The sequence below is a fragment of the Bradyrhizobium sp. 153 genome, from assembly GCF_023073835.1.
Taxonomy (GTDB): domain Bacteria; phylum Pseudomonadota; class Alphaproteobacteria; order Rhizobiales; family Xanthobacteraceae; genus Bradyrhizobium.
Map to the genome: position 1 here is coordinate 1 of NZ_JADPKH010000141.1, position 41,984 is coordinate 41,984.

Annotated in this window: 59 protein-coding genes; 48 read left to right on the forward strand and 11 right to left on the reverse strand. The window is 65.0% G+C overall.

The features are described 5' to 3' along the window. Window positions 1-86 precede the first annotated feature (86 nt). From IVA91_RS31940 to IVA91_RS31975, 8 genes are all read right to left on the reverse strand, one after another. Window positions 87-374, reverse strand: a complete 288-nt coding sequence (locus IVA91_RS31940; RefSeq protein ID WP_247460166.1) for a hypothetical protein — start codon at window positions 372-374, stop codon at window positions 87-89. 23 nt (window positions 375-397) lie between these two features. Further along, window positions 398-631, reverse strand: coding sequence for a hypothetical protein (locus IVA91_RS31945; RefSeq protein ID WP_247460168.1), 234 nt, complete (start codon window positions 629-631; stop codon window positions 398-400). Window positions 632-651: 20 nt separating this feature from the next. Beyond that, the gene (locus IVA91_RS31950) at window positions 652-1,128 is read right to left on the reverse strand and encodes a DUF6680 family protein (RefSeq protein ID WP_247460170.1); all 477 of its coding nucleotides are present in this window, start codon (window positions 1,126-1,128) and stop codon (window positions 652-654) included. Window positions 1,129-1,308: 180 nt separating this feature from the next. Beyond that, window positions 1,309-1,620 carry a hypothetical protein gene (locus tag IVA91_RS31955; RefSeq protein WP_247460172.1) on the reverse strand — a complete coding sequence of 104 codons (312 nt, stop codon included), beginning with the start codon at window positions 1,618-1,620 and terminating at the stop codon, window positions 1,309-1,311. After that, window positions 1,617-2,777, reverse strand: coding sequence for a tyrosine-type recombinase/integrase (locus IVA91_RS31960; RefSeq protein WP_247460174.1), 1,161 nt, complete (start codon window positions 2,775-2,777; stop codon window positions 1,617-1,619). Before IVA91_RS31960 ends, IVA91_RS31955 begins: the two co-directional genes overlap by 4 nt. A 217-nt stretch (window positions 2,778-2,994) precedes the next feature. After that, window positions 2,995-3,420, reverse strand: a complete 426-nt coding sequence (locus tag IVA91_RS31965; RefSeq protein ID WP_247460176.1) for a hypothetical protein — start codon at window positions 3,418-3,420, stop codon at window positions 2,995-2,997. Next, window positions 3,417-3,683, reverse strand: coding sequence for a hypothetical protein (locus IVA91_RS31970; RefSeq protein ID WP_247460178.1), 267 nt, complete (start codon window positions 3,681-3,683; stop codon window positions 3,417-3,419). The genes IVA91_RS31965 and IVA91_RS31970 overlap by 4 nt, the downstream gene beginning before the upstream one ends. After that, window positions 3,680-4,093, reverse strand: a complete 414-nt coding sequence (locus IVA91_RS31975; RefSeq protein ID WP_247460179.1) for a hypothetical protein — start codon at window positions 4,091-4,093, stop codon at window positions 3,680-3,682. The genes IVA91_RS31970 and IVA91_RS31975 overlap by 4 nt, the downstream gene beginning before the upstream one ends. A gap of 235 nt (window positions 4,094-4,328) precedes the next feature. Between IVA91_RS31975 and IVA91_RS31980 the strand changes: the two genes are divergently transcribed. Next, on the forward strand, window positions 4,329-4,508 hold the full coding sequence (locus IVA91_RS31980) for a hypothetical protein (RefSeq protein ID WP_247460181.1): 180 nt from the start codon (window positions 4,329-4,331) through the stop codon (window positions 4,506-4,508). Here IVA91_RS31980 and IVA91_RS31985 read toward each other — a convergent pair. Next, the gene (locus IVA91_RS31985) at window positions 4,505-4,873 is read right to left on the reverse strand and encodes a helix-turn-helix transcriptional regulator (RefSeq protein ID WP_247460183.1); all 369 of its coding nucleotides are present in this window, start codon (window positions 4,871-4,873) and stop codon (window positions 4,505-4,507) included. The two genes, IVA91_RS31980 and IVA91_RS31985, sit on opposite strands and share 4 nt — an antisense overlap. Before the next feature lie 9 nt (window positions 4,874-4,882). On the opposite strand from IVA91_RS31985, the gene IVA91_RS31990 reads away from it, so the two are divergent. The 47 genes from IVA91_RS31990 to IVA91_RS32220 all read left to right on the forward strand — a co-directional run bounded on the left by IVA91_RS31990 (window position 4,883) and on the right by IVA91_RS32220 (window position 40,833). After that, window positions 4,883-5,131, forward strand: a complete 249-nt coding sequence (locus IVA91_RS31990) for a hypothetical protein (protein ID WP_247460184.1) — start codon at window positions 4,883-4,885, stop codon at window positions 5,129-5,131. 37 nt (window positions 5,132-5,168) lie between these two features. After that, entirely contained in the window at window positions 5,169-5,573 is a 405-nt protein-coding gene (locus IVA91_RS31995; protein ID WP_247460186.1) for a hypothetical protein, read from the forward strand. Then, entirely contained in the window at window positions 5,570-5,728 is a 159-nt protein-coding gene (locus tag IVA91_RS32000) for a hypothetical protein (protein ID WP_247460188.1), read from the forward strand. The genes IVA91_RS31995 and IVA91_RS32000 overlap by 4 nt, the downstream gene beginning before the upstream one ends. Next, window positions 5,725-5,946, forward strand: a complete 222-nt coding sequence (locus tag IVA91_RS32005; RefSeq protein ID WP_247460190.1) for a hypothetical protein — start codon at window positions 5,725-5,727, stop codon at window positions 5,944-5,946. Before IVA91_RS32000 ends, IVA91_RS32005 begins: the two co-directional genes overlap by 4 nt. After that, entirely contained in the window at window positions 5,943-6,134 is a 192-nt protein-coding gene (locus IVA91_RS32010; protein WP_247460192.1) for a hypothetical protein, read from the forward strand. The genes IVA91_RS32005 and IVA91_RS32010 overlap by 4 nt, the downstream gene beginning before the upstream one ends. Further along, window positions 6,131-6,331, forward strand: coding sequence for a hypothetical protein (locus IVA91_RS32015; RefSeq protein ID WP_247460194.1), 201 nt, complete (start codon window positions 6,131-6,133; stop codon window positions 6,329-6,331). The genes IVA91_RS32010 and IVA91_RS32015 overlap by 4 nt, the downstream gene beginning before the upstream one ends. Beyond that, window positions 6,328-6,807, forward strand: a complete 480-nt coding sequence (locus tag IVA91_RS32020) for a DUF2312 domain-containing protein (protein ID WP_247460196.1) — start codon at window positions 6,328-6,330, stop codon at window positions 6,805-6,807. Before IVA91_RS32015 ends, IVA91_RS32020 begins: the two co-directional genes overlap by 4 nt. Next, on the forward strand, window positions 6,804-7,310 hold the full coding sequence (locus IVA91_RS32025; protein ID WP_247460198.1) for an HNH endonuclease: 507 nt from the start codon (window positions 6,804-6,806) through the stop codon (window positions 7,308-7,310). The genes IVA91_RS32020 and IVA91_RS32025 overlap by 4 nt, the downstream gene beginning before the upstream one ends. After that, window positions 7,307-9,595, forward strand: coding sequence for an MT-A70 family methyltransferase (locus IVA91_RS32030; RefSeq protein WP_247460200.1), 2,289 nt, complete (start codon window positions 7,307-7,309; stop codon window positions 9,593-9,595). Before IVA91_RS32025 ends, IVA91_RS32030 begins: the two co-directional genes overlap by 4 nt. 14 nt (window positions 9,596-9,609) lie before the next feature. Next, window positions 9,610-10,113 carry a hypothetical protein gene (locus IVA91_RS32035; protein ID WP_247460202.1) on the forward strand — a complete coding sequence of 168 codons (504 nt, stop codon included), beginning with the start codon at window positions 9,610-9,612 and terminating at the stop codon, window positions 10,111-10,113. After that, the gene (locus IVA91_RS32040; protein ID WP_247460204.1) at window positions 10,110-10,298 is read left to right on the forward strand and encodes a hypothetical protein; all 189 of its coding nucleotides are present in this window, start codon (window positions 10,110-10,112) and stop codon (window positions 10,296-10,298) included. The genes IVA91_RS32035 and IVA91_RS32040 overlap by 4 nt, the downstream gene beginning before the upstream one ends. Before the next feature lie 41 nt (window positions 10,299-10,339). Continuing rightward, window positions 10,340-10,597, forward strand: a complete 258-nt coding sequence (locus tag IVA91_RS32045) for a hypothetical protein (RefSeq protein WP_247460206.1) — start codon at window positions 10,340-10,342, stop codon at window positions 10,595-10,597. Beyond that, a complete protein-coding gene (locus IVA91_RS32050) occupies window positions 10,594-10,809 on the forward strand; it encodes a cytochrome C (RefSeq protein WP_247460207.1) in 216 nt (71 codons plus the stop codon). Before IVA91_RS32045 ends, IVA91_RS32050 begins: the two co-directional genes overlap by 4 nt. Continuing rightward, a complete protein-coding gene (locus IVA91_RS32055) occupies window positions 10,806-11,285 on the forward strand; it encodes a hypothetical protein (protein WP_247460209.1) in 480 nt (159 codons plus the stop codon). Before IVA91_RS32050 ends, IVA91_RS32055 begins: the two co-directional genes overlap by 4 nt. After that, window positions 11,275-11,607, forward strand: coding sequence for a hypothetical protein (locus tag IVA91_RS32060; protein WP_247460211.1), 333 nt, complete (start codon window positions 11,275-11,277; stop codon window positions 11,605-11,607). The genes IVA91_RS32055 and IVA91_RS32060 overlap by 11 nt, the downstream gene beginning before the upstream one ends. Before the next feature lie 102 nt (window positions 11,608-11,709). Beyond that, window positions 11,710-12,804: a helix-turn-helix domain-containing protein gene (locus IVA91_RS32065; RefSeq protein ID WP_247460213.1), complete on the forward strand. Its 1,095-nt coding sequence runs from the start codon at window positions 11,710-11,712 to the stop codon at window positions 12,802-12,804. 51 nt (window positions 12,805-12,855) lie between these two features. Next, a complete protein-coding gene (locus tag IVA91_RS32070) occupies window positions 12,856-13,425 on the forward strand; it encodes a transcription termination/antitermination NusG family protein (protein ID WP_247460215.1) in 570 nt (189 codons plus the stop codon). A gap of 709 nt (window positions 13,426-14,134) precedes the next feature. After that, window positions 14,135-14,605 carry a P27 family phage terminase small subunit gene (locus IVA91_RS32075; protein ID WP_247460218.1) on the forward strand — a complete coding sequence of 157 codons (471 nt, stop codon included), beginning with the start codon at window positions 14,135-14,137 and terminating at the stop codon, window positions 14,603-14,605. Further along, window positions 14,589-15,998: a site-specific DNA-methyltransferase gene (locus tag IVA91_RS32080; protein ID WP_247460220.1), complete on the forward strand. Its 1,410-nt coding sequence runs from the start codon at window positions 14,589-14,591 to the stop codon at window positions 15,996-15,998. The genes IVA91_RS32075 and IVA91_RS32080 overlap by 17 nt, the downstream gene beginning before the upstream one ends. Further along, on the forward strand, window positions 15,931-17,787 hold the full coding sequence (locus tag IVA91_RS32085; RefSeq protein WP_247460222.1) for a terminase large subunit: 1,857 nt from the start codon (window positions 15,931-15,933) through the stop codon (window positions 17,785-17,787). Before IVA91_RS32080 ends, IVA91_RS32085 begins: the two co-directional genes overlap by 68 nt. A 5-nt stretch (window positions 17,788-17,792) precedes the next feature. After that, on the forward strand, window positions 17,793-19,124 hold the full coding sequence (locus IVA91_RS32090) for a phage portal protein (RefSeq protein WP_247460224.1): 1,332 nt from the start codon (window positions 17,793-17,795) through the stop codon (window positions 19,122-19,124). Between the two features lie 3 nt (window positions 19,125-19,127). Further along, window positions 19,128-19,925, forward strand: coding sequence for a head maturation protease, ClpP-related (locus IVA91_RS32095; protein ID WP_247460226.1), 798 nt, complete (start codon window positions 19,128-19,130; stop codon window positions 19,923-19,925). A gap of 77 nt (window positions 19,926-20,002) precedes the next feature. Further along, complete coding sequence (locus IVA91_RS32100) at window positions 20,003-21,226, forward strand: phage major capsid protein (RefSeq protein WP_247460228.1); 1,224 nt, start codon at window positions 20,003-20,005, stop codon at window positions 21,224-21,226. A gap of 95 nt (window positions 21,227-21,321) precedes the next feature. Next, window positions 21,322-21,687, forward strand: coding sequence for a hypothetical protein (locus tag IVA91_RS32105; protein ID WP_247460231.1), 366 nt, complete (start codon window positions 21,322-21,324; stop codon window positions 21,685-21,687). A 33-nt stretch (window positions 21,688-21,720) separates the two neighbouring features. Next, entirely contained in the window at window positions 21,721-22,425 is a 705-nt protein-coding gene (locus IVA91_RS32110) for a hypothetical protein (RefSeq protein WP_256466427.1), read from the forward strand. After that, window positions 22,425-22,736, forward strand: coding sequence for a hypothetical protein (locus tag IVA91_RS32115; RefSeq protein WP_247460235.1), 312 nt, complete (start codon window positions 22,425-22,427; stop codon window positions 22,734-22,736). Before IVA91_RS32110 ends, IVA91_RS32115 begins: the two co-directional genes overlap by 1 nt. A 1-nt stretch (window position 22,737) precedes the next feature. Further along, on the forward strand, window positions 22,738-23,154 hold the full coding sequence (locus IVA91_RS32120) for a hypothetical protein (RefSeq protein ID WP_247460237.1): 417 nt from the start codon (window positions 22,738-22,740) through the stop codon (window positions 23,152-23,154). Beyond that, the gene (locus tag IVA91_RS32125; RefSeq protein WP_247460239.1) at window positions 23,151-23,534 is read left to right on the forward strand and encodes a hypothetical protein; all 384 of its coding nucleotides are present in this window, start codon (window positions 23,151-23,153) and stop codon (window positions 23,532-23,534) included. The genes IVA91_RS32120 and IVA91_RS32125 overlap by 4 nt, the downstream gene beginning before the upstream one ends. Continuing rightward, the gene (locus IVA91_RS32130; protein ID WP_247460241.1) at window positions 23,534-23,839 is read left to right on the forward strand and encodes a hypothetical protein; all 306 of its coding nucleotides are present in this window, start codon (window positions 23,534-23,536) and stop codon (window positions 23,837-23,839) included. The genes IVA91_RS32125 and IVA91_RS32130 overlap by 1 nt, the downstream gene beginning before the upstream one ends. Continuing rightward, window positions 23,836-24,306, forward strand: coding sequence for a hypothetical protein (locus IVA91_RS32135; RefSeq protein WP_247460243.1), 471 nt, complete (start codon window positions 23,836-23,838; stop codon window positions 24,304-24,306). The genes IVA91_RS32130 and IVA91_RS32135 overlap by 4 nt, the downstream gene beginning before the upstream one ends. Before the next feature lie 5 nt (window positions 24,307-24,311). Further along, a complete protein-coding gene (locus IVA91_RS32140) occupies window positions 24,312-24,773 on the forward strand; it encodes a DUF4128 domain-containing protein (RefSeq protein ID WP_247460245.1) in 462 nt (153 codons plus the stop codon). A gap of 12 nt (window positions 24,774-24,785) precedes the next feature. Then, entirely contained in the window at window positions 24,786-26,006 is a 1,221-nt protein-coding gene (locus IVA91_RS32145; protein WP_247460248.1) for a phage tail tube protein, read from the forward strand. Between the two features lie 33 nt (window positions 26,007-26,039). Then, window positions 26,040-26,483 carry a branched-chain amino acid ABC transporter gene (locus IVA91_RS32150; RefSeq protein WP_247460250.1) on the forward strand — a complete coding sequence of 148 codons (444 nt, stop codon included), beginning with the start codon at window positions 26,040-26,042 and terminating at the stop codon, window positions 26,481-26,483. Window positions 26,484-26,533: 50 nt separating this feature from the next. Beyond that, window positions 26,534-26,830: a hypothetical protein gene (locus tag IVA91_RS32155; RefSeq protein WP_247460252.1), complete on the forward strand. Its 297-nt coding sequence runs from the start codon at window positions 26,534-26,536 to the stop codon at window positions 26,828-26,830. Window positions 26,831-26,833: 3 nt separating this feature from the next. Continuing rightward, the gene (locus IVA91_RS32160) at window positions 26,834-28,921 is read left to right on the forward strand and encodes a phage tail tape measure protein (RefSeq protein WP_247460273.1); all 2,088 of its coding nucleotides are present in this window, start codon (window positions 26,834-26,836) and stop codon (window positions 28,919-28,921) included. Between the two features lie 134 nt (window positions 28,922-29,055). Next, complete coding sequence (locus IVA91_RS32165) at window positions 29,056-29,640, forward strand: hypothetical protein (RefSeq protein ID WP_247460275.1); 585 nt, start codon at window positions 29,056-29,058, stop codon at window positions 29,638-29,640. After that, window positions 29,637-30,194: a hypothetical protein gene (locus IVA91_RS32170; RefSeq protein ID WP_247460277.1), complete on the forward strand. Its 558-nt coding sequence runs from the start codon at window positions 29,637-29,639 to the stop codon at window positions 30,192-30,194. Before IVA91_RS32165 ends, IVA91_RS32170 begins: the two co-directional genes overlap by 4 nt. Then, window positions 30,179-30,604, forward strand: a complete 426-nt coding sequence (locus tag IVA91_RS32175; RefSeq protein ID WP_247460278.1) for a hypothetical protein — start codon at window positions 30,179-30,181, stop codon at window positions 30,602-30,604. Before IVA91_RS32170 ends, IVA91_RS32175 begins: the two co-directional genes overlap by 16 nt. Window position 30,605: 1 nt before the next feature. Continuing rightward, window positions 30,606-32,780: a hypothetical protein gene (locus IVA91_RS32180; protein WP_247460280.1), complete on the forward strand. Its 2,175-nt coding sequence runs from the start codon at window positions 30,606-30,608 to the stop codon at window positions 32,778-32,780. Window position 32,781: 1 nt separating this feature from the next. Beyond that, window positions 32,782-34,113, forward strand: coding sequence for a DUF2793 domain-containing protein (locus IVA91_RS32185; protein WP_247460283.1), 1,332 nt, complete (start codon window positions 32,782-32,784; stop codon window positions 34,111-34,113). After that, window positions 34,114-36,282 carry a hypothetical protein gene (locus IVA91_RS32190; protein WP_247460284.1) on the forward strand — a complete coding sequence of 723 codons (2,169 nt, stop codon included), beginning with the start codon at window positions 34,114-34,116 and terminating at the stop codon, window positions 36,280-36,282. It begins immediately after the preceding gene. Between the two features lie 103 nt (window positions 36,283-36,385). After that, on the forward strand, window positions 36,386-37,609 hold the full coding sequence (locus tag IVA91_RS32195) for a peptidoglycan-binding protein (RefSeq protein ID WP_247460286.1): 1,224 nt from the start codon (window positions 36,386-36,388) through the stop codon (window positions 37,607-37,609). Then, window positions 37,606-38,112: a protease IV gene (locus tag IVA91_RS32200; RefSeq protein WP_247460288.1), complete on the forward strand. Its 507-nt coding sequence runs from the start codon at window positions 37,606-37,608 to the stop codon at window positions 38,110-38,112. The genes IVA91_RS32195 and IVA91_RS32200 overlap by 4 nt, the downstream gene beginning before the upstream one ends. A 119-nt stretch (window positions 38,113-38,231) precedes the next feature. After that, window positions 38,232-38,606, forward strand: a complete 375-nt coding sequence (locus IVA91_RS32205) for a DUF1515 family protein (protein WP_247460290.1) — start codon at window positions 38,232-38,234, stop codon at window positions 38,604-38,606. Further along, window positions 38,606-39,130 carry a septal ring lytic transglycosylase RlpA family protein gene (locus IVA91_RS32210; protein WP_247460296.1) on the forward strand — a complete coding sequence of 175 codons (525 nt, stop codon included), beginning with the start codon at window positions 38,606-38,608 and terminating at the stop codon, window positions 39,128-39,130. Before IVA91_RS32205 ends, IVA91_RS32210 begins: the two co-directional genes overlap by 1 nt. A gap of 53 nt (window positions 39,131-39,183) precedes the next feature. Next, window positions 39,184-39,480: a hypothetical protein gene (locus IVA91_RS32215; protein ID WP_247460291.1), complete on the forward strand. Its 297-nt coding sequence runs from the start codon at window positions 39,184-39,186 to the stop codon at window positions 39,478-39,480. A gap of 27 nt (window positions 39,481-39,507) precedes the next feature. After that, a complete protein-coding gene (locus tag IVA91_RS32220; protein ID WP_247460293.1) occupies window positions 39,508-40,833 on the forward strand; it encodes an acyltransferase in 1,326 nt (441 codons plus the stop codon). A 106-nt stretch (window positions 40,834-40,939) separates the two neighbouring features. On the opposite strand, the gene IVA91_RS36915 is transcribed toward IVA91_RS32220, so the two are convergent. Both IVA91_RS36915 and IVA91_RS32225 read right to left on the reverse strand, forming a co-directional pair. Next, the gene (locus IVA91_RS36915) at window positions 40,940-41,068 is read right to left on the reverse strand and encodes a hypothetical protein (protein WP_256466428.1); all 129 of its coding nucleotides are present in this window, start codon (window positions 41,066-41,068) and stop codon (window positions 40,940-40,942) included. 83 nt (window positions 41,069-41,151) lie between these two features. Further along, the gene (locus tag IVA91_RS32225; RefSeq protein ID WP_247460294.1) at window positions 41,152-41,739 is read right to left on the reverse strand and encodes a DNA ligase; all 588 of its coding nucleotides are present in this window, start codon (window positions 41,737-41,739) and stop codon (window positions 41,152-41,154) included. Window positions 41,740-41,984: the final 245 nt, after the last annotated feature.

The following is a 41,984-nucleotide window of genomic DNA, read 5'->3' on the forward strand; positions in this document are numbered from 1 at the left end:
TGGCGATCCCGGCAGGACTCGAACCTGCAACCCGCGGAGTAGAAACATTCCGGGCGCGGAGGCAAAATCCGCTACTCAGCAAAGGCTTAAGCCGGCTCCGCGCCGCGCTCCGGTGAATTCTCCGGTGATTGCATCGCCTGCGCGGCATCGCGCATGCCCTGCAGATAGGCCTCCTCGAGCAACAGGCTCAATGGTCGGTCCGGTCCCATGCCCTCCAGGAACGGCCGCGTGCGCCGGCGCAGGAAGTCGCGCTGTTTTTCGGAGAGCAGCAACGGCCGGCGCGGGAAGCTGGCGACGTCGCGCACAGCGCGGCGCTGGTGCGTTATTTCGGACCCGGGGGCTGTCTGTGTGGGGGCGAGGTCGCTCCGGCGCATGGGCAGGGCTCCTAGCGGCTTTCTCAGGTCGCCACAGAATGCGTGCTGCAGAGGAATATTGGGCCGCATCGCGGGCACCGCGGCGGCGGCTCGATCGCGTTGCCGGCGTCATCCAGCTCGACCGTCTCGAACGAGCGGCCGCGCAGCCGCAGGGCGGTCGGCCTTTGCGCCGGCGCCGGTCCGCCCGTCATTGTCGCTATCAGTGCGGCCTCGAGCCGCGCCGCCAGCTCCGTTGCGATTTTGGCTTCGGTGCTCATTGGGTGGGCTCCTGGTAGCTTCACCCTTCTCCCGGAAGGGCCGGTAAGGTGTTTGCCGACAGCTCGGCGAAAGCGCGATGCACTTGGGCTTGCCGGATCGCAGTCTCGCGCTGCTCGAGTGGATTGGTGAAAAAATTGTCGAGGTCCTCCCGCCTCATCGGCAAACCTACATGCCTTCCGATCGCGGCGAGAAGCTCGTTGTAGTGATCGACCGACCCATCCGGGGTGCCCACCTTCGAATAGCAAATGAACCACTTGTCCAAAATGTCGTGGTTGTCCCGGAAGATGACCTTCACGGCGTTCAGGGCGGCCAGCATATTGGCCGATCCCCATCGGCCGCGCTCCGACATTAAGATCGAGAAGCAATTTAGTTCGCGCTCCCGCTGCGTTGTTTCGCGCTTGAGCCGCTCGGCCCTGATCGGTGCGAAGAACGCAAACGCGGCTGAGGCGATGGACACCACAAGCGCGGCAACTGCAATAATTTCAGCCCATGTCATTTGTCTCTCCTGATCTTCGCTCGCAACCCTTGAGCGATTCGGTTCCGACAAAATGCCACGTGGTCGGCGGCCGCGCATACAGGCCTGGGCTTATCCGCCCTATTCACAGCCTCTGCTCAGCAGGCAGGCTGCTCGGGGAGGCCGACCGGTAGTCGTCATGCGTGCGGCTCCTAGTGGGTTTCAGGTCGTCGGCGGCTTCCGTGCGTCCTGGGTGTGGTGCCAGCGCGCGATCTGCTCGGGCGTCAGGCTTGAATAGAATTGCTCCCACGCTGTCCGGAAGGCCTCCTTAGCGGCTTCCAGGTTCGCCGACGATCCGTGGGACCATGCGGCCAAGGGTAGAGGAACGGTGATTGTCCAGGCATGCGCCTCGGTCCCGTGCACATGGTCCTCGGTTTTCCTGATGCGGCCGACCTCGCGGCCCTCGTGAACCACGACGAAGTCGCCTTCGGCTGTTTCGCCGCCGATCACGGTCGGGCGCAGCTTGAGGATCATTCGCCACCGCCTTCAATCAGCTTCGGCGCCGGCGGCGCAATCTCGCGCGCGCCGTGCGTCTCTTCCATCGCCTGGCGAACGTCGTCGACCGTCGCGGCGGTGTAGAACGTCGCCGTTGTCTTGATGTCGGTATGGCCGAGCAGCTCCTGCACCACGCGAAGGTTGCGCGTTTTGCGCAGCGTGCGCATGCCCGTGGTGTGGCGCAGATCGTGGATGCGGGCCTTCACGCCGGCTTTGTTCCAAGCGCGGTCCTTGTGCGACCCGAGGCCCTCATAGGTGATCGGATGGCGCTCGCCCTTCATCCGGCGATCGTTCGGGTTACGCCAATTCTTCCAGTTGCGCTGCGCCCTGGTGGTGAAGACGAAAACAGCGTGGTGGCCGCGCCGGCGCCAGAGAATGCCGTAGGCCTCTTTCGTGAGCGGGATCGTGCGCCAGGCGCCGCCCTTGACCTGGACCTTGACGATCGCGAGATCGAAATCGACTTGCGGCCAGGTGATCAGCAGCTCGCGGCGGCGTAAGCCGGTGATGATCGCAAAGCGCCGCAGCTCGGCATAATCGAGATCCTCGGCGGCATCGAGCGCCTGTTCCTCACCCGGTGAGATCTCGCGCACGGGCCGCTTAGTTTCTTTCAGCCGGTGCTTTTTCCAGGTCGGCTCATTCGGCAGGCTGGCGTTCCAGTTCTCCTTCGCGCGCCGCATCACCCGGCGCAGTAGATCCAGCGTGCGATTGACCGTTGTGGCGGTGATGGGACGGTAGAGGATGCGCGCGCGGCCGTTCTCGACGACGGTTGAATCGCGCCGCTTGTCCTTGCGCCGCTCGGCGACCAGACGCGCGACGCTATCATCGATAATGTCGTGGAGCTGGGTACGGGCGCCGAGGATCTCGACGATGCGGTCAAGGCTGGATTTGATCTTCGCGTCGGCCAAGTGCTGGCCGTGCTCGCCCCACCAGCGCTCGCAGGCGCGACCGAGCGTTAAGGGGCTGCGTCGCTCGGCGAGCTCTCGCGCGATGATGGCGCGGGCTTCGCGCTTTTTCTCGGCCTCGACTTCACGGGCCGCATGCTCATCGTCCCGTTCCGTGGAGCCGGAAAAGCGACGACGGTTGATGTCGAATGAGTATTGGTAAAATTGCGAGCGGCTGTCGCGGTAGACGGACATGCTTCCTGGTCCCCTGTCAGAAGCGCCTCGACGTCCGCGCGGGTGAAGCAGCGGTGCGGCTTGGCCCGGCCGGTGCCCTTGATCCGGAAAGGGAGCCGACCGGCGTCAATATGGCGCTTGATGGTTTTCCGGTCCATCGGGAACAGCCGCGCCAGCTGTGGAACGTCGATGGTCACGAACGCCGCGAAATGCGACTCGAGGGCTGGGGAAAGGGGGGTCATCGCGCCTCCGCGGCCAGCTTGGCGCCGTCGGCCGTGAGCCGGCAGGTGACCTTGTTGTCGATGTCACGGCCCCATTCGATCAGGCCCATGTCCGCCAGCGGCAGTAGCGGCCCGCGCCGGTCCGGGCTCATCCAATCCGTCGAGAGCGAGCGCAGCAGCGCGAGCTGCTCCTCGCTCGGATGCGGCGGGACCGAGAGGGCCGCGAGCGCGTCGGCCAAGGTGGCGCAGGGCGTGGTGCCGTCGACCATGTAGGACCGCTGCGTCGTGCGCGTGCGCTTGAAAAACTTGTCAATCACCAGCAGCCGCGGCTGGTCGATGCAGCGGTGGCCATAACCGAAGAATGCGCTGCCGCCGTTGAAATGCGAGCCGTTGCGATTGAAGCGCCATCCGTTGAAATCCGCTTCGGTGAAGGGCGCGGTCATTGGCGTGCCTTCTCCGGCTGCCGGCACGCCTCGCCCTGGATGGCGCCGCAGGCCATGCAGCTGCCGTCGAGGTCGACCTCATTGGTGTCGCAGCGCCGCGGCGGGGCGTGGTCATCGCTTCTGGTCCCGGCCTCGACGGCGCGCACGCAGTCGAACATGCGGGCGACGATCGCCTCGCAATCGGCGATGCCGATGTGACGCACGCCGCGGGCAATGAGGTCGCGCTGCAGTGCGCGGGCCAGGATGATGCTGACGCCGCTCATGCGATCTTCACCCATCGCGCGTCGCCGGCGCAGTGCGGGCAATAGCCCGGGGTGTTGGTCTGTGACGCTGTCGTCTTGCGGCCGCATCCGCCGATGCAGGGCTCGGCGTCCGGACAGTGTTCGTGCCCGATGCTGTGGCAGCGGCAAGTCGACGGGCGGAAGCGGATCGCCTTTTTCCGGCGCCAGGGGGTGCACTGGCAGGGCTCGCCGCGGAGTCCCTTGTGCTCGCCCTGTTGGCCGCGTTTGCGCGTGGTGCGGATTGCCGGCGCGGGGATCGCAAGCGACGCCTCGAGGGCGACGTCAAGAACGCGGCTGCAGGTGATTAGCTCGGCAATTCGCTCGGAGCGTGCGCCGAGGAATGGCTGCGCGGTCTTGCGCGCGCCGGTTGCGCTACCAGTTGTGTCTGCCACATTTTCCCGGCCGCTGTCGATGCAGTTAGGTGCGTACATACCGACATCCCCACTCCGTAAAAGTCCTGACTCCGTTCCCCTCGCCGGAACTAGCGACGGGGAGTATTCCCTAGGAATGCAACCGCCGCGGGACGCGGAACACCACCCGCGGAGGGGATAAGCGGATTGTGAATACACAATCTGTGTTATCCACGCAAGGCTTAGCATGGACTAGTGTAGAGCTGGGGAAATGGGAATGGGACTGTCAGCGAGATCAATCGGGGAGACCGATGCAACGAGGCGGGCGGCGCTGCAAATTGCGGTGCAACTCCCGGAGAATGTCGAGGAGGCTCGGGGCGTGCTGGCGCAGGCGTCCTACCTGCTGGAAAATTACCTGATCCGCGGGCCACGGCCCGTCGAGCGTCGGAGCGACTAGGCTCGCTTGGCGCGCTCGCGCTGCTTCTTCTGGATGTTGGTGGCTAATTCCGCCGGGAGACCGGCGGTGATGCCGCGGTAAATGTAATCAAGAGATGCGCCGGTCGCGGCGCATATCTTGACGGCCTGGTCGACCGAGATTCGGCGCAATAGCTTTTCGTAGTTGTTAACAGCTTGCGGCTCGATGCCGACCAGGCGCCCAAAGGCGGCCTGGGTCATGCCGCCATGCACGCTTTCCCGTATCAAAATCAGGCGTTCGGCAATGGCTTTGAGGTCTCGCGACATGGCGAGACCGTGCCCTAACCCTGTCGTGGAGCCTATTAGCGCGTCGCTTGGATTTTGCGAATAAGCAAGTCGTGTATACATTCGCCCCTCATGGATGATTCGGCGGCGGGGAAATCTCAGGTCATCAAGACGGCAGCGGGCGTGATCGAAGCGCTCGGCGGGACCGTCGCGGCTGCTCGGGTCGGTGAGACGACGCCGCAATCGATGACCAATGCGCGGACGCGCAATCGGCTTCCCTATCCGACCTTCCTCATCCTGACCGAGGCGCTGTCCGCGCTCGGCAAGAGTGCCGACCCACGGCTGTGGGGGATCAAGCCGGTAAAGCGGCGAGGGGGCTGACCCGGGGCAACTCGGCGTCATGTGGGGCGGGGGCTTCATGGGACGGACGACCTATCGGAACCGAGCGGAACTGGCAAAGAAGCCGGCCGATCAACCGATCGGCAAAGACCGATCAGCTGATCGGTGGTTTCTTCCTATCGCCCTGATATTCCGGAAGAATTTTCCGAAGAAAACCGCCGAGGTTTTGGCCGACATGGCCGGGCTGCGCGATGTCCGCCCGGCCGAGTTGTGGCTTGACGGCAGCCGCGCGCCGAGCGGCGAGGCGCTCGCCCGCATGATCGCCTCGGCCCACGGCGACCTCGTCATTCGCGCGCTCACGGCCGGCTGCGGCCAGACCTGGGTCAAGCGCCATCGCCGCATCGAAACCTTGGCGGCCGCGCGGGCCGATCTCGCCGCTGCGCAGCGCCGCCTCGCCGAAGCCGAACAGGGGATTGAGCCATGATCGACCTCGCTGCGCGTATCGCCGACCCCGAGGACCTCCGCGTCCTGGTCATGCTGGCCGTGGTGCTGGCCGCCGGCGTGCTCGTGGTCGCCGCCGGCGCCCGCATGCTGCCGCGCCGCGAGGACGCTGGCTTCGGCATCCGGGTGCGCCGATGAAGGCCGCCCGCGCCATCCTGTTCGGGCTCGACCGCCGGGTGATCGTCGGCGCCGTCCGCGTCGTCGTCGCCGACCAGGCGCCGAAGGTCATCATGTTCGACGGCGATCCGTTCCTGCCGATGCCCGTGCCGCCGACCTGGTCCGCCAAGGACGTCCTCGCCTACGGCCAGGAGCGGCCGTACCGCGCCGACGAGGGGCTGCTCGAGGTGGCGTCATGATCGTCTGGGCGCCTTGGCATCGGCGGCACGGCTACGAGGTCCCGGACATCTGGGAAAACGAGCCGGTTGCGTTCGCCGACCTCTCGCCGCGGCTGCTCGCCATGGTGCGCGAGCTAAATGCGCGCGACGGCACCAACAATCGCAACGGCTGGCGCGCCACCAAGACCATGCTTGTGAGGGCGCCATGAGCGGCCGTCCCGTCATCACCGTCGACATGGTCGCGGCCGCCGCCGCGCGCGCCAGGGCGCAGGGCGAGGATCTGCGCCGCCGCACGCCGCACTACATCGCGCAGCACCTCGTCGTTTGGGATTCCGAGTGCCGCGGCCTCGACTACACCGGCGCGGTCTCGGCCGCGCAGCGCTGGCTCAAGGGGTTTGCGTCGTGACCGAGCAGCTCAACCGAACCGATGCCCGCGAGGAGTTGAAATCCTACATCGAGCGCATCGAGCGCCTGGTCGAGGACATCGTTGCGCTCAAGGACGATCAGCGCGTGCTGTTCGCTGAGGCGAAGGCCAAGGGCTACGACACCAAGGCCATGCGTCGCATCATCAAGCGCCGGCAGAAAGACCCGACCGAGATCGCCGAGGCCGAGTCGATCGATGGCGTCTACATGCACGCGCTCGGCATGCAGGCGGATAGCCCGCTGCACGTCCAGGTCGCGCGCTTGATCCGGGACGGCATGTCCCGCGATGAGGTGATCGAAGCGTTCCAGATGCTGGTCCCGCGCAACGGCGAGATCATCGCCAGTGTCGGCGGCACGCCGATGCGGCTCTGGCGCACCGAGGACGGCAAGGCCTGCGCCGAGGAATACGTGCCGCCGCTGTTCGACAGCTTCATGGCGAAGCGGAAGGCCGAGAAATGATGCAGGCGCCGATCAACATCTCGGATGCGCGTGCGGTCGCCTTCGACATGTCGGCGCTGCCGGACCTGTCGTTCACACCGTGCCGCCGGATCTGGCTGTCGCAGCGCGAGCCGATCTTCATGCTGGTCGATGCCATCGACTACGCCTGGCTATCGGAAAACATGTGGAACGTCTGGCACGCCGGCAACGGTCGCGGCGATAGCTGGATGCTCTACGCCAAGCGCAATGTGGGGCCGGGGCGATCAACCGTCCGCGCGCATCGCGAGATCATGATTGCGGCCGATCCCGGCCGGGACGATGCGTTCCTAGCCGCGCATGTCGTCGACCATATCAACGGCCAGACCCTCGACAATCGACGCTGCAATCTGCGCTGGGCCACCAAGCGCGACAACGCGATCAGTCGCCGCACGCGCGGCACGGCGCCCACGCTCGAGGCCATCGTGCAGCAGATCATCGCCGACGCCTTGGCAGGCGCGGCACAGCTGGAGGAGGTGCCGTTTTGACCGCGCTGCTCTCGTTCCATCGCTTCGCTAACCTGTTCCCGCTGATCGAGGGGCAGGAATTTTATGACCTCGCCGAGGACATCCGCGAGAACGGCCTGCGCGATCGCATCGATCTGCTCGGCGATGCAATCCTGGACGGCCGCAATCGCTATCGCGCACTGGTCTGGCTGGCGACCACCGGCGAGGTGCTCGGACCGGGCTGGGGCGAGGGCTCGGAATGGGAGGCGCTCGGCCTGGAAGGGCAGGCCTTGTCGGCGTCGGCGTTGGCGCCCGACAGCTGGCTGTTTTATCCGTTCAACGAGGCGACACAAGGCGACCCGCTCGACTACGTCCTCTCGAAAAACCTCAACCGCCGGCACCTGACCGACGACCAGCGCCGCATCGTGGCGGCCGAGCTGGTCACCATGGGCAAGGGCCGCCCGGGGAAAATGCCGCAATCTGCGGGATTTTCCCGCGACCACGCCGCTGCCGCTCTCGGGACGGATGTCGCCGGCGTCGAGCGGGCGCGCACCGTCGTCAAGAGGGCCGTGCCGGAGGTGGTCGAAGCGGTCAAGTCCGGCGATCTCTCCGTCGCCGCGGCGGCCGAGATCGCGACCCAGCCGGTCGAGCGCCAGGCCGAGATCGCCAAGGCGCTGACGCGGGACGCCTCCGGCCGGCTCACCGACGAGGCCAAGAAGGCGCTGGCGCCGCTGATTCGCGAGATCCGGGTCGAGAAAATCGCGGCCAAGAAAGAGCGGCGGGCCGAGCGTGAGCAGGCGTTTGGCCGCAAGGTCCAGGCGCTGCCCGGCAGCTTCTATGGCGTCGCGATCGAGGATTTCGAGTGGCATCACGCGGCGTGGTCCGAGGAGACCGGCAGCGAAAAAAGCCCGTCGATGCATTACGAGACGGCCGCGGACGCGCAGACGCCCGAGGCGATCGTTGCGCGCTGCGCCGAACGCTTCGCCTGCCTCGCGCCCGATTGCATCCTGTTTAAGTGGGTGACGATTCCGCACCTGGCGATCGGCATCAAGGTGCTCGAGCTACAGGGCTTCGAGTACGTCACCAGCCTGGTCTGGAACAAGGAGCGGGCTGGCGCCGCGCGAGGTCCGGGTTATTGGGTCACCGGCGAGCATGAGGTCGTCCTGGTCGGCAAGCGCGGCAACGTGGTGCCGCCGGCGACCGCGCATTTCCGCAGCAATTTCTCGGCGCCAGTCGGCGAGCATTCCGAGAAGCCCGACAATCTGCACGAGATCGTCGAGTTTCACTGGCCGACCACGCCGAAGGTGGAATTCAACGCACGGCGCCGGCGCGATGGCTGGGCCGCATGGGGCTTCGATGCGCCCGACAGCGTGCCTGCTGCTGAGGTCGAAGCGCGCCGCGCGGCCTTCGTCGCCTACCGCGAGGCGCAGGACGAAGCGCGGCTCTGGCAGCACCCCGCGATTGCGGATCGGCACGTCCTGAAGATGACGCGCGATTACGAGGGCGACGTTTCGTTCGATGTCGCCACCTGCCAGTGCGGCTGGTCGTTCCGCTGTGAGGGCGCGCCATTTGATCTCGCGCGCGACCAGGCGTGCGACGCGCATTGGCGCGAGGTGATCGCTCAGAATTCGCAGCTCCCGGGGCCCTCCGGTGAGACCGAGACGGCCGCGGCGGAAGCAACTGATGGGGCCAGCGCCGCTGCGGCCGTCGCGGGCCTGGAGCGCGCGCCCTATGACGCCGGCGACGTCGTCACCATCGAGCAACTCGCCGGCTCCGATTGGCTCGCGCCGGCCGAGCTGGACGCGCTTGAACTCACTGAGCGCGAGCAGCTCAAGATCCTGTCCGATTTTTGCCACCCGCAGCGCACGCTCTGCGATGTGCTCGGCCCGCACTGGCAAGCCCGCGAGATGGCGTACCTCGGCAGCGGTGGCCAGTGGTCGCTGCGCGGCGCCGGCTGGGACCGTCTGCGCGAATTGGAAGCTGCCGAGCGTCAGGTCGCGGTAGCCGATCTCACCGAGGCTTACCGCGCGCCGCAACCGAGCCTGTTCGACGTCGCGCGCCAGCTCGACGATGCGCCGCAAGCCGAAGTAGTCGACGGCGTGCTGCAGACGCGTCTGCCGATCGATGGCGACGAGCTGGCCGAGCAGCTTGCGCTGCTCGAGATCGACGCTGGCCGCGCGATCGAGCCCGAGATGCTGCGTCACCTGGTCGGCAAGAGCTTTGCGCATTGCGGCCTGACCAAGATTTCCGTGACCGACGACGGCCGCGCCTTCCTGGCGCAGCTGGTTTCGCCGGCATCCGTTCAACAGCAGGGGGCAACGCCGTGAAGCAAAGCAAGGTCATGTCGCTCATCGAGAGCGTCATCAACATCGTCGTGGGGTTCAGTATCAGCCTCGCGGCGCAGGTATACTTCCTGCCGCTACTCGGCGTGACCGTTTCGTTCCGGCAAAACCTTCTGTTTGCGCTGATCATGACCGCGATCTCGATCGCGCGCTCGTACCTGCTGCGGCGCGTGTTCGAGGCCCTGCATATCCGCAGGCCGCTGTCGCCGTTCATGCAAGCCGTCATCGCTGAGCGCTTCCGGCAGATCGAGCAGGAGGGTTGGTCGACAGCGCATGACGACACGCATCCGGTTGGTGAGCTGGCGGCCGCGGGCTCGGCTTACGCAATCATGCCGACTTGGCGCCGTCGCGCGGACGACGACTTTGGGCCGGAGCCACCGATGGTGTGGCCTTGGTCGCTCGACTGGTGGAAGCCGCAGGACAATCGCCGCGACCTGGTCCGCGCCGCCGCGCTGGTGATTGCCGAGGGCGAAAAGTCTGACCGCAACCGGGGCCGCAAATGATCCGCGAGCAGATCCTGATCGGCGGCGGCTTCGTCGTGTTCTTTGCCGGCTTCATGCTCGGCTACACCATCGCCTGGTGGCAGCGCGGCCGGCTCGCCGCGCGCGTGGTTGCTGACGTCTCCGGCCCTGAGACCACCATCGTCCTCGGCGACCTCGAGGCGCGCGTGCGGAGATCGCAGCAGTGATCGTCATCAGGGTTGAGCTGCATTCGGCAATAACTCGAAAGGTGACCGAGCTGGCGCGGATGCGTATCTGCAACGTCGGCGGCGACAAGGATCTCGGCGATTACGACGTCGAAACTCTGCGCGGCAGATGCCGCGAGCAGCTGGATCAGGGCGTCCGTCAGCGCGCCGGCAAAGTGCGGGCCTATCCGCGTCTGCGCATCCACGTCTGGCATCTGGTCGCGCGGGCACTCATCGCAACTGGCTACGCGGGGACTCGTGAACTGGAGCAGCCGTCCGACATGTTCGAGGCGGCGGAATGAAGCACAAATGGAGTGAGAAGGTCCGCAGCGACGACGGCCACAGCTCCCGCAAGGTTTGCGAGCGCGAGGGCTGCGAAATCGTCTGCGTCTCGCGCCACGAAACTGACGAGCGCGGCTTTGCCCAGCACTGGAAAGAATGGTTTCGCGGCACCGCTCTGATCCAGCGCGGAGGCGGCACGCCGGCGTGCGAGGCTGTTGAGGTGCCGGCATGAGTAGGCCTATGCCCTTGCCTTGGGACGACGCCGAGCAGGATCATCTGCTGTTCCTGCGCGACCGCGAAAAGCTCCGCTTCAACGCGATCGGGCCGCGCTTGGGCCGTTCGCCAGAGGCGTGCGAGGTCCGCTATTACACCAAGCTGTTCGCGGTCAACGCAGCGAACCACTACGGCAAAGCGCGCAGTGGCGGGCGGCCGGTCGGCGGCGGCAAGCCGCGGCCGAAGGTGAACCGGCCTGCGCAGCCGGTGGAGATGAAGATCCCGCTGCCGGCCGAGCATGGCGGCTATCGCGCCGTTGATCTCGATGGCCTTCGCGAGCGTGCCGAGCTGATGCTGCGCATCGCCGAGCGCGGCCTCACGGGCGGCGTGTTCGGCGACCCGCCGCCTGGCCGGTCGGCGCTCGACGAGCGCACTAGGTCCGCTACGGCCGCCGTACAGCGGCTTGCCGGACGAGGGGGCTCCGATGTCCGCTGACCTCATCCTCACCACACTTTCCGCTGGCGGCGAGCCCTCAACCAAGCTTGCAAACGTCATCCAGCAGCTGGTGATCGAGGCCGGCAAGCTCGGCGAGCTGGAAATCGCGAATTACGTTCGATCGACCAACCAGCTGCTCGGCGACGATGAGGTCGATGCCATGGCGCCCGAGAAGCTCGCCGTGGTCCGTGACCATCTCGTCAAGGTGAAGCGCTTTCCCGCCATCTGGCTGGTCCGCCTCGGCGACGCGATCGAACGCGGCTTGTTCTGGAACTATTCCGACGAGCGCATCGTGCAGATCATGCTGATGGGGCCGCGATAGCAAAACGTTTCTTTGTGCCAGTTGCTTACCGCGTCCAGTTGACTCGAATTCTCAAGGCATCACGTGTCTAATCCTCGTCTGTCGATCATTCCCGCGGGGGCGGTGACTGATCGCTCGCTCGAGCCGCGCGACCTGCAAACGCTGTGTCTGCTCGGCCGTCACATCGATCGCGCCGGTTGGTGCATGCGCAGCCAGGTCCGCATGGCCGAAGAGCTGGGCTGCGGCCGCGCCACGCTGCAGCGCTCGCTCGAGCGGCTCTATGAGGCCGGTTGGGTGGAGAAGCGGCGGCGCGACACTTGGCGCCCGGAAGATTCGACGCCGTCGTCGAGCTATGCATATCGCGTGAAGCTCGACCGCGACGATATCGACCTGAAAGGCCTCGCAAGCGAGAACGACGACGTCGACGACGCGAGCCATGCAGAAATCGCGGAAGTGCCGGAAAATGGGGAGGGGGTGCCCGCTGGTGGGCAGGGGTGCCCGCCCATGGGCACGGGTGCCCATCCTAGCGCGGGCACGGGTGCCCACACATACGCGGGCACCAATAACGACCCCTTAGAACGCCCCCTTAAAACGACTGAGAGAGACGCGGGTGCGCGCGCGAGGGATCGCAAGGAGCGCTTCAAGGCCGAGTTCCGCAAGCGCTGGCCGACAGCGGCTGTCGATGATCGCCATCGGACCGACTACGCCGCCGATGCGCTGACGCCTGACGAGGAGAAAGCTGCGCTCGAAGGCATCGGGCCGTTCCTGGACGAGCTGAAGCGGCAGGGGCGAAAGTCCGTCCCCGCGGGCTGGCGCTATCTCGAGGAGAAGCGTTGGACGCTGCTGCGGCAGGGTGAAAGTTCTGCAGATGGCAGCGCTCTACGGGTGTGGTCCGATGTCGGCAGTCGCGAGCATTGCGCGCTGGAAGCGCTGTACGCGGTCGCCAAGGCGCGGCTGTTCGTAAACGCCGGTAAGGTCATCTATCGCGGCAGCATCACGCCGCAGATCCTCGCCTTCGCCGAGGTCGGCGACAAAGCGTCTTGGCGGTGGATAACCGATCGCCAGCAAATCGCCGCGTGGCAGGCATTCCTCGCCGCGCACGTTTTCGGCGTGAGGTCGCCGCTCCTCGAGCAGCGCGGCAGCGAACACGGCTTCTACGCGCCTGGGCCATGGCCGCCGCGCAAGGACGGGGGCTGGCCCGATTCGGAAGCTGCATAAGCATCACCGAACTAGCATCACGATGACGCATCACAGGGCAGGGGAGAACCTATGACTATGGCCTATAAAATCGGGGATTTCGTCGAGTATGTGCCGCTGCTCGATGAGGTTGCCGCGGTGCCGCTCGAGCCGGAGCGCTGGTTTCTGCTGCTGACCTACCCTCACAAGGAGCGAAAGGTCATGCGGACCTTCCGTGAGCGCGGCGTCAGCGCCTATTTTCCCGTGGTCCGCAAGCGGACCATGCACCGTGGTCGTCTGTGCGACGTCGCCGCGCCGCTGTTTGCGCAGGCGATCTTCATCCCGGACTTCCAGGCCGCGCTCGGTGGCGTCAAGGTCGACGGAGTCGACGGCTACTTCAAGATGGGCGATTGTTATCCCTATCTGAAGCGCACCGACATGGCGAACGTGCGGGCGCTGGAGGCCATGGGCTCGGTCCCGATCGCACGTCGCAAGCGCCTTTGGAGCGTCGGTCAGCTGGTGCGTATCAACAGCGGCCCGTTCGCATCCTTTCAGGGCACGATCGACCGGCTTGACTCGAAGGGCCGACTCAATGTCCTTGTCGACATCTTCAAGCGCATGACCCCCGTCGAATTCGAGGAGGGTCAGATCGAGTCAGCCTAGGTGTTGCGACCGCGCACTGAATGGCTCGAACGGAGCAGCTCTCTCCGGCGCATCCAGCTTCGCACCAGCTGCGAAATGGAAGTTGAGGGGATTCGGAAAATCATTTCATGTGAAATAAGCCCGGCCATCGCGCCGGGCTTTTGCGTGTGTAGGGTGTGCGGTGGCCGGTGATGCGTCCGCCACTGCCCTCCTTGGGCGTTTCCTCCCTAGACTGGGCCGCTTGTGACAACGCAAGCGGCCCTTCCTTTTGTGAGATGCGAAGCGGCGCCAGGGCACGAGGCTATGACCGGCAATGGGAGCGGGCGGCTGCTCTGTTCAAGCTGCACAATCCACTGTGCCTCGGCTGCGAGGCTGTCGGCCTAGTGACTGCGGCCGAGGTTGTCGACCACGTTGTCCCGCATAAGGGCGATCTCGACGTGTTCTGGGATCGTAACCGCTGGCAGGCGGCCTGCAAGTGGCACCACGACGTGGTCAAACAGCAGCTCGAGTTTCGCTTCGCTAAGGGTGCTCTGACTGAGCGAGACCTTTGGCTCAACTCCTCCGCAGCTGTGGCGCTAACGCAGCGCGAGCGCAGTGCGACCGGTGCTGATGGCTGGCCGGTCCACGCGAGGGGGTAGGGGGTGGGCAAAAGTCTAGCGCCTCCGGGCGGGGACCGGCGCCCTACCTTCATACGCAAAATTTTGGAATTAAATACAAAAAGCCACCTGTCATGCGCGGTGCTAAGCCGAAACTTCGCAACGTTGTCCCGATGCGGGCCGACGATGTCGATATCGCCAAGCGCAAGCGCCAGGCGCAGCTGCGGCTGATCCGTAAGCTGATGCCGCGCGATCTCTCGCCGGCGCTCAAGGTGGAATACAAGCGCGTTGCCGAAATCCTATCGGAGCCGTCCGTCGACCGGCTTAAACCCCGCTTCATCGACACGGTGATGGAGTACTGCCGCTGCACCGTGCGGCTGCATGATCTCCGCGCGTCGATGCCAACGCTGGCGCACGAGGTCTACCGGGTCAAAACCCGCAACGGCGACCAGGTGAAGAGCCATCCGCACATCGCGCAGGTCAACGAGGAATGGCGCAAATGGCGATCGCTGGTCGCCATGCTCGGACTCTCGCCGACCGATGAACGCAATCTGCTACCCGGCCAAGGCGATTTCTTTGACAAAAACGATGACTACTTCGACTGAGAAAAAGCCGCGTCGCAAGAAAGCCGCCGCGCTGCCAGCGCCGGCCGTTGTGCACGAGCCGGTCGGCCCGCGCGCGGAGGTCCGCGTTCGCGAGGAGACCTGGCCGATCGAGCGGCTCAAGGCCTATGACCGCAACGCCAAGAAACACGACCAGGCGCAGATCGACCAGATCCGCGCCTCGCTTCGGCAGTTCGGCCAGGTGCATCGGGTCCTGGTCGATGAAGACGGTATCGTCATCGCCGGCCACGGCCGGCTCGAGGCGCTCACCCAGGAGAAGTTCGCCGAGGTCCGCGTCCTGGTCGCTGTCGGCTGGGGCGAGCCCGAAAAGCGCAAGTTCCGCCTGGCCGACAACCAGCTCACCATGGCGACGGGCTGGGATGAGAAGCTGCTCAAGGGCGAGGTGCTCGAGCTGTCCGCGCTCGGCGTCGAATTGGACCAGCTCGGGTTCGAGCCGGGCCGTATCGCCGGCCTGCTCCACGAGGCGCCTGCCGGCCTCACCGATCCCGACGACGTGCCGGAGCCGCCGCCGGTGCCGACATCACGGCGCGGCGACGTCTGGCTGCTCGGCGGCCGCCACAGGCTCACCAACGGTGACTCGACCAACCCGGAGGACGTGGCCCGCGTCCTTGCCGGCCGAACGCCGCATCTGATGGTCACGGACCCGCCTTACGGCGTCAAATACGATCCGTCCTGGCGCGAGGAATTCCGGCCGACCAAGGATGGCGCGCTTGGCACGGTGATGAACGACGATCGGGCCGACTGGCGCGATGCGTGGGCGCTGTTTCCCGGTGACGTTGCCTATATCTGGCATGCGGGTTCATTCTGCGGGGCTGTCGCCAACTCGCTCGAGGCCTGCCGCTTCAAAATCCGGGCGCATATCGTCTGGGTCAAGCAGCGCCACGTCTTCGGGCGCGGCGACTACCATTTCCAGCACGAGCCGTGCTTCTACGCAGTCAAGGACGGCGCCGACGAGCAATGGCATTTCGTGCCGGAGCATGAGGTCGCGACCTATACCGTCCGCGAGGGCGAGCGCGGCCACTACGAGGGCGGCCGCAAGCAGTCGACCGTCTGGAACATCGAGCACATGAAGTCCGAAACCGGCCATGGCACGCAAAAGCCGGTCGAGGCCATGAAGCGCCCGATTGAGAACAACTCCCAGCCGGGCGAGGGCGTCTATGAGCCGTTCTCCGGCTCCGGCACCACCATCATCGCGGCTGAAATCACGGGGCGCCGCGCCTACGCGATTGAGCTGAATCCGCTTTACGTCGATGTCGCCGTGAAGCGCTGGCAGGCCTTCACCGGCCTTGCCGCAACCCTTGAGTCTGATGGTCGATCTTTCGACGACGTCGCCGCCGATCGCGACGCCGAACGCCGCGCCGCTGCCGCCGCTTGATGCGGAGGCTCTCGACGAGGTTTCGGCTTACGCGCGCGCTGTGCTCGCCGGCGAGATCGTCGCCGGCCCGCTGGTCCGCGCCGCGTGTCGGCGGCACCTATCCGACCTCGAGCACGGCGCCGATCGCGGCCTGTCGTTCGATGTCGATGCCGCGCAGCGCGCGATCGGCTTTTTTCGCGACATCCTGACCGTCGAGGTCGAGGAAAAGGACGAATTCGGCGAGGTCTCGACCTATGCCGCGCCGTTCGACCTGCAGGCCTGGCAGGCCTTCATCATCGGCTCGCTGTTCGGCTGGAAAAACAGCCAGGGCGTGCGCCGCTTCCGCCGCGCCTATGTCGAGATCGGCAAGGGCAACGGCAAGTCTCCGCTGGCGGCCGGCATCGGCCACTACATGCTGCTAGGGTGTCGCAAATTGCGCGCTGAGGTCTATTCCGCCGCGACCGACAAGGACCAGGCCGCAATTCTGTTCCGCGATGCCGTCGCCATGTGGGAACGATCGCCGGCGCTGCGTCGCCGGCTGCGACCGAAGGGCGCCAACCCGGTTTGGGAGCTGCATACGTCGCGGCCCGGCGTCAATTCCTACTTCAAGCCGATTTCGTCCGACAAAAAGGGCAAGTCCGGCATTCGGCCCTACTGCGCGTTGATCGACGAGGTGCACGAGCACCCGGATAACTCCGTGATCGAAATGATGCGCGCCGGAACCAAGGGCAACCAGGAAGCGCTGCTGTTCGAGATCACCAATTCGGGCTTCGACAAAAAGACCGTGTGTGGCCAGGAACACGATCTCTCGACGCGGATCCTCAACGGCGAGTTCGACAACGACGCCTGGTTCGCCTTCATCACCTGTCTTGATGAGGGCGATGACCCGTTCGAGGACGAGTCGTGCTGGATCAAGGCCAACCCGAACCTTGGCGTGTCGATCCACCCGCCGTTCATCCGCGAGCAGGTCCAGGAAGCCCGCGGCATGCCTTCGAAAGAGGGGTTGGTGCGCCGGCTGCATTTCTGCCAGTGGACCGAAAGCGAAAGCTCGGCGATCCCGCGTGCGACCTGGATGGCGTGCGAGGGTGCCGTCGACCCGGATAAGCTGACCGAGGCCGGTTATCCCTGTTTCGGCGGTCTCGACCTGTCGCGCGTGCGCGATCTCACCGCGTTCACGCTGACCTGGCTGCTCGACGACACCAAGGACCAGTGGCGCTTCGCCTCCAAAACGTGGTTCTGGACGCCGAAGGATACGCTCAAGGAGCGCGCCAAGTCCGATCGCGCGCCTTATGAGCTCTGGGTGGAGCAGGGCCACCTCGAGGCCGTGCCTGGTCCGCGCATCAAGTATTCCTGGCTTGCGGCTTCGTTGCTGGAGCTGAATGCGCGCTACCACCCGGTGATGATTGGCGCCGACCAATACGGCCTCGAGCAGCTCAACGAGTCTCTGTCGGTGACCGGCGACGCGCTGCCGACCGAAGTCCATCCGCAAGGCTTTCAGCGCCGCGTCGTCGGCGAGCGCGCCGAGGAAGCGCAAAGGGAGACCGGCGCCGAAGATGTGGTGCTGTGGATGCCCGACTCCATCAACAAACTTGAGGCGGCGCTGCTCGAGCAACGGATCACCATCGACGTCAATCCGGTGATGCGCATGTGCGCCGGCGGCGTCGTCTATGAGCAAAACAAATCCGGCCATCGCATGTTCAACAAGGCGAAGGCGACGACCCGTATCGACGGCATGGTCTCGCAGGCGATGAGCATCGGTATGGCGACCACGAACAAGCGCAAGGCAGAAGCGGGGTTGGTGTTGCTATGAGCCTGATGTCTGACATTGCCGATCTGTTCCTTGGCTCCAGCTCGCGCGGCATCGTGGTGCCGGAGAATTTCGAGCCGCCGAAAAATGCCGGCGGCATCCCGCTCTCGCAGGTCGTCCGCGGATCCGACGTCTGGAACGCCTTTACCGGCCCGACATCGGTCAACGGAATTCCGGTTTTGACGCCGCAGACGGCGGCGACGGTGACCGCGATCTATGCCTGTTGGTCGCTGATCGCTGGCGCCATCCAGACCCTGCCGGTCAACATGATGGCCGTCGACATCGCGAGCGGCGAGCGCGCCCGGATCTACGACGACCAGCTGCTCTGGGTCCTCAACGAGGAGATGGCGCCGCGCTGGCCGGCGCCGGTGGGCTGGGAGTTCCTCGCCAAGTCGATCCTGGCCGAAGGCGACGCCTTCGCCGTCATCAAGCGCGACCGGCTGGCAAAACCGATCGGCATCGAGCCCGTCCATCCGCTGCGCGTGGTCAACGGCATCGATCCCGCGACCAACCGCATGGTCTATATGATTTCGCCGGAGATCCTGCCGAACGGGCAGATCCTCGGCGAGCCGAAAGTCTACGATCAGGACGATGTGATCCACATTCCGGGCTTCGGCTTCGATGGGCTGCGCGGCATGACGCCGCTGCGCTATTCGCTCCGCAACGCCGGCGGCGTCGCTTTGGCCGCGCAGGATTATGCCGGCCGGTTCTTCTCGAACGGGGCGCGGCCTGACTACGCGCTGTCGACCGATCAGCAGCTCGGCGAGCCCAAGATCAAGGAGCTGCAGGGCCTGATCGACGAGCGGCACCGCTCGACCGAAAACGCGCACCGCCCGATGTTGCTGCATTCGGGCCTCAAGATGACGTCGCTGCAAATTTCGGCCAGCGACATGCAGCTGCTCGGGCAGCGCCAGTTCCAGATCGAGGAAATCGCCCGCGCCTATGGCGTGCCGCCGTTCATGATCGGCCACAACGAAAAGACCACATCCTGGGGCTCCGGCGTCGAGGCGATGTCGATCGGCTTCGTGCGCTACTCGCTGCGGCCGTATCTCAACAAGATCGAGCGCGAGCTGGACCGCAAGCTGTTTCGCACGCGCGCTCGGGCGACGCGGTTTGATACCTCCGATCTCGAGCAGGCCGACACCAAGACGCTGTACGAGTCGCTGCGCGTCGCGGTCGGCCGCGCTGGCGAGCCGCAAATCATCACCCAGGATGAGGCGCGCAAAAAGCTCGGCATGACGTCGCGCAAGGGCGATGCCGATAAGCTCGGCGTCAATGCCGCCGCCGCCGCCAAGCCCGCGCCGACCGAGCCGACCGATCCCGCACACAAGGACGATTGAGCCATGAAAAGTCGCCTGCTGAACCTGCTTGCCGCCAACCGCAAGCGCGGTTCGTTCCGCGCCGAGACCTCGAATTCCGGCAACGTGATCGAGATCTATGACGTGATCGTCTCGTCCGAGATCGATGCCGAATGGTTTGGCGGCGTCGCGGCACCGGCCATCGGGCGCGCGCTCAAGGGCATGAGCGGCACGGTGCACATGCGGATCAATTCCCCTGGCGGCGACGTGTTCGCCGGCGTCGCCATCGCGCAGTTCATGCGCGAATATGACGGCGAGATCATCGTGCACGTCGATGGCTATGCCGCTTCCATCGCCTCCATCGTCGCAATCGCTGCGGACAAGGTCATCATGGCGCCTGGCTCGATGATGATGATCCACAAGGCCTGGACCTTCGGCTTCGGCAATTCCGACGATCTGCTCGCGACCGCCGAGCTGCTCGAGAAGATCGACGGCCAGCTTGTCGAGGCCTACGTCAAGCGCGCCGGCGGCAAGACCTCGGCCGAAGACTTCGCGGCCATGCTCAAGGCCGAGACCTGGTTCACGCCGCAAGAGGCGATCGATGCCGGGCTTTGCGACGAGGTCACGCCCGACAAGGACAAGCCGGAGGCGCAGGCGCTCTGGGACCTCTCCGCATATGAGCGCGCGCCGAAAGCCGCGCCGGCGCCCAATCAAGCATCCGAACAGGCCGCAGCAGAGCGTGAGGCTGCCGCGGTTCAGGCCGCCGCCGACCAGGCCGCGGCCGCTGACCTCGAGCGTCGCAAGCGCGTCACGGCTGCGCGGCTGCTCCAAACGACTGCCTAGGCGCGCCGCGCAAAGGACAGACCTGCCGCGTCGAAGCCTCGCCGCGGTTCTTTCAACCTGCAAAATGGAGCACTCGAATGCTGAGCATTCAGGCACTGCGCGAGCAGCGCGCGGCGAAAGCCAAGGCGATCAACGACCACGCCACCAAGAAAGACTGGAATCCGGCTGTCGACCAGCCGGTGTGGGACGCGATGATGGCCGAGCACGACGCGCTGTCGGCGCAGATCAAGAACATCGAGACCAGCCTGGCGCTGACCGCCGAGCTGATCCAGAACGAGACCGTCGCCGGCCGTGCCGAGCAGCTCGCGCATGACCGCAACTCGCCCGGCCTCGCCATGTTCGCCAAATGGCTGCGCGGCGGTGTCAGTGCGCTGACGATCGAGGAATGCACCACCATCCGCAACACGCTGTCGACCTCCACCGGCAGCCAGGGCGGCTTCACCGTGCAGACCTCGGTCGCAAAGCAGCTGCTCGACGCGCTCAAGGCGTTCGGCGGCATGCGCGCTGTGGCCGAAGTGTTCCAGACCGAACAGGGCAACGACATCTCGTTCCCGACCTCGGATGGCACCTCCGAAGTCGGCGAACTGATCGGCCAGAACACCACCGCGACCGGCCTCGATCCGACCTTCGCCGCGCTCACCCTGTCCGTCTACAAGTATTCGTCCAAGGTTGTGGCGGTGCCGTTCGAGCTGATCCAGGACAGCCAGATCGACGTCGAGGCCTTCGTGCGCTCGCGCCTGGTGACCCGTCTTGGCCGCATCACCAACACGCACTTCACCGTGGGCACGGGCACCGGCCAGCCCAATGGCGTCATCACGGCCGCCGGCGTTGGCGTCACCGCGGGCGCCGGGACCAGCCAGGTCACGGCCATCACCTACGGCAGCTTGATCGACCTGGTGCATTCAGTCGATCCGGCCTATCGCGCCCTCAACAACTGCCGGTTCATGATGCATGACCAGTCGGTCAAGGTGATCCGCAAGATCGTTGACGGCCAACAGCGGCCGATCTTCGCGCCGGGCTATGAGACCGGCAATCCCGGCGGTGCACCGGATCGGCTGCTCGGCTATCCGATCCAGGTCAACCAGGACGTCGCCCAGATGGCGGCGAACGCCAAGTCGATCGCGTTCGGCGACTTCTCTTTCTACAAGATCCGCGACGTCATGGATGTGACGCTGTTCCGCTTCGATGACTCCGCTTACGCCAAGCTCGGCCAGGTCGGTTTCCTGGCCTGGATGCGCTCCGGCGGCAACTTCATCGACGTCGGCGGCTCGGTGAAGCTGTTTGTCAACGCGGCGACCTGATCGCCTTCGGGTCGCATGCTTGGGGGGGGAGGGGCCGGGATCATCTCCCGGCCCTTTTTATGTAAGGGCAATTTTCCCAAGGAGGTTCGAGAACCATGAAAGTGATCATGACGTCCTATCACACGCTCGCGGACGGTACGGAGCTGAAGCCGGGCGATCCGCACGAGCACGACGAGGCCGAGGCCCGCCGCCTGGTCGGCGTTGGCGGCGCGCGCTTTCCGACCAAGGAGGACGAGACCCGCCTCGAGGCGCACGATCGTGAGCAGGCGAAATCCAAGTTTCGCCAGCAGCTCGAGTCATCGACGGTCGACGAGCTGAAGGCGGGTGCCGAGCAGCGCGGCATCGATCTGAAGGGCGCGACCAAGAAATCCGACATCGTCGCGACCATCGTCGCGTGGATGGACGAGCGCGAGGCGGCCGAGCGGGAAGCCGCCGAGGCCGCTGCCAAGGCACAGAAGTAACGACCACGTCCGGCCGCTGTCGAGGATCTCGCAATGTTTCGCAATAACGATATCAGCGATGGCGGCCGTGCGGTTCTGGTCGTTCCGCCGACTGACGACGTGGTCACGCTGGCCGATGCCAAGCAGATGCTCGGCATCAGCGGGACCGAGCAGGACGTGCTCATTCAGGCGGCCATCTATGCCGCCGTCGACAATCTTGACGCCGCTTCCGGTTGGCTCGGCCGCGCCTTGCGGTCGCAGACCTGGGAGCTGCAGCTACGCTCTTTCGATGACCGGCGCGCCAAGATTGCGCCGTTCGCGAACCCGCTGGCGATCCCGCTGCCTTACCCGCCGCTGCTGTCGATGGTTTCGGTCAAGTATTACGATGTGTCAGGCGTTGATCAGACCTTGGCCTTTGGGGCCGGCTATCGCGTTCTCGGCCTCGGCGCGCCGCTTGAGCGCCAAGCCATTGCGCCGGTCTACAATAGCGCCTGGCCCGTTGCGCGCGCCGACGATGCCTCGGTGCGGATCCGCTTTATCTGCGGTTATGACGAAAATCAGAACGTGATGCCGCGCCAGCTCAAATCCGCCGTGTGCCTGGCCGTGCGCGAGCTGCTGCCGCTGCTGCAGCGGGACCAGATGTTGTTCGAGGACCGCGTCGAGGGCGTCGGCTCGAAGCGCTACCAGAGCAATCCCGAATTCGCTGCGGTGACCCGCAAGGCGATTGCCGGGCTTCTCACCAACCTGTCGGTCTACTGATGTCGAGCCATATCGTTGCGCTGCCGCAGGGCCTGGCGCGGGCCGCCTGGCCGTCCAAATCGCCGGACGAGGTGCAGGATTACGGCGCGGATTGGCGGTCGCGCTTGGCAAAAGACGAGACAATCGCATCGTCGACTTTCGTGCTGCCGCCAGGTGTGGTCGCCAGCAAGTCGACTTACAGCGGCGCGGTGGCTGAGGTTCGGATTTCCGGCGGCGCCAATGGCGAGCTGTATCGGATCCTCAATCGCATCACCACGACCGCCGGGCGGACGCTCGAGCAGGCGATCCACCTCGGGGTCATGAGCAAGTGACGTGGATGCCGTTACCGCGCTTGTCATCGTTGCGCATCGGCGCCTGCGGCTGCGCCGGCTGCTGGTCGCGATCGAGCGCAACCCGCAATTATTGGAGGCTATCGACATGAACCGAACCATTGGCCGGCCGATCCAGCTCGCCGGCTTCGCCGGCCGCCTCTCCCGCGCCGAGAAGCTCGAGACTGAGCTCGCCGTCACCGGCGAGCGCTATGACACCGTGCTGGCCGACATCGACGACCAGCATGCCGCACTCAAGACGCATGTGGGCTCCCTCGAGGCCACGCGCTCGGCGCTCGACCAGGTCATCAGCCGCATGACCGCCGGGAGCAACGGCGGCCCAAACGATGGTTCGGAATCCTCGAGCGACTCGAGCGGCGCCGCGGTCGGCCAAGTGATTGAGGGGAAGGCCGAGCTATGACGCCGGCCGAGGCGCTCGACAGCCATCGGCGCATGCTCGCCGAAAGCGGCAGCGGCACCGTGACCGTGCGTCGCTACGCCGGCAAGGGCGCGGCGCGTGCCGTTGCGGCCGAAGCCGACGCGCTGGCCCGGGTCGCGATGTACAAGCCGGAGCAGGTCGTCGGCGCGGTTGTTCAGGGCGACCGAAAAGCGATTGTGATCAATGATCCCGCCGCGGCCGTTCCGTCCGGCAAGGTGTCGCTCGCGTCACTGCTGCCGTTGTCCAAACATACCGATGCGCTCGTGATCGGCGGCGCCGAGGTCTCAATCGAGGGCGTGGATGATCAGACCAGGCGCATCCAGGGCGTGCTGATCGCGCTCGAGATCCAGGTCCGCGGCTGATGGGGCAGGTATTCGACCAGGCCGATTATCGTCGGCGCCTTGATGCGCTCGACAGCTCGAACATCTCGATTGGCGACGAGGTGTCGGATATCGCCGAGGGTTGGGCGACGGGCACTGGCTCTGGGCCGCTGGATGCGCGCAAGTCGATCCTGCTGGCCAAGCAGGAAGCGCTGCGCCACGCGCGCAAGGAGCTGATCAGGGCCATTCGTGCGGCGGACGACGCGCAGCGGGCCAACAATGTCTTGCCCGTCGAAGTGGAGCAGATCGTCACCGGGGGCGCGGCGGACGAGCTGATCAAGGTATGAGGCTGATCTTCCGTTATTCGGCGATGCAGGACATCGTCGATTTCGCGCTGGCGACCTTGCGCGAGCGCTCGCCGGTCGGCTCCGGCACGGATCAGCATCCCGGCCTCTACCGCGACAGTCATACCGTGTTCCTGAACGGCCAGGTGGTGCCGGACGGCAATGTCGACGCGTTCCGGTCCGGCGACCAGATCAACATCTCAAATCCCGTGCCTTATGCGCGCAAGATCGAAATCGGCCGCCTGACCATGTCCGTTCCGCCGCACATCTATGAGGACGCGGCGGCGATCGTCGGCGGCCGCTACGGCAACCGCGCCGCCGTCAAGTTTACGTTCATGCCGGTGCGGTTTGGCGGCATCGCGGCCTTCGCGGCGTTCTCGAAACAGATCCGGCCGGGCCGGCGCATGTCGGAGAAGGCGCGCCAGGATTGGCTCTCGCGCCAGCCGGCGATCGAAATTAGGGCAAGGTAACAACGATGGGTGACTATGCCGGCGCCGTCGCCGCGGCGCGCGCCTTCCTCGAGGCTGGCTTTAGCGCCGCGCCGGTCCAGTTTCAAAACGAGGATCCGCCGCAGCGGCCCTGGCCGCCGGCGTCGCCGCCGTTGCCCTGGTGCTATTTCGAGATGGTGCAGCTCGACGATCGCCTGCGCGGCGTCGGGCTGCCTGGAAACCAGGTCTGGCTCGCGATCGGTCGCATCAGCATCAACGTGTTCGTGCCGAAGGGCTATGGCCTGGCCGATCACCTGGCGATCGCCGGCCAGCTCGACACGCTGTTTCGCAGCAAGACCATTTACAACGGCGAGCCCGGCGTGGCCCTGCGTTTTTGGAGCGAGCAGGGGCAGGGGCCCAGCATCCAAGGTGGCGACAGCAGCAGTGACGACGGCAACTGGTTCGGCGCGGCCGTTGTGATCCCTTTCCAGCTTTTTTACGTCAAATAGGAGCGGACGCAGATGTATCAGTCTCAATCGGCTGGCCTGGTCGCCTACAAGGTGCAGGCCTCGCTTGGCACGCAGGCCTCGGCACTCAGCGCCAATCTGTTGCGCATCGCCGGCGGCCCCGGCGCCAAGGTCTCCAAGGCCGCCACGGAATCGGTCGAGGTGCGCAACGACGGTTTGTCAACCCGCGGCCGGCATGGTTCGCAGAAGGCCACCAGCGCCTATAACGGCGAAATGTCGCTCGGCTCGCATGATCCGATCGTCGAGGCGATCATGCGCGGCACCTGGGACGCGACCGCGCTGACCAAGACGCAGGCCGATTTCACCTCGCTGACGACCGGGGCGAACACCATCATCCTGGCGAGCGGCAGTCCGATCGCGATGGGCTTTCGCGTCGGCGATGTCATTCGCGCGACCGGTCTGCCGGATGCCGGAAACAATGGACGCAACCTCCGCATCACCGCGCTGAGCGCCACGACGATTACGGTGGCCGAGACGCTTGTGGTGAACGCGGTTGCGGACACCTCATGCTCGCTCACCCGGCCCGGCAAGCGCCTCATCAACTCCGCGCCCCTGGTCAAGCGCTATTTCACCTTGGAGGAGTACGAATCCGACATCGACCAGTCGACGGTGCTGACCGATTTCGTCTGGGGCACCGGCAAGCTGTCGATGTCCGCCGACGGTCTGATCCGCTTCGATCCGGGTGGTATCGGCACCGGCGCAGCGCAGGCGCTGACCACGGGCGCCTCGCCCTACTTCACCTCGCCGGTGGCGCCGACCGACGTGCCGTTCTCGGTCGTCGATGCCACCATCCGGTTCGGCGGCACCGACCTTGTCGAGCTGACCAGCTTCGATCTGTCACTCGACATTCAGCCCAACGCGCCGGTCACCTTCGGTTCGGGAAGCCAGAAATATTCGCCCGACGTCTTCACCGGTCCGCTCAAGATCGGCATGAACCTCACTATGCTGCGCAAGTCGCTGGCGATCTTCTCCGACTTCCTGGCCGAGACGCCATATTCGCTGCACGTGCTCGCGGTCGACAACATGAGCGAGCCGAAGGACTTCATGTCGATTGTTGTGCCGAATTTCACGCTCGGCGGCGTCGATCCCTCGGCGCTGTCCAAGCAGGGTGGTCCGCGCACGCAGTCGATCACCATCCCGCCGGCGCTGGTCGGTGTCGATACCTCGGCGACCGGCAATGGCTCGATGATCTCGTTTCAGACGACGGCGCCTTAAGGCCAACGGCGCCGGGGACAACAGGAGGCTACCTTGAAAGACGACGTTCTGGATCTGGCGTCACTCGACGCTCTCGACGAGGCGGTGCTCGTCATCCGCCATCCCACCACCGATGCACCGACCGGGTGGACCTGGACCTTCTTCGGTCCGGCCCATCCGGTCACCGTCGAGCTGGCCGACCGCTTCTCGCGTGAGGCCTTGCGTAAGGCCGCGGCACGGCGCCAGGCGCAAGCCAATGGCCGCAAGTGGAAGGAAGACGAGCAATCGCCGGACGATCTCAATCGCGAAAACGTCGATGGCATCGTCGCGCGCACCAAGGGCTTTTCGACCATCAAGCTCAACGGCGAGGAACTGGTGTTCTCCAAGGAGAAGGCGACTGAGCTGCTGCTCGACCGCCGCAAGGGTTGGCTTGTGAAGCAGGTCATGGAGTTCCTGCGAGCCGAGGAAAATTTTATTCCGCCCTCCGCGACGAGCTGAGGGCGTTCGCGACCAAGACGTTCGAGCTGGGGCGCCCCGAACAGGATGGGGTGACCTGGCGCGGCGTGCTCGAGGGGCTTATCGAACGCGCCCGCGATCCCAAGCGTCGCGCCGAGTATGAGGCCGAGCTGTTCTGCCCGCCGTGCCCGCCAGCACTGGCGCACATCTGGAACGCCTTTGCCCGGCTCGGGGCGCGCCGCGCCTCTGGCTTCGGAACGGCGCCCATCAGTTTCCTTGAGATCGAGGCGTTCCAGCGGCTGAGCGGGATCCGGCTCATGCCGCTCGAGGTCCGCCTGATCGAGGAACTCGACGACCTCTATCGCACGATCATGTCTGCAAAGGCGTAAGTGATGCCGCAAGCAGTTACCGAGCTGGTTATCGACACCGACACGTCCGGCGCCGATCAATTCTCGGCGGCCATGGACCGTGCCGGCGCATCTGCCGGCTCGGCGCAAGCGAGTGCGGCGCAGATGACGCTGGCCATCGCCGGCGTCGGCGTCGCCGTGATCGCCGCGGTGCAGGGATTGCGATCCTTCTATGACTACGTCGGCCGGCAGACGCAGGAGCTGGTCGATCTGGCCGACAAGGCCGATCTCGCCGGCATGAGCATGAAAGAGTTGCAGGAGTCGTTGTTTGCGGCCCGTGCGAGCGGCGTCTCCGACAAGGACTTCTTTTCCGGCATCGACAAGCTCGCCGCCGACATCGCCCAGGCCAGCCAGAAGACCACCGAGTTCGGCGAGCTGTTCCGGCAGAATGGCCTTGCGATCAAGCAGGCCAATGGCGAGCTGATCACGACCAAGCAGGCGCTGACCGACATCATGGGCCTGATGCAGGGGGCGACGCCGCAGGTGCAGCAGCGCCTCGCGCAGATCGTCGGCGTGTCGGCGTCCTGGATTCCGTTCCTCAAAGCCGGCGAAGACGAATTCGAGCGGCTGAAGCAGCGCGCGCAGGATCTCGGCGTCATCATCGACGATGCCACCATCGCCAAGGCCCGCGAGTTCAATAGCCAATGGAAAGAGGCCGTTGCGACCTGGGATCTGCAATTCAAGGCGTCGATGGCCTCGATCCTGCCGCTGCTGACGCAGCTGGCGACGCTGGCGAGCCAGATCCTCGGCGGCATTGGCTCAGTATCGGGCACGGTCGGCCGCTGGCTGACGCCGGAAGGCCAGATGACGTCCGCGCAGCTCAACGACCAGATCAACGACGTCTATCGCCTGCGCGAGGCGGTCGAGGCGCTGGGTGGCAGTCTCAATGAGACGACCAGGATGAACTCGGTGGCGGGCTTCAAGGCGGGAAATCTCGCCGGCTCACTGCAGCTGCCGGAAAACGTCACCACTGCGGATATCGATCGCAAGCTCGAGGAGCTGCAGGGACGATACGACGCGGCTGCGAGTCGGATTCGGGTCACGCCGAACCAGGGTAACGGCACCGTCCTGCCCGACATGTCCGGCGGCAATGCGCTTGACAAGCAGATCGAGCAAATCGACCGGCACATTGCCAAGATGAAAGCCGAAGCCGAGGCGGCCGGTGAGGGCGCCGGCGCCCTCGAGCAGGCGCGGACCGAGGCGCTGCTGTACGACGCTGCGCAGAAGGCCGGTATCACCAATCTCGAGGACTATGCCGGGAAGTTCTATAACCTCGCCGAGCGAGCCGGCGAGGCTGCGCAGGCGCTGGCACGGGCCAAGGTCAGCGCTGATATCAAGTTCAACCGCGAGACCGCGTTCCTCTCGCCTGGTGACCTCGCCATCGCGCAGCAGCTGCGCGGCGCCTATGGCAGCGTCGCTGAAGCGCTCAATAGCGCGCAGGCCGCGCAGATCCGCTTCAACACCACGCTGCGCGAGTTGTCGCAGCTCGGCCAAGAGGTCAATCGCGGTCTGTTCGTCGAGTTCGGCCAGAACCTACGCAACGGGCAGGGGCTGTGGCAGGCGTTCGAGAATGCGGGCCTCTCCGCGCTCGGCAAGATCGCTGACAAGCTGGCGCAAATGGCGGCGGATCAGCTCTGGCAGGCCGCCTTCGGCGGCAGCGGCGGCGGTTTCGGCGGGCTGGGCAGCTTGTTCGGTCTGGGCGGCAGCGGAAGCGTCCCCACCTGGTCATCTGGTCTAGGTGCGGGGACCGGCGGTCTCTCATTTCCCATGTTTGCCGGCGGCACCAATTCGGCGCCGGGCGGTCCGGCCATCGTCAACGAGGAGGGCGGCGAGATCCTCGATCTGCCGTCAGGCACGCGGGTCATTCCGCACGACGTCTCGATGGCGATGGCGGCGAACAGCAACCAGGCGGTCAATATCACCTACGCGCCGCAGATCGACGCCCGCGGCGCCGATGCGGCCGCGGTCGCCCGGCTTGCTGCCAACCAGGTGCAGGAGCGGCAGAATTTCGAGCGCAACGTGCTGGCCGTGATGGCACGGGCGCGCGCCAACAATCCGGGGGCGTTCAAGTGACTACCATCTATGAATTCCCGCGTGAGTGGTATTCGTTCCTGAAGATCTCGTTTTCCCTGCGCGCAAGCTCGCAGGTCAGTCCGCGGCCGTGGGCTGGCGGTAATTCAATCTATGGGCCGCACGCGCAATTATGGATGCCTAAGCTGACGGTCGCGCAGATCGTCGGCGATGGCTGGCAGGCGCGCGCGGCGTTCTTTTCCCGGCTCGGCGGTCAGGCCGGCCTGCTGCGGATCTCCGATCCGGCGCGGATCGCGCCGCAGTACAATATGGCGCGGGCGCCGACGATCGCCGGCTTCTCCGACGGCTCATCTTTCAGCGACGGCAGCGGTTTTGCCAACGGCATGTTGCCGCCAACCGCCTATGTTGCCGCGGCGAGGTCGCGCGGCGATTCCGACCTGGTCGTCGGCGGTCTGCCGGCGTCAATCCCAGCAGCACTGCAGCCTGGCGATCTGCTCGAGATCCGCCCCAACGGCGTGCCGGCGGATTTTCCGCATCTGTACGAGGTCATGGTGCCGGGAGCGACCAATCCCACCGGCCAGACCGGCGTCGAGATCCGGCCGCGGCTGCGTCGCGACATCGCGCCGGGCGACATGGTCGTGCTGTCCTATCCGACCAGTGTTTTTCATCTGGTCGATGACAGCCAGGGCGAGATCGAGCTGTCAGCGCCGAATTTTGCCAACCACGGCTTTTCGTTGGTGGAGGCGATCGAGCGAACATGACCGCGCCGCTCACTGCACGTATGGCCGCAGCGCTGCGCGCGCGGAGGCCGCTGGCGCTGCTGGCGGAAATCGAGCATCCGAGTGGCGCGGCTCGGCTATGGACCGGTGTCGGCCCGCTGCAATGGAATGGGCAGACGTTCCGAGGATCTGGGACGCTCGGCACGATCACGCCGATCAAGCACACCTCGGGATTGGCAATCCAGGAGATCAATTTCGGGCTCGCCGGCGTCGATCCGCTCGAGGTCGCCAAGCTCGACGATAACGTCCGCAATCTTGCCGGGCGGGTGTGGCTTGCCTGTATCGATCCGGGCCAGAGCGTGGTCCCCGATCCCTATCAGGTCGTCGACGCGCAGCTCGACTACCAGACCTTCGCGGCCTCGGCCGATGGCGTTGCGACAATCTCCATCACGGCCCGGACGGGCTTCTATTCTCTCGAGCGGGCACTCGACGAGGCGTGGACGTCGGAAGAGCAGAAGCTGCTTTATCCGGCCGATGCCGGCCTCGACATGATCCCGGCTCTGCAAAATCAGGATCTGCAATGGACGCCGGCCTAAGACGAGAGGCGCTCGAGCGCGCAGTTGTTGCCGCCATGGATGCGGCCGGTCGCTCGGCGATGCAATGGGGCCGGGATGATTGCGCACTTTGGTGTGCGAACATCCTGCGCCAGGTGCTGACCTACGACGGCGCGGCGCGCTTTCGTGGCCGCTATCGGACCAAGATCGGCGCGCATCGGGTGCTTGGAAAGGCGGGGCTTGCCGCAGCGCTGCGCGAGGCGGCGCGGCGCCACAAATGGCGGCGCGTAAAGCCAGGCGCAGAACTGCCTGGCGACATCGGCCTGGCGCTGATCAGTGGCGTCGCCTCGACCGTCATTTGCCGTGCGCCGGGCTGGTTCGTTGGCCGCAATGAAGCCGGTTTCACCGCGCTTCCCACCAGTGCCATCCGCATCATCTGGGCTATCGTCTGACATGACCTATTTGCCGCCGCACGTTTCGGCTTGGGCGATCGAGCGCGTCAAGCGCGATCCGCGCCTCGCCGCGGAGATCTCCGCGGCTGCACGGCGCCTCAAGCGCGATTATCCGCGCATGACGCCGGAGGAGCGCACCTTGCGCGCCGATCCGATCACGATCGGGACCGCCATTTTCGCGGCCGTCGGCGTGGCGGCGTCGACCACGGCCGCCGCGATCGTCGGGGCCGCCGTTCTTATCGGCGCTTCAATTGCGGTCAACTATGCGGTTGCGGCGCTGACGCAGAAGTCCAAGGGATCGGGCTCGCTCGGCAATTCAGCTGACCAGGTCGGAGCGGCGAGCATCAATTCGCCGGCGATCAAATACAACGAGCGCCAGCCGATCCCGTCCAAGCGCATCATTTACGGCACGGCGCAGGTCGGCGGCGCCCTGTTCTTCGAGCAAGTCAAGGCGCCGTTTCTGTTCCAGGGCTTTCTGATCTGCGCAAAGCAAGTGACCGCGTTTCGGAAAGTCTGGATCGGCTCGCAACAGATCTCGTTTTCTACACTGTCGCCCGACGCCGTCCTCACGCCGCTCGGCATCACCGGGCAACCGAATTATCCGGAGCGCCTGGCGGTGTCGTTTCGGCTCGGTTCGCGTGACCAGGCGGCCGACTTGCTCCTGCAGGACGACGAGCTCGTCAAGCTGTCGGGATCGAACGGCACGCCGATCGGAACCTTGACGCGGGGCGCCGGGCTGGCTGCGGCGTTCGACGGCGTCGTTTACAAGCCGTTCGCCTCATGCGCCGCGACAACGCTCTCGACCACCGGCTACATCGGCAAGGATTGGGGCGTCGGCGTCAGCAGAAAGATCGCCTACTTCGTGTTTACCATGCCGACCGACGCGAGGCCGGTCGGCACGCTTGAGTTCTATCTCGAGGGATCCAACGACAATTTTGCGACGGTGACGACACTCGCGCATGTGCCGCCGGCGACGTATGACGGCGGCGAAAGCAAGGCTGTCCAGAGCGGCATCGACACCAGTACGGCTTACCGTTTTCACCGGCTTAGGATTGTTGCCTCGAATGCCGCGGCCGGGCCACTCGGGATCGTTACGCTGGCGCAGCTGGTGTTTTATGAACTCGTCGGCGCAGTCTTGCCCTATGCGGAATTTCGTCAGCGCGGCATCGCGACCGCGGTCCTGCGCTATCACTACGGCATCGACTACAACGAATTCACCCAGCTCTGGGGCCAGGTGCAGCGGCCATCGCCTTATTTCCTGGTGGACGGCGTCGCCCTGCCGGACCCGCGCCAGCCAGGTCATATCCTCGATTGGGATCCAAGCGATCCGGATTCGGTTGCCGAAGCCGAGGCGAGCTGGTCTTGGAGCAACAATGCCGCGCTCGTCCAGACGCACTATCTGACGCAGCGCTATGGCGGGCGGATCAATCCGTCGCGCATCAATTGGGACAAGGTCGCCCGCGCGGCAGATTGGGATGACGGCCTGGTCGCCTGCAAGGACGGGACGTTCATCAAGCGCCACACGATCGATGGCGTTGTGACGCTCAACCAGTCGCCCGCGGACGTGATGGGCGCGATGATTTCCGCAAACCGCGGCTTCGTTCTCGAGAGCGCCGGCAAGATGTGGCCGAGTTCGTCAGTGCCGCGGAGCGCCGTCGCCGCGATCCGCGACGAGCTGCTCACCGGCGCGATCGAGTACCGGGCGGCAAAACCCAAGCGGGACATGGCCAACCGTGTCAAGGTTCGTTTTGTCGCCCAGGAGCGGGAATATCAGACGGCCGATGGTCCCGTGCTCGACCGTGCAGATCTGCGCGCTGCCGACGGCGAACTGCTCGACGCCACGCTCGAGCTGCCGTTCACCATGGATCATCGCCGCGCGCAGCGGCTGCAAAAGGCCTTCCTCGAGACAGCGCGGCTCGGCCGCCAGATCGTCTGCACCTGCGACGTCGCGCTGCTGGCCGAATGCGCTGACGATCTGATTGGTTCGGCGGTGACATTCGATAGCGTCCTGTTTGCGCAGGCGAATGGGACGTATCTCTGCACCGAGTGGGGCTTCGCCGACAACTTCGCTTCCATCGCGCTGACGTTGATCGAGTACGACGCCAGCATCGAAACCGACTATCTCGCCGCCAACGACGAGCAGCCTTTCGTCCTCGCCGATCTCACAGTGAGCTGACATGACGGTCAACCATGACGCCGTCGCCGCGCTGCCGACCGCAGCGCCGGCGAACAAGATCCTGTTGCGTGATCTCCTGACGGTCCGGATGCCTTACGTCCTGGCCGATGTCGACTCCGCGCTAAACCTGGTCGCGCTCGATCCGGATACCGGTGCCGCGATCGTCGACATCATGTTTCTCGGTCGAGTCTTTCACTACGACCCGGCCGACCTGACCACGGCGCATGACGGCACCACCTGCCTGGTCTCGGCTGAGGGGCGGCGTTACAAGCTGGCGAGCGGGACAGACGTTTTCGCGTATGCTGTCCTTTCCAACGCGCTGAGCACGCCGCCGGCGTCGCCGGCCGCTGGTGATGCCTATCTGGTCGCGGCCGCCGCGACAGGCGCCTGGGCTGCCAAGAGCGGTTATGTCGCGGTCTACACCAAGCGCGGCTGGGAATTCGTCAACTTCGGTGTCGGCCGGTTTATCTACGTCGAGGCGACGGATTCTTACTATCACAAGAATGCTGGCGGGACCTGGGTCAGCGGCTTCGGGTCGCAGACGCTGCCGGCCGCGTCCGTGCCGCTGTCGGCTGCGATCAATTTCGGTGCCTTCGTCCGCGTCACCAACCAAACGACAACGGCGCCGCCGGCCGGGCCCGCCGTCGGAGATGCCTATATCATCGGTCCAGGCGCGACCGGAGTCTGGGCCGGCAATGACGGCAAGGTGGCCATTTGCGAGGTCGCTGGATCCTTCACGATCTACACGCCGACCAATGGCTGGCTCGCTTACGACCGGGCGCTGAAGACCTCTTACCTGTTTGATGGCGCGTCCTGGAAGCCGACGAACGGCGTCTGGATCGGCCGGGCCTCCGCGTTCTCGGCTGGTGGATCCGTCAGCAGTCCTGGGGGGAACAGCAACGGCTACACCTACAGCATCGTGACACCGCCTAACTCGCTGCAGAGAAGATCGGTCGATATCGCCACCGGTCTGTCCTATGCCGCCAAGAAAGCGGGAGCGCTGCTCCGCTTCCACTACACCGCAGACTGCCGCATCGCGCTCGGAACGAGCGGCATCAATCAGAACCAGAATCCAGTGGTGCTCGCTCTATTTCGAGATTCCGAGGCGAACGCGATCGCATGGAAGATCGTCGGGCTTTGCGTCGAGCTGTGCTTTCTCAACATTGCGGCGATGAACACTTGCATCAACGACGTCTTCGAGATCACGGCATCGGATACCGCCTCGCACGTCTACCAGGTCGCCATCATGAGCGGCGGGTCCAACGTTAACGGACTGAGTCTCGACAACATCAACCTGACCAATCGCACCCTCTCGGTGCAGGAGGCCGCGTAAATGACTACCAATCCCATTGAGCAGATCGGCGGCCTGACCTCTAGCGCGAACGTTCCGAAAGCGGACATCGTCGCGTGGGGCAAGGGGCGCGTTGCCCAGGTGTTGGCCGACGTGAGCGAGTTGCGCAGCACGACCCTGGCCGGACAGAACGCCGTGCAGGTCAAGTCGCTGAAGCAGGCCTATTACATTGACGTGGCGGACACCACGACGGCCGATGACGGTGTATCCTGTATCGTTTCGGCGGACGGCTTCCGTTTCAAGCCGGCCAAGCTGCTGCCGACGGGCAATATCGTCGGGGACAGCGATGCACAGACGCTGACGAACAAGGCGATCGACGGCGGCTCGAACACGCTGACGAACATCGCGATTGCTAGTCTCGCTGCCATCGGCGCGGCGACGTTGCTCGGCAATCCTGCTGCGGCAGGCGCTCCTGCGGAGGAGTTCAGCATCCAAAGTCTTGCGGAGTTGCTCACGCCGCACTTCGCGAGCGACTTCATTCTGGCATACGACCACACCTCCGGGCAATTTCGGAAGATTGCTCCGAAAACCCTTGTGCCGGAGGGCTCAGTCGACACGATCGCCGCCTTGAAGGGTACCGACAAGACCTCGCGCGCGCGCATGCAGGTCAACGGCTATTACACCCTGGGTGATTGCCGGCCGCGTGTCTATTGGTACGACTCGACGGATACCACGAGCAGCGACAACGGCGGCACGATCATCGTCGCGACGGACGGCGCCCGCTGGAAATTGATCGGTCCGGTCAGTGTGAAAATGTTTGGTGCTAGGGATAATGGCACAGATCAGACCACGGCCGTGACGACAGCCCTGAACTATGCTGCCACGACCGGCGTCCCGCTCGACTTCGATGGCGCGATTTTCTCGGTGACCCAGGTCGTCATCACTGGCAAATCCGGCCTCCGTTTTGGCAGGGGTGGGCTCGTCGGTCTCGCAGGATCGGCTACAGATTCGATTCTCACCTTCATTAATTGCGTCGACGTGACGTTCTATGATCACTTTTCAATCAACGGCAACTACAACACCAACTATAGTTACGGGCTGCATGGTTATACGACCGGGGCGGGGCAGTCGGTCCAGTACTTCAATTTGACCAACGTCATTTTTAACGCCTGCAAGATTGGCTGGGCGTTTGGCAGTACGTCCCGCTCAGATGACACGATCAGCGAAATCAACTTCTTCGGCGGCCGCACCTATGGGTGCCCTGGTATCGGCATCGGCATCGGGAAGAACACGGTCGTTAATACCCATGGCTGTACGTGGCAGTCGGATTTTGGAACGTCGCCAGGCAGCTGGGGCAGTCTGCCGAACATCGGTCTCGAGGCGAAGGGAGCAACGCTCAACATCAATGGTGGCGAGCTGCTCTATGTCCTGAACACGACGGGCTCGCTGACCGCAATCACGGGTCTCTCCAGTGGCACTGGAAACGTCTACGGGAACATTAATGTCAAGGATGCCGTGGTCGAGTGCGCAAACATGCTTGCATCGACCGGCGCGGCGGGTGTGTTGTCGCCGAGTGGCGGCGCCATCAACTTTAGCGGATGCCGCACCGTGTTCACGACTGACGTGGTCGGCGGATCTGTCCAGCTCGAGGCGTCGTTTGCTGGGCGCGTCACCATCGTCGGCAATTCCGGATTTTCGGTGAACGCGCGCACCCAGTGGAACATCAATGCTGTCAGCAACACGACTGCGATCATCACGACCGATATGCAATCGTTTGGGGTCAACTGCCTACAAGGTTACGCTGGTCTGAACGGCGGCGCGCAGCAGATCGTTATCGACGGCGATTGTGCCGCCTGGACGGCGTCGACGCCGACCGTCACGGCGCAAAGCGGAACGATCACTACGCTCGGGACTTGCGCAGCGAGCTACCTCAGGTCCGGTAAGAGCGTGGAGTATACGTTCGACATCCAAATCACCACAGCGGGTACGGCAGCCCAGGCGATCAAGGTCTCGCTGCCGTTCCCCGCGAAAGCAGGCAAGAACTTTGTTGGCGCGGTGTACGAATACGACACTGCGGGCGCGGCCGGTACAGCGGCGATCAATCCGACGGTGAACGACGCAAACAATGTCTACATTCGCAACGCCTCGGGCGGCTCGTTTTTTGCCAATGGTCGCAAGGTGACCGGGACCATCAAATACGAGATGGCGTAGGCCAAGCCCCGCGCAACTCTGACCGGCGCTCCGGCCGCATACGAGCTGCCCTCGCGCCATCGCCTGCGAATTCCCGCAACTGACAGCAATGGAAACCTCTCTCATGCTCGACCTGCATGGCATTTCGCGTGCGTCGTTCGATCTTGTCGTCGCCGAGGAAGTGACGAGTCAGCCCGTCTATGAGCGCCGATATCGCCATGTCCTGGAGTACCCCGGCGAAAGCTCCGGCCCGACCGGCGGCATCGGCTACGATTTCGGCGCGCAGACCAAGGCACAGATCCGCGCCGATTGGGGCGACAAAGTCGATGCCGCAATGCTGGGTGTGCTGGTCGGCGCTGCCGGCAAGCGCGGCGAGGCGGCCGCGGCCTATTGCCGGGCGACCCGCGGCAAGGTCGACATTCCCTGGGATGTCGCGCTCGATGTCTTCGCAAACCACGACCTTCCGCGTTATCTCGAGGTCCTTGAGCGCTATTGTCCTGGCGCCGGCCGCCTAGGGCCGGACTGCAAGGGCGTGCTGTGGTCGATCGCCTTCAACCGCGACGCTGCCGGCTTCGTCAAGCCAAACCAGCGCTATGCGGAGATGCGCGAGATCCGCGCCTGCGTCGCCTCCGGCGATCTCGCTCGCATCCCCGGCCTGATCCGCTCGATGCAGCGGCTGTGGCCGAAAACCTCCGGCCTCTATGCCCGGCGCGAGCGCGAAGCAAAGCTGTTCGAGAAGGGTCTCGCTGAGCACCACCCGGAGGAGCACGCCCGACTCGAGCACGTCGCGCCAGCGCCGGACCCTGACGTCGTGGTCCAGGTCCAGACCCGGCTGCGCGAGCTGGGCTATTTCGATGCCGGCGCGATCGACGGTCAACTGGTGCCGAAGGGCCGCACCGAGGCGGCGATCCTGGCGTTCCGGCATGAGCACGATCTGCCGCTGGTGCCGGGCATCGACGACGATCTGCTCGCCGCGCTGGTCCGGGCTGAGCCGCGCCAGGTCTCGGAGATCCGAAGCCAAGCAACCGCGAAGGACCTGCGCGAGCAGGGCTCGGAGACGATTCAAATCACCGACCAGGTCAAGGGCTGGGCCGGCAAGCTGTTCGGCAGCTCCTCGACGCTTGGCGTCGGCGGCCTGCTCGCCTGGGTCACCGACAAGGCGACCGCGCTCTCCGGCGCCCGCGACGCGGTCGGCGGCCTCGGTATTCCGCCGGCGGCGATCGTCTGGCTGCTCGCGGCCGTCGTGGTGCTGGTGCTGATCGCCGGCCTCGGCGTGCTGGTCTGGTTTGTCGCGCACAAGATCGAGACCAAGCGCGTCGCCGATTACCGCACGGGCAAGAACACATGAGCGCGATCATTCCTGTCATCGTGCAGCTCGCCAGCCTCGCCGGCGTCAAGCTGTCTCCGTTCAAGGCAGGCGCGCTGGTCGCCGCCATTCTCGCGCTGCTGGTCGCGATCGTGGCCGTGACCGCAGGCGTGCATCTATACAACGCCGGCTATGCGGCGGCGGACGGCGCCTGGCGCGAGAAGGCGCTCGAGGCGCAGCTCGCAGCCATGCGCGCCGATCGCGATGCCGCGCGCGCTGCGGCGGCCGATGCGGCGCTGCGCGAAGCCGCCATCACTCAACGGGCCGAGCAGGAAAGGGCGGGGACCGATGCCTATGTCGAGCAGCTTAAGAAACAGAACGAGGCGCTGGCGGTTGCCGGCAAGCCGAACGCTTGCAGTCTCACTTGTGATGATCTGCGCGGGATGCGCATCAAATCCAGTGCCTGCGGACCTGCAGCGAGAGCTGCCGGAGCCGCCGGCGCAGATCTTCGCGCCCGTTGGCGACCCCTCCGCAAAACTCCGTGACGATGCCCGCGAGCGGATGGCGCGCACGCGCGATGCGCTGAGGGAAGCGAACGACCGGCTCGCGGCTGGCCGGGCCTGGTACGAGGGCGTTCGGCAGAGCTACGGGGGTGAGGGGCAGCATGACGGAAAGTGAATCGATCCAGGCGGCACTGCGCGAGATGGCGAAGTCGATCGGCGGGCTCGAGTCGACTGTCACCACGCTGACGCGGCAATGGCGCGACCAGGATGAGAAAGCCTCGCTCGGTCGCCGCGACTTGCATCAGAAGATCGACGCGCTCGTCGACGATCTGCGTACGCTCGAGGGCCTGGTCAAGGCGGCGATCTCCGACATCGCGATCATGAAGCCGATCGTCGACGGTGTTATCGAGGCGCGGCAGCAGGTCAGGGGCGCAGTCAAAGCGGGCCGCTGGGTGCATTGGCTGATTTTCGGTAGCGGCGGCGGCGCTGCCGCGCTCTGGGTCTTCTCGCATTTCTTCTCGGTGTCGCTGAAATGATGAAGCTCGAGCCCCAGATTCTGCGCCACGGCTATGATGCCGCCGCGCTCGGCGCAGCCGTCACCGAGATCCTGATCAGCATGGCCGTCATCTTCGCGCTGTGCACGGCCATGGCGGCGCTGTCGGAGTTGCGCCGCGGCATCTCGGCAGCGGTCGGCTGGTTTGCGCTAGGGCTTGTCGGCGCCGTGCTGGCGGCGGCCTTCGCTGTGCACGCGGCGATGCCCGCCAGCGGTTGCGAGCGGCGCTTTGCCGGTCTTGCTTCGTACTATTCCAATGGCGAGAGCGGCAGTCGCACGGCCTCCGGCGTGCGCTTCGACGATGCTCTGCCGACCGCGGCGCATCGCTGCTTGCCGTTCGGCACGCGCCTGCGCGTCAGCCGGGCAGGGAGATCCGTCATCGTCACCGTGAACGATCGCGGCCCGTTCATTCGCGGTCGCGTGCTCGATCTCGCGCGCGCGCCGGCGGCGCAGCTCGGCCTGCTTGGGCCTGGCATCGCGCGCGTCGAGGCGGAGGTCGTCGATTAGAGATCCGCGCCGGGCGGTTTCCCGGCATTTGCAATCAAACCACGGAGGTTCGAGTGAGCTATTCATTCCAGGTGACCGCCCCGACGAAGGCGGCCGCAAAAGCGGCTGTCGCCGCCAAGTTGGACGAAGTCGTCGCGAGCCAGGCGATCCATGCCCGCGATAAGGCCGCGGCGCTCGCCAATGCCAACGCTGCGATCGACCTGCTGGTCGACGACGCCTCGAGCCATGTCGCGGTGTCGTGCAACGGCTGTGTCGGTTGGCGCGAGGTGCTTCGCGAGGACGTCAGCAACGACCTGCATTCGGCGTCGCTGTCGTCGAGCGCGAGCCTCGTTGCGCCGCCTGCCACCTGAATTCGTCCGCAAGGCCTCCTGCGGACGATGATCGCCTGGTCGAATGTCCCCTCGACGGGTGATCCGGCCCGGCACGCTGATTCCGGCAGCGTGCCGGGCTTTCGTTTGCTTGTGGACAAAATGCCCGCTCTTGATGCGTGTGAACCAAAAAAGAGTGATCAGTTTCCGTACACCTTTCGATTGCGCGTCAAAAAAAGAGCGTTTATCCATGTTCGCAACCTTGAGGGGGCAAAGCGTCTGATGACTGGGAATGGGGTTCTCGCTCCGGTGCGGGAGGTGCGGACGCTGACGGGGCTGCGCGGTGTCGCCGCGCTTTGGGTGGTGTCACTGCATTACACGATTGGCGCCGGCTGGAGTGGTGCCGGCTTCTGGTATGCCGTGGCTGCTGTCGGCAATCAGGGCGTCATCATCTTCTTTCTGCTCTCCGGGTACATCCTCAGCTATGTCTATGAGACCTCCACGGCGCGGCATCCGTTAGCGACCTATGCCCCGTTCATGTGGGCGCGGATCGCGCGGATCTATCCACTGCACTTGGTGACGCTGGTCGCGTGGGGCGGTCTCATCGCACTCGGCTTGGTGCCGCGGCTGCCTGGCGATACGCCTGTGACTTTCGTGCAGAACCTGCTGCTCGTCCAGGCCTGGGGCTTTACCGGCGACACGTCCTGGAACGCGCTGTCTTGGACCGTCAGCATCGAGCTGTTCTGCTACCTACTGTTCCCGTTTGTTGCCTTCGCTCTGGCGCGCCGGTCCGTGCTGTTTTGCGCGGCGGTGCTCGGCATCAGTCTGGCTTGCGTTGGCTTCGTGCCCTACGACCGCCTGCTGCGCCTGGTCGGCTTATCGCGCGACCTGCCGCTCTCATACGGCTTTTACGTCTCGCATTTTGGTTTTCTATTCCTGGCTGGCATGGCGCTGCAGCGCGTGACGGCCTGGCTGCATGCGACCGTGCCGCATCAGCGGCTGTTTGACCTGCATTTGCTTGTGGGCTTGTGGATCGTCATGGTCCATGCGCACCCTCCTGTGTTCGACTGGACCATCGCGGTCGGCTCTAGCTTGGTCATCATCGGCATCTCGACGGACAGTGGGCTCGGCCAGCTGCTGTTCGGCAATCGGCTGATGGTGTTTCTGGGCGAGATCTCGTACGCGCTCTACCTCACCCACGGCATGTTCCGCCTGGTGTTTCATCACTACGCGCCGGCCGTCTCGCTGCCGGTGACCGCTTTGCTTGCCCTGCTGTTCGCTGTGGTGGTGCATTACCTGGTGGAGCGCCCAGCGCGTGCGGCGCTGCGGCGGCTGCTGCCCCGGCTCGACGGATTCAAAATCCCCGCTCCATCGTCGGGTGTACTCGGCTCTTGAGCAGGATCGAGTCCCGCTTTATTTGAGCGGCGGCCAGCAGCGGTCGTCACGTCCAATGGGAACGTCCGGCGAGTGCATCTGCTCGTGTTCAGCTCCTGGCCGCTCCTCAATCGTCGGGCATCGTTTCGAGAGGATACTTCTTGGCCAGGCAATCCACCGGCTTGTCCTCCTCGGCATCGGTGAGCTTGCGTAATCCGAGGAGTTGGGCCTCAGTTCGGCTGCGATAGATTTCCACGTGGTCTCGCCAGATCTCCGCCCTAGGGCCGCGAAACCCGCGGAGCCATACAAACCAAGCTGCCATCAGAAGAGCCTTAGAGACTAGAACTCCCGGGTCATTGCCGGGTGCTTTCGGTTTTTGACCTTGATCCAGTCGCAGGTCCGGGGCCGATAACGCCGCTCGCGGTGCTTGGAAACGATGCCCTCGAGCTCCATGCGGCAGGCGGCCACGAACAGGTCGGGGCCGATCGCACCGGGCTCGAACGGCGCCACGAAGATGCCCTCGGGCTGCCGGCGTAGCAGCTTGCCGAGCTGGGCCTTGCGCGCGTGCAGCGGATGGTCGCGCAAATCGTCGCCGTCATGGGCTAGCAGGTCGAAGGCGTAGAGCTGCGCCTCTGCGTCATGGCGGCGGGAATGCAGCGCGTCGAAATCCGAGATGCCGCGAACGTCCAGCACCACGATCTCGCCGTCGATCGCAAAGTGCGTCTGGCGCATCTTCAGCGCGGTCTCGACGATGAACGGAAAGCGCCAGGTCCAGTCAAGCCCGGCCTTGGACTCGAGCTTGACCTTGTCGCCGGCGCGCACCAGGCGCGCGCGGTAGCCGTCATATTTGATCTCGTGGAGCCAGTCGGCGCCGACAGGCACGGCCTTCGCCGCCTTCGGCACGCAGAATTCGAACGGTTGGGGCATGGCTCGCAGCTAGGCATCCGGCAGCTGGAATGCCAGAGCGCGGGGCGTTCCGCACAGCGGTATCGCTCCGGTGATTTCTCCGGTGATTTTGTGCCCCACCGCGCCCCAAATCGCCGCTTTGTGCCACACACGTTCTAATCAAAACGTGTATTATTTTATTGCGCGTCTGGCGAATGTCTTTGATCGCTAAAGGTTTTTCCTGGCGATCCCGGCAGGACTCGAACCTGCAACCCGCGGAGTAGAAA

Excerpts from the sequence above, each read along its gene's own strand:
- IVA91_RS32205 (WP_247460290.1), top strand. The coding sequence starts at position 38,232 with ATGACGGAAAGTGAATCGATCCAGGCGGCACTGCGCGAGATGGCGAAG.
- IVA91_RS32170 (WP_247460277.1), top strand. The coding sequence starts at position 29,637 with ATGACCGCGCCGCTCACTGCACGTATGGCCGCAGCGCTGCGCGCGCGG.
- IVA91_RS32025 (WP_247460198.1), top strand. The coding sequence starts at position 6,804 with ATGATGCAGGCGCCGATCAACATCTCGGATGCGCGTGCGGTCGCCTTC.
- IVA91_RS32070 (WP_247460215.1), top strand. The coding sequence starts at position 12,856 with ATGACTATGGCCTATAAAATCGGGGATTTCGTCGAGTATGTGCCGCTG.
- IVA91_RS32090 (WP_247460224.1), top strand. The coding sequence starts at position 17,793 with ATGTCTGACATTGCCGATCTGTTCCTTGGCTCCAGCTCGCGCGGCATC.
- IVA91_RS31985 (WP_247460183.1), bottom strand. The coding sequence starts at position 4,873 with ATGTATACACGACTTGCTTATTCGCAAAATCCAAGCGACGCGCTAATA.
- IVA91_RS31940 (WP_247460166.1), bottom strand. The coding sequence starts at position 374 with ATGCGCCGGAGCGACCTCGCCCCCACACAGACAGCCCCCGGGTCCGAA.
- IVA91_RS31945 (WP_247460168.1), bottom strand. The coding sequence starts at position 631 with ATGAGCACCGAAGCCAAAATCGCAACGGAGCTGGCGGCGCGGCTCGAG.
- IVA91_RS32175 (WP_247460278.1), top strand. The coding sequence starts at position 30,179 with ATGGACGCCGGCCTAAGACGAGAGGCGCTCGAGCGCGCAGTTGTTGCC.
- IVA91_RS32135 (WP_247460243.1), top strand. The coding sequence starts at position 23,836 with ATGAGGCTGATCTTCCGTTATTCGGCGATGCAGGACATCGTCGATTTC.
- IVA91_RS32110 (WP_256466427.1), top strand. The coding sequence starts at position 21,721 with ATGTTTCGCAATAACGATATCAGCGATGGCGGCCGTGCGGTTCTGGTC.
- IVA91_RS32185 (WP_247460283.1), top strand. The coding sequence starts at position 32,782 with ATGACGGTCAACCATGACGCCGTCGCCGCGCTGCCGACCGCAGCGCCG.
- IVA91_RS32140 (WP_247460245.1), top strand. The coding sequence starts at position 24,312 with ATGGGTGACTATGCCGGCGCCGTCGCCGCGGCGCGCGCCTTCCTCGAG.
- IVA91_RS31965 (WP_247460176.1), bottom strand. The coding sequence starts at position 3,420 with ATGACCGCGCCCTTCACCGAAGCGGATTTCAACGGATGGCGCTTCAAT.
- IVA91_RS32160 (WP_247460273.1), top strand. The coding sequence starts at position 26,834 with ATGCCGCAAGCAGTTACCGAGCTGGTTATCGACACCGACACGTCCGGC.
- IVA91_RS31955 (WP_247460172.1), bottom strand. The coding sequence starts at position 1,620 with ATGATCCTCAAGCTGCGCCCGACCGTGATCGGCGGCGAAACAGCCGAA.
- IVA91_RS32195 (WP_247460286.1), top strand. The coding sequence starts at position 36,386 with ATGCTCGACCTGCATGGCATTTCGCGTGCGTCGTTCGATCTTGTCGTC.
- IVA91_RS32035 (WP_247460202.1), top strand. The coding sequence starts at position 9,610 with ATGTCGCTCATCGAGAGCGTCATCAACATCGTCGTGGGGTTCAGTATC.
- IVA91_RS32095 (WP_247460226.1), top strand. The coding sequence starts at position 19,128 with ATGAAAAGTCGCCTGCTGAACCTGCTTGCCGCCAACCGCAAGCGCGGT.
- IVA91_RS32130 (WP_247460241.1), top strand. The coding sequence starts at position 23,534 with ATGGGGCAGGTATTCGACCAGGCCGATTATCGTCGGCGCCTTGATGCG.
- IVA91_RS32145 (WP_247460248.1), top strand. The coding sequence starts at position 24,786 with ATGTATCAGTCTCAATCGGCTGGCCTGGTCGCCTACAAGGTGCAGGCC.
- IVA91_RS32125 (WP_247460239.1), top strand. The coding sequence starts at position 23,151 with ATGACGCCGGCCGAGGCGCTCGACAGCCATCGGCGCATGCTCGCCGAA.
- IVA91_RS31970 (WP_247460178.1), bottom strand. The coding sequence starts at position 3,683 with ATGAGCGGCGTCAGCATCATCCTGGCCCGCGCACTGCAGCGCGACCTC.
- IVA91_RS32225 (WP_247460294.1), bottom strand. The coding sequence starts at position 41,739 with ATGCCCCAACCGTTCGAATTCTGCGTGCCGAAGGCGGCGAAGGCCGTG.
- IVA91_RS32005 (WP_247460190.1), top strand. The coding sequence starts at position 5,725 with ATGAAGGCCGCCCGCGCCATCCTGTTCGGGCTCGACCGCCGGGTGATC.
- IVA91_RS32075 (WP_247460218.1), top strand. The coding sequence starts at position 14,135 with ATGCGCGGTGCTAAGCCGAAACTTCGCAACGTTGTCCCGATGCGGGCC.
- IVA91_RS31990 (WP_247460184.1), top strand. The coding sequence starts at position 4,883 with ATGGATGATTCGGCGGCGGGGAAATCTCAGGTCATCAAGACGGCAGCG.
- IVA91_RS32085 (WP_247460222.1), top strand. The coding sequence starts at position 15,931 with ATGGTCGATCTTTCGACGACGTCGCCGCCGATCGCGACGCCGAACGCC.
- IVA91_RS32010 (WP_247460192.1), top strand. The coding sequence starts at position 5,943 with ATGATCGTCTGGGCGCCTTGGCATCGGCGGCACGGCTACGAGGTCCCG.
- IVA91_RS32050 (WP_247460207.1), top strand. The coding sequence starts at position 10,594 with ATGAAGCACAAATGGAGTGAGAAGGTCCGCAGCGACGACGGCCACAGC.
- IVA91_RS32105 (WP_247460231.1), top strand. The coding sequence starts at position 21,322 with ATGAAAGTGATCATGACGTCCTATCACACGCTCGCGGACGGTACGGAG.
- IVA91_RS32210 (WP_247460296.1), top strand. The coding sequence starts at position 38,606 with ATGAAGCTCGAGCCCCAGATTCTGCGCCACGGCTATGATGCCGCCGCG.
- IVA91_RS32060 (WP_247460211.1), top strand. The coding sequence starts at position 11,275 with ATGTCCGCTGACCTCATCCTCACCACACTTTCCGCTGGCGGCGAGCCC.
- IVA91_RS32100 (WP_247460228.1), top strand. The coding sequence starts at position 20,003 with ATGCTGAGCATTCAGGCACTGCGCGAGCAGCGCGCGGCGAAAGCCAAG.
- IVA91_RS32015 (WP_247460194.1), top strand. The coding sequence starts at position 6,131 with ATGAGCGGCCGTCCCGTCATCACCGTCGACATGGTCGCGGCCGCCGCC.
- IVA91_RS32080 (WP_247460220.1), top strand. The coding sequence starts at position 14,589 with ATGACTACTTCGACTGAGAAAAAGCCGCGTCGCAAGAAAGCCGCCGCG.
- IVA91_RS32040 (WP_247460204.1), top strand. The coding sequence starts at position 10,110 with ATGATCCGCGAGCAGATCCTGATCGGCGGCGGCTTCGTCGTGTTCTTT.
- IVA91_RS31950 (WP_247460170.1), bottom strand. The coding sequence starts at position 1,128 with ATGACATGGGCTGAAATTATTGCAGTTGCCGCGCTTGTGGTGTCCATC.
- IVA91_RS32115 (WP_247460235.1), top strand. The coding sequence starts at position 22,425 with ATGTCGAGCCATATCGTTGCGCTGCCGCAGGGCCTGGCGCGGGCCGCC.
- IVA91_RS32200 (WP_247460288.1), top strand. The coding sequence starts at position 37,606 with ATGAGCGCGATCATTCCTGTCATCGTGCAGCTCGCCAGCCTCGCCGGC.
- IVA91_RS31980 (WP_247460181.1), top strand. The coding sequence starts at position 4,329 with ATGGGACTGTCAGCGAGATCAATCGGGGAGACCGATGCAACGAGGCGG.
- IVA91_RS32220 (WP_247460293.1), top strand. The coding sequence starts at position 39,508 with ATGATCGCCTGGTCGAATGTCCCCTCGACGGGTGATCCGGCCCGGCAC.
- IVA91_RS32055 (WP_247460209.1), top strand. The coding sequence starts at position 10,806 with ATGAGTAGGCCTATGCCCTTGCCTTGGGACGACGCCGAGCAGGATCAT.
- IVA91_RS32000 (WP_247460188.1), top strand. The coding sequence starts at position 5,570 with ATGATCGACCTCGCTGCGCGTATCGCCGACCCCGAGGACCTCCGCGTC.
- IVA91_RS32165 (WP_247460275.1), top strand. The coding sequence starts at position 29,056 with ATGCCTAAGCTGACGGTCGCGCAGATCGTCGGCGATGGCTGGCAGGCG.
- IVA91_RS31995 (WP_247460186.1), top strand. The coding sequence starts at position 5,169 with ATGGGACGGACGACCTATCGGAACCGAGCGGAACTGGCAAAGAAGCCG.
- IVA91_RS32190 (WP_247460284.1), top strand. The coding sequence starts at position 34,114 with ATGACTACCAATCCCATTGAGCAGATCGGCGGCCTGACCTCTAGCGCG.
- IVA91_RS32180 (WP_247460280.1), top strand. The coding sequence starts at position 30,606 with ATGACCTATTTGCCGCCGCACGTTTCGGCTTGGGCGATCGAGCGCGTC.
- IVA91_RS31960 (WP_247460174.1), bottom strand. The coding sequence starts at position 2,777 with ATGTCCGTCTACCGCGACAGCCGCTCGCAATTTTACCAATACTCATTC.